This window comes from Paenarthrobacter sp. GQ52, assembly GCF_059759005.1.
This window is the reverse complement of sequence record NZ_JCAXEJ010000005.1, coordinates 229,342-272,679: the sequence shown is the minus strand read 5'-3', so window position 1 is coordinate 272,679 and position 43,338 is coordinate 229,342. Positions and strand designations below refer to the sequence as shown.

Annotated in this window: 39 protein-coding genes and 1 pseudogene (1 of these 40 only partly in view); 26 read left to right on the top strand and 14 right to left on the bottom strand. The window is 61.3% G+C overall.

Going from position 1 to position 43,338, the window contains the following annotated elements; translation table 11 throughout:
* Window positions 1-210, bottom strand: a pseudogene (locus tag AC6CH8_RS09875) (HNH endonuclease); the annotation flags it as partial.
* 125 nt (window positions 211-335) lie between these two features.
* Here AC6CH8_RS09875 and AC6CH8_RS09870 point away from each other — a divergent pair.
* Window positions 336-1,310, top strand: coding sequence for a dienelactone hydrolase family protein (locus AC6CH8_RS09870; RefSeq protein WP_498190215.1), 975 nt, complete (start codon window positions 336-338; stop codon window positions 1,308-1,310).
* A 6-nt stretch (window positions 1,311-1,316) separates the two neighbouring features.
* Here AC6CH8_RS09870 and AC6CH8_RS09865 read toward each other — a convergent pair whose 3' ends face one another.
* Window positions 1,317-2,405, bottom strand: coding sequence for a PDDEXK nuclease domain-containing protein (locus AC6CH8_RS09865; protein ID WP_179016501.1), 1,089 nt, complete (start codon window positions 2,403-2,405; stop codon window positions 1,317-1,319).
* A 60-nt stretch (window positions 2,406-2,465) separates the two neighbouring features.
* Between AC6CH8_RS09865 and AC6CH8_RS09860 the strand changes: the two genes are divergently transcribed.
* Window positions 2,466-2,957 carry a DNA alkylation repair protein gene (locus AC6CH8_RS09860; protein ID WP_498190213.1) on the top strand — a complete coding sequence of 164 codons (492 nt, stop codon included), beginning with the start codon at window positions 2,466-2,468 and terminating at the stop codon, window positions 2,955-2,957.
* Between the two features lie 68 nt (window positions 2,958-3,025).
* Window positions 3,026-4,528 (top strand): FAD-dependent oxidoreductase, encoded by a 1,503-nt coding sequence (locus AC6CH8_RS09855; protein ID WP_498190211.1) that lies wholly within the window; start codon window positions 3,026-3,028, stop codon window positions 4,526-4,528.
* On the opposite strand, the gene AC6CH8_RS09850 is transcribed toward AC6CH8_RS09855, so the two are convergent.
* Window positions 4,525-5,496 carry a hypothetical protein gene (locus tag AC6CH8_RS09850; RefSeq protein WP_498190210.1) on the bottom strand — a complete coding sequence of 324 codons (972 nt, stop codon included), beginning with the start codon at window positions 5,494-5,496 and terminating at the stop codon, window positions 4,525-4,527. The two genes, AC6CH8_RS09855 and AC6CH8_RS09850, sit on opposite strands and share 4 nt — an antisense overlap.
* Window positions 5,497-5,611: 115 nt before the next feature.
* Between AC6CH8_RS09850 and AC6CH8_RS09845 the strand changes: the two genes are divergently transcribed.
* From AC6CH8_RS09845 to AC6CH8_RS09830, 4 genes are all read left to right on the top strand, one after another.
* Window positions 5,612-6,100 carry a DedA family protein gene (locus tag AC6CH8_RS09845; RefSeq protein ID WP_364305417.1) on the top strand — a complete coding sequence of 163 codons (489 nt, stop codon included), beginning with the start codon at window positions 5,612-5,614 and terminating at the stop codon, window positions 6,098-6,100.
* Window positions 6,101-6,131: 31 nt separating this feature from the next.
* Window positions 6,132-6,935 (top strand): thioesterase family protein, encoded by an 804-nt coding sequence (locus AC6CH8_RS09840; RefSeq protein WP_178993466.1) that lies wholly within the window; start codon window positions 6,132-6,134, stop codon window positions 6,933-6,935.
* Entirely contained in the window at window positions 6,935-7,684 is a 750-nt protein-coding gene (locus AC6CH8_RS09835; protein WP_420178232.1) for a lipoate--protein ligase family protein, read from the top strand. The genes AC6CH8_RS09840 and AC6CH8_RS09835 overlap by 1 nt, the downstream gene beginning before the upstream one ends.
* A gap of 86 nt (window positions 7,685-7,770) precedes the next feature.
* Window positions 7,771-10,089, top strand: a complete 2,319-nt coding sequence (locus AC6CH8_RS09830) for an FdhF/YdeP family oxidoreductase (RefSeq protein ID WP_498190207.1) — start codon at window positions 7,771-7,773, stop codon at window positions 10,087-10,089.
* 35 nt (window positions 10,090-10,124) lie between these two features.
* Here the strand turns inward: AC6CH8_RS09830 and AC6CH8_RS09825 are convergent, their stop codons facing one another.
* The 3 genes from AC6CH8_RS09825 to AC6CH8_RS09815 all read right to left on the bottom strand — a co-directional run bounded on the left by AC6CH8_RS09825 (window position 10,125) and on the right by AC6CH8_RS09815 (window position 12,252).
* Entirely contained in the window at window positions 10,125-10,763 is a 639-nt protein-coding gene (locus tag AC6CH8_RS09825) for an MBL fold metallo-hydrolase (protein ID WP_498190205.1), read from the bottom strand.
* Window positions 10,760-11,845, bottom strand: a complete 1,086-nt coding sequence (locus tag AC6CH8_RS09820; protein ID WP_178993470.1) for an S-(hydroxymethyl)mycothiol dehydrogenase — start codon at window positions 11,843-11,845, stop codon at window positions 10,760-10,762. Before AC6CH8_RS09820 ends, AC6CH8_RS09825 begins: the two co-directional genes overlap by 4 nt.
* Window positions 11,846-11,991: 146 nt before the next feature.
* Window positions 11,992-12,252, bottom strand: a complete 261-nt coding sequence (locus AC6CH8_RS09815; protein WP_091467878.1) for a mycoredoxin — start codon at window positions 12,250-12,252, stop codon at window positions 11,992-11,994.
* A gap of 168 nt (window positions 12,253-12,420) precedes the next feature.
* Between AC6CH8_RS09815 and AC6CH8_RS09810 the strand changes: the two genes are divergently transcribed.
* Window positions 12,421-13,167, top strand: a complete 747-nt coding sequence (locus AC6CH8_RS09810) for an SOS response-associated peptidase (RefSeq protein WP_420181161.1) — start codon at window positions 12,421-12,423, stop codon at window positions 13,165-13,167.
* 3 nt (window positions 13,168-13,170) lie between these two features.
* Here the strand turns inward: AC6CH8_RS09810 and AC6CH8_RS09805 are convergent, their stop codons facing one another.
* Complete coding sequence (locus AC6CH8_RS09805) at window positions 13,171-13,560, bottom strand: hypothetical protein (protein ID WP_091467874.1); 390 nt, start codon at window positions 13,558-13,560, stop codon at window positions 13,171-13,173.
* 46 nt (window positions 13,561-13,606) lie between these two features.
* Window positions 13,607-14,143, bottom strand: a complete 537-nt coding sequence (locus AC6CH8_RS09800; RefSeq protein ID WP_498190202.1) for a TetR/AcrR family transcriptional regulator — start codon at window positions 14,141-14,143, stop codon at window positions 13,607-13,609.
* Window positions 14,144-14,195: 52 nt separating this feature from the next.
* On the opposite strand from AC6CH8_RS09800, the gene AC6CH8_RS09795 reads away from it, so the two are divergent.
* From AC6CH8_RS09795 to pdxS, 7 genes are all read left to right on the top strand, one after another.
* Window positions 14,196-15,257, top strand: coding sequence for an FAD-dependent monooxygenase (locus tag AC6CH8_RS09795; RefSeq protein WP_498190200.1), 1,062 nt, complete (start codon window positions 14,196-14,198; stop codon window positions 15,255-15,257).
* A gap of 81 nt (window positions 15,258-15,338) precedes the next feature.
* On the top strand, window positions 15,339-15,683 hold the full coding sequence (locus AC6CH8_RS09790) for a DUF6504 family protein (protein WP_498190199.1): 345 nt from the start codon (window positions 15,339-15,341) through the stop codon (window positions 15,681-15,683).
* Window positions 15,684-15,686: 3 nt separating this feature from the next.
* Entirely contained in the window at window positions 15,687-19,277 is a 3,591-nt protein-coding gene (locus tag AC6CH8_RS09785) for a DNA polymerase III subunit alpha (protein ID WP_498190197.1), read from the top strand.
* Between the two features lie 151 nt (window positions 19,278-19,428).
* A complete protein-coding gene (gene thrS, locus AC6CH8_RS09780; RefSeq protein ID WP_091467866.1) occupies window positions 19,429-21,438 on the top strand; it encodes a threonine--tRNA ligase in 2,010 nt (669 codons plus the stop codon).
* 19 nt (window positions 21,439-21,457) lie between these two features.
* Entirely contained in the window at window positions 21,458-22,051 is a 594-nt protein-coding gene (locus tag AC6CH8_RS09775) for an HIT family protein (RefSeq protein ID WP_091467865.1), read from the top strand.
* Window positions 22,041-22,670 carry a phosphatidylinositol phosphate synthase gene (pgsA, locus tag AC6CH8_RS09770; RefSeq protein WP_091467863.1) on the top strand — a complete coding sequence of 210 codons (630 nt, stop codon included), beginning with the start codon at window positions 22,041-22,043 and terminating at the stop codon, window positions 22,668-22,670. The genes AC6CH8_RS09775 and pgsA overlap by 11 nt, the downstream gene beginning before the upstream one ends.
* A gap of 255 nt (window positions 22,671-22,925) precedes the next feature.
* Window positions 22,926-23,852, top strand: a complete 927-nt coding sequence (gene pdxS / locus AC6CH8_RS09765) for a pyridoxal 5'-phosphate synthase lyase subunit PdxS (protein WP_017197521.1) — start codon at window positions 22,926-22,928, stop codon at window positions 23,850-23,852.
* Window positions 23,853-24,048: 196 nt separating this feature from the next.
* Here the strand turns inward: pdxS and AC6CH8_RS09760 are convergent, their stop codons facing one another.
* Entirely contained in the window at window positions 24,049-26,061 is a 2,013-nt protein-coding gene (locus tag AC6CH8_RS09760; protein ID WP_498190194.1) for a M3 family metallopeptidase, read from the bottom strand.
* Between the two features lie 73 nt (window positions 26,062-26,134).
* Between AC6CH8_RS09760 and AC6CH8_RS09755 the strand changes: the two genes are divergently transcribed.
* On the top strand, window positions 26,135-27,400 hold the full coding sequence (locus AC6CH8_RS09755) for a CapA family protein (RefSeq protein WP_498190192.1): 1,266 nt from the start codon (window positions 26,135-26,137) through the stop codon (window positions 27,398-27,400).
* A 3-nt stretch (window positions 27,401-27,403) separates the two neighbouring features.
* Here the strand turns inward: AC6CH8_RS09755 and AC6CH8_RS09750 are convergent, their stop codons facing one another.
* Entirely contained in the window at window positions 27,404-28,180 is a 777-nt protein-coding gene (locus tag AC6CH8_RS09750; protein ID WP_091467858.1) for a type 1 glutamine amidotransferase, read from the bottom strand.
* Complete coding sequence (locus AC6CH8_RS09745; RefSeq protein ID WP_091467856.1) at window positions 28,177-29,508, bottom strand: Mur ligase family protein; 1,332 nt, start codon at window positions 29,506-29,508, stop codon at window positions 28,177-28,179. Before AC6CH8_RS09745 ends, AC6CH8_RS09750 begins: the two co-directional genes overlap by 4 nt.
* A gap of 102 nt (window positions 29,509-29,610) precedes the next feature.
* Between AC6CH8_RS09745 and pdxT the strand changes: the two genes are divergently transcribed.
* From pdxT to AC6CH8_RS09700, 9 genes are all read left to right on the top strand, one after another.
* On the top strand, window positions 29,611-30,312 hold the full coding sequence (gene pdxT / locus AC6CH8_RS09740; protein WP_498190189.1) for a pyridoxal 5'-phosphate synthase glutaminase subunit PdxT: 702 nt from the start codon (window positions 29,611-29,613) through the stop codon (window positions 30,310-30,312).
* Window positions 30,313-30,315: 3 nt separating this feature from the next.
* Window positions 30,316-31,071 (top strand): YebC/PmpR family DNA-binding transcriptional regulator, encoded by a 756-nt coding sequence (locus AC6CH8_RS09735; protein WP_091467853.1) that lies wholly within the window; start codon window positions 30,316-30,318, stop codon window positions 31,069-31,071.
* 65 nt (window positions 31,072-31,136) lie between these two features.
* A complete protein-coding gene (gene ruvC, locus AC6CH8_RS09730; RefSeq protein WP_420178218.1) occupies window positions 31,137-31,715 on the top strand; it encodes a crossover junction endodeoxyribonuclease RuvC in 579 nt (192 codons plus the stop codon).
* Window positions 31,716-31,818: 103 nt separating this feature from the next.
* Complete coding sequence (gene ruvA, locus AC6CH8_RS09725; protein ID WP_091467851.1) at window positions 31,819-32,463, top strand: Holliday junction branch migration protein RuvA; 645 nt, start codon at window positions 31,819-31,821, stop codon at window positions 32,461-32,463.
* Window positions 32,456-33,532, top strand: a complete 1,077-nt coding sequence (ruvB, locus tag AC6CH8_RS09720; RefSeq protein ID WP_420178217.1) for a Holliday junction branch migration DNA helicase RuvB — start codon at window positions 32,456-32,458, stop codon at window positions 33,530-33,532. The genes ruvA and ruvB overlap by 8 nt, the downstream gene beginning before the upstream one ends.
* A 143-nt stretch (window positions 33,533-33,675) precedes the next feature.
* Window positions 33,676-34,059 carry a preprotein translocase subunit YajC gene (gene yajC, locus AC6CH8_RS09715; RefSeq protein ID WP_026005306.1) on the top strand — a complete coding sequence of 128 codons (384 nt, stop codon included), beginning with the start codon at window positions 33,676-33,678 and terminating at the stop codon, window positions 34,057-34,059.
* Between the two features lie 114 nt (window positions 34,060-34,173).
* Window positions 34,174-35,925 (top strand): protein translocase subunit SecD, encoded by a 1,752-nt coding sequence (gene secD, locus AC6CH8_RS09710; RefSeq protein ID WP_498190186.1) that lies wholly within the window; start codon window positions 34,174-34,176, stop codon window positions 35,923-35,925.
* On the top strand, window positions 35,925-36,914 hold the full coding sequence (gene secF / locus AC6CH8_RS09705) for a protein translocase subunit SecF (protein WP_178992610.1): 990 nt from the start codon (window positions 35,925-35,927) through the stop codon (window positions 36,912-36,914). The genes secD and secF overlap by 1 nt, the downstream gene beginning before the upstream one ends.
* 160 nt (window positions 36,915-37,074) lie before the next feature.
* Window positions 37,075-39,468: a RelA/SpoT family protein gene (locus tag AC6CH8_RS09700; RefSeq protein ID WP_017197534.1), complete on the top strand. Its 2,394-nt coding sequence runs from the start codon at window positions 37,075-37,077 to the stop codon at window positions 39,466-39,468.
* Here AC6CH8_RS09700 and AC6CH8_RS09695 read toward each other — a convergent pair.
* The 3 genes from AC6CH8_RS09695 to AC6CH8_RS09685 all read right to left on the bottom strand — a co-directional run bounded on the left by AC6CH8_RS09695 (window position 39,465) and on the right by AC6CH8_RS09685 (window position 42,629).
* Window positions 39,465-40,073 (bottom strand): hypothetical protein, encoded by a 609-nt coding sequence (locus AC6CH8_RS09695; RefSeq protein WP_179016515.1) that lies wholly within the window; start codon window positions 40,071-40,073, stop codon window positions 39,465-39,467. The genes AC6CH8_RS09700 and AC6CH8_RS09695 overlap by 4 nt on opposite strands.
* Window positions 40,074-40,175: 102 nt before the next feature.
* Complete coding sequence (locus tag AC6CH8_RS09690; RefSeq protein ID WP_498190183.1) at window positions 40,176-41,768, bottom strand: DUF349 domain-containing protein; 1,593 nt, start codon at window positions 41,766-41,768, stop codon at window positions 40,176-40,178.
* A 66-nt stretch (window positions 41,769-41,834) separates the two neighbouring features.
* Window positions 41,835-42,629, bottom strand: coding sequence for a peptidylprolyl isomerase (locus AC6CH8_RS09685; RefSeq protein WP_498190181.1), 795 nt, complete (start codon window positions 42,627-42,629; stop codon window positions 41,835-41,837).
* Between the two features lie 206 nt (window positions 42,630-42,835).
* On the opposite strand from AC6CH8_RS09685, the gene hisS reads away from it, so the two are divergent.
* Window positions 42,836-43,338, top strand: the beginning of a protein-coding gene (gene hisS, locus AC6CH8_RS09680; protein WP_498190179.1) for a histidine--tRNA ligase. The gene runs 847 nt beyond the window's last position; 503 of the gene's 1,350 nt are visible here — the first part of the coding sequence; its start codon is at window positions 42,836-42,838; the stop codon falls past the right edge of the window.

The window sequence follows — 43,338 nt, the reverse complement described above, 5'->3', positions numbered from 1 at the left end:
GCGCTGGGCAAGATCAAAAGCCACAGCAACCCGCGCCTGCAAAGCCGTGATAGCCGACTTCATCTCCTCCAAAACCCGCAACTGCTCGATCAGGTCCCCACTCACGGAGCCGGCCGGAACCGCGCCGGGCTGAGGCACGCCTCGGGATGTGGCAAGAAGAGGCGCAGCGGACACCGCTGTCTTCGTTTGCCTTTCCCGGATCTGCTTCATGTCCCTACTCTCGCAGGAGGCACTGACATTATTAGACGCTTCATCCGCGACGGAGTTGAACCATCCCGCCCTTTTCCGCGTCTTCACATCAGGGGAGGATAAGTGCCATCTTCGGGAGGTTCACCATGGTGCAGCTGGAGAAATTCGAAAAGTACTTGATCGAAGAGTTCTACGACGACTTCCGGTCGGGGGACATGTCGCATAAGACATTCACCAGGCGGGTGGCGTTCATCATGGGAAGCATGACTGCGGCCGCGGCAGCCATGACTTTGGTGGGCTGTACACCGGACGAGGTTCCTCAAACCACCGACCCCATGCCCACGCCTTCACCGACATCCGAGGCGGCAAGAACAGGGACCGCGACTACTGCAGTTCCCAACGCCAAGAGTCCGTTATCTGTCCCGGAAGGTGCTGCGGGCCTGACGACGGCAACAGTGACGTTCCCCGCAAACGGGACGGAAATCAGCGCGTACCTGGCCAGGCCCGAGGGGAGCCAAAAGGGTCCCGGCGTCTTGATCTGCCACGAAAACCGCGGGCTCACGCAGCACATCCAGGACGTTGCCCGACGTTTCGCCAAGGAAGGGTACGCGGCGCTGGCGCTGGACCTCCTCAGCAGGGAGGGCGGCACCGCGAATATGGATCCGGACGCTGTCCCCGGCGCTCTGACGCAGGCGGGCGCCCAAAGGCACGTGGACGATTTCAAAGCAGCCTTGGAGTACATCAACGGCCAGGATTTCGTCGAAGAGGGCCGGATCGCCATGGTGGGTTTCTGCTTCGGTGGCGGCATCACATGGCAGGCAAGCACCGAGATCCAAGGACTCAAAGCAACATCCGCATTCTACGGTCCCGCGCCGGACCTGGCCAAGGTGCCCACCATCAAGCCGGCGGTCCTTGGCGTCTACGCGGAGAACGATGCACGTATCACCGGGGCAATGCCCCAGCTGCAGGCAGCCTTGGATGCCTCAGCGGTCAAGCACCAGCTCAAGGTGTACCCCGGCGTGGACCACGCGTTCCACAATGACACGGGCGAGCGCTACGTGGAGGCTCAGGCAACTGCTGCCTGGAACGACACCCTGGCTTGGTTCAAGGACAACGTCTGAACACCCCTAGCCCTGCAAACGCGCAGCCTCGCTCGCCAGCTCGGCCTCCAAGGTCTCGATACTCGGCAGGCTCGCCACCAACTCATCGGGCAAGGAGTCAGCAACGGAGGTTTTCCACTCCGCGATGCCCACAGGAGCGTTGAATCCACGCAGTGCGTACTCGGCCACCACGCTGTTCTTCTCCTTGCACAACAGCAGGCCGATGGTGGGCTTGTCGTCGGGATGCGCCATGAGGTCGTCCACGGCCGCCATATACATACCCAATTGCCCGAGGAACCCAGGTTCGAACTTCACGGCCTTGAGTTCGATGACCATGTAGCAGCGCAACTTCAGATGATAAAAGAGCAGATCTGCGAAGAACTCGTCCCCGGCAATCTCCAGCCGCACCTGCTCACCAACGAAAGCGAAACCCTGGCCTAGTTCCAGCAGGAATTTCTCCACGTGTTTCACCAACTGCAGCTCCAGGTCCCGTTCGGTGTGCCGATCACTCATGGACAGAAAGTCAAAGACGTAGGGGTCCTTGGTCGCCTGCTGCGCGAGGTCCGAATCGGCAGGGATCATGGTGGTTTTGAAGTTGGTGATGGCCTGCCCTGAGCGTTCGTGCAGACGCGTTGAGATCTGGTGGGTCAGCACGTTGCGCGACCATCCGTGTTGGGCAGCCGCCGCGGCGTACCAAAGGCGCGTGGCGGCGTCGTCGAGCTTTTCCAGCAGTGCGATCTGGTGGTACCAGGGCAATGTTGCAAGCGGCGCTTGCAACATTGGAAAGTCCGGCCATGCTTGGGCGAAGCTCTTCATGTACCTCAGGTTCCTGGGGGAGAAGCCTTTTGCTTCCGGGAACCGTGTCCGGATGTCGGCGGACAGACGGGTGACCACCTTGGCTCCCCAGCCTTGCTCGGATTCACGCTCGGCGAGCTGCCGGCCGATACTCCAGTAAGAATTCAACAACTCGCTATTGGCGGCTGCCAGCGCCCGGGTCCTGCCGACACGGACCTCTTGAGCCACGGTGTTGAGCAGTGTCGGGTACCAGTCGGGCATGGACGAAGCAGCGGGGACACCCGGAAAGGATGCCTCGGTGGCGAGCTCTTGGGACGGCATGTTGCTCCTGTCGGTTGCTGTTGTCATCACGATAGGGGGAGGCACTGACAAAATAGACAGGTGAGTGAAGCCGGTGAATTCGTGGACTACACCCTGCAGATGGAATCGACCTGGGAGAAGGCGGCAGAGGCCAGTGAACGTCTGGGCGGGAGCCTGAAGGTATACGGCGCGTCCGTGGGCGCGGTGCGTGGCACGGTCCGGGATGCGCTGAAGCGGTACAAGAACCTCAACCATGACGACATCACCGCCCTGAGCTCGGAACTTTGGGAGGAGCCGGTCTTCGAACGCCGCCTCGCAGCGGTGGTTCTGCTGCAGGCCAAGGTCGGGCTTCTCGTCAACACCGATCTGACGCGCATCGAGGGATTCATCAGGCATGCAGGAACCCGGGAGCTGGTGGACCCGCTGGCCAGAGACGTTGTGAGGCCTCTCATTGCGCGGCTGGAAGGACTCGCGAAGGAACGCGCAGAACGCGTACTGGAGCGTTGGGCGACTGATCCGGACGCCGAACTACAGCATGCAGCGGCTCTGGCGAGAGACACCGCCACCCCTTGATAAGCACCAGCGACCCGCCTAGCGTTTCCCTCAACACATGCCACTGAGTTTGAGAGGCGGATTGTTCGATGAAATCGCTATGGCTTGACCGCAAATCTCACTTCACGTCTGACGCAATCCCCGCTGAGAAGCACTTTGACACGATTGTGGTGGGCGCCGGCCTCACCGGAATGGTCGCAGCGTTGCTCTTGTCCCGCTCCGGCCAGCGCGTGGTGGTTTTCGAGGCCCGGACACTAGGCGCTGTGACTACGGGAAACACAACTGGCAAGCTGAGCCTCCTGCAGGGCGGTGTGCTTTCCGCGTTGCGCAGCCAGTACTCGCTGAAGGTGGTCCAGGCCTATGTGGAAGCCAACAAGACCGGACAAGCCTGGCTTGCGCAGTACATGGAGCAGCAAGGCGTCCCCTTCCAGCGCAGGACCGCGGTCACCTTCGCAACCACCGACGACGGCGGGCAGCGGCTCCGCAAGGAAGCTGCCGTTTCGCGGGACGCGGGTTTGGATGTCCATTTCAGCCGTGATCCCGGATTGCCGTTCCCTGTTGTGGAGGCGCTGGAGCTCGAAGACCAAGCGCAGATCCACCCCATGGATGTCCTTGAGACCCTCGCCAGCGATGTCCGGGAGCACGGCGGCCTGATCGTTGAGGGCGTGCAGGTCCAGAACGTGGGCTCAGATCTGCCGTTGGAAGTGGCCACCCGCAAAGGAACGTTCACCGCGGACACTGTGGTGGTTGCCACAGGAACGCCCATCCTGGACCGCGGTTTGTACTTCGCGAAGCTCGAACCGAACCGTTCCTACGCCGCCGCCCTTCGCGTGGCAGGGGACATTCCGAAGGGAATGTACCTGTCCATCGACGCCCCAACCCGATCCCAGCGGACCTATCCCACTCCCGAGGGCGAGCTGCTCTTGGTTGGCGGCTACGGGCATACCGGTGGCCGAGCCACTTCGCCGCAACAGCATCTGAATGACCTGCTGGGATGGGCCAATGAGCACTACCCCGGTGCCGAGGTGACCCACACCTGGTCGGCGCAGGACTATCAAGCCACTAACCTGATGCCGTTCTTCGGCAAGCTTCCCCGTGGCCACGGACGGATCTTCTTTGGCACCGGCTACAACAAATGGGGGATGAGTAACGGGGTGGCTGCTGCCCTGTCCATCACCTCGGACATCCTGGGTGGCCAGTCCGACTGGGCCACGGCCATCCATCACCGGGTCACATCACCCCAAGGTGCCATCCAAGCAATTCGCCTCAATGCCAGCACTGCCAAACGGATGATCGAGGACAAAGCCAAGGTCAGGAGCAACCCTGAGATCACTGACGCAACGCGCCCACCGGAAGGCAGTGGCGTCGTCGGGCTCTACAAGGGCGAGCCCGCGGCGGTGTCCACCGTGGACGGGAAGGTCTGCATGGTGTCCGCCAGCTGCGCGCACTTGGGCGGATTATTAACCTGGAACGACGCTGAAAAATCGTGGGACTGCCCCTTGCACGGTTCGCGCTTCACCCCGGAAGGAAAGTACTTGGAAGGCCCGGCCACGCACCACCTGCAGAAGTCGCCGATTAAGAAGAAGGACTAGCTCAGCCGTTCGACGCGCCGCTGGGTTTGGTCCGCGGCGCGTCGTTGCTGCGTTGCGGCCCGGACTGCACGCTTCTTGTCTGATTCCGCGGATTCCGCATCACGGGTAATCCCAATGAGTTCGGCTTCGAGAGTGGCCAGACGCTTCTTGATGTCTTCGATCTCGGATTTGAGGTCTGTTCGACGGCCGGCCAGCTCTTTGACGGTGTCCCACGCCTCGGATGCTGCCGCTTCTGCTTCCCTGGCGTCCTTGTCGGCGGCTTCAAAGTCGCGGCGGGCCTCTTCCAGTGCGGCTTGTTGTTTGGCGGCACGCCGACCGGCGAGGGACGTCGCTTCGTCTTTTGGTTCCTTTTCTTTGGACGGCTTCTCTTTAGAGGGCTTGTCCTTGGAAGGTGACGCCGGTTCCGTCTTGGCCGCGCGCTTTGCAGGCGCCTTCGCAGATACGGGGCTAGCTTCGTCATCCGGACCGGTCGCAGCGATGGCACCTGTAAGGTCCACTGCCTCAAAGCCGCTCCCGCTGAGCCCCCGCACCAGCCGCCCGGTTCCTACCGCGGCGGCGGCCCCGGCATCGGCCATGGCGGCCCTGAGCGTTTGCTCAACGTCGGATGCCGCGGCAGCACTAAGAGGAGCGCCAAGCTCGGAGGCAAGATCTTTGGCCGCATGCACAGCGGATGTCAGTTGGCCTTGGCGTTGCTGCCCGAGTTCGCGAAACGCTTCTGCGTCGCCCTCCTCCTGGGCGGTTCGCAGCGAAACACCAAAGCGTACGACGCCGTCAATCACCTCGGGCTTGTGAACGGCCAGCATGTTGATGGCCCAGGCGCCGGCGGCCGGCTTTGGGAGGTTGCCAATCTCTTTAGCCAGGTCCTTCTGGCCGGCATCCTTCGCTTTGCGGACAAGCGCAGTTCGTTCCGCCGTGAAATCACGGGGTGTCACGGCGTACAGCTCCTGGGCGGCATCGCGGAGGTCCATCCACTCATCCTAGGGTTCGCACTGGTCCGCCGGTTTGGACACGTCCAGAGTTTCCGCCGTGCAGTCCATGAGCGCGAGTCTTCATTGACCCGCTGCTTAGGGTAGCCTAAGTCGAGTGGACCAGATCATGAGTTTGCCTTTCGGCGTCGCACTCGCGGCGCTCTTCGCGATCGTCATGATACGCGTCAACGTCACCTACTGGATTGGGCGGGGAGCGGTGGCCGGACTCGCGCACACCCGCTTCGGTGATTCTCTGGAGCGGCCCAAAGCAGCGCGTGCCCAGGCCCTGATTCAGCGCTGGGGACCGTACGCCGTCGTACTCTCTTTCCTGACCATCGGCCTCCAGACGGCCATCAACCTTGCAGCGGGCGCTGCCCGCATGCCGCTCCGACGGTACTTGCCCGCCGCCGTGGCGGGTTCTGTCATCTGGGCACTGCTTTACGCGACCATTGGCCTTGCTGCTTTGGAGGCGTGGTTGGCGGTAGCGGCGGCGTCGCCAGTTGGTGCTGCTGTAGGAATCGCAGCCTTGGCGGCCATCGTCGTCTGGGTTGTCGTGTTCCGTCGGCGTCGGGCGAGGGCCAAATCAGCGGATACAGTGGTCTGAGTTCTACAGCTGGATCGGCGAAAGGCCTGGGTTGACTACTGCATTACCGGAACTGGCGGACGGCGATTTTTACTACGAATCATTGGGCGAGGGCCGCTACCGGTCCACCATCCATGCCCAAGGTGCGTGGAATCCCCACGAACAACACATGGCCCCCGCCTCGGGCATCATTGCCGATGCCCTGGTGCGCCATGAACCCCGGGACGACGTCCGCCTGGCGCGGATCAGCTACGAAATCCTCGGGCTGATTCCCGGTGGCGAGTTCCAGGTCACCACCTCGACGTTGAGGCCGGGACGGACCATCGAACTTATCCAGGCAGAGCTTTCGGCGGGAGGCCGTGTGGCAATCCGTGCTGCCGCGTGGCGTATGGTCACCAGCGACACCAGCGCTGTAGCCGCAGTGGAAGATGAGTCCATGCCGGCCCCGGACGAATGCAAGCCATGGGATGGCGCCAGCGTGTGGCCCGGGGGATACATCCGGTCCTTGGAGATGCGCATTGCCGAAGGACACCGGCCTGGTTCGGGCAAGGTGTGGATCCGGACATCCCATCCGCTGACCGACCAACACGACAGCACCGATCTCGCCCGCCTCATGGGCTTGGTGGATACCGCGAACGGCATCGCGGCCCGTGTTCCACCTGGTGAAAACAGCTACATTTTTCCCAATGTCGATCTTCAGATCCACATGTACCGTGCTCCGTCTGGTGAATGGTTGGGGCTGGACAACAAGGTCTCTTTCGGGGCTGACGGCATCGGCCTGACATCCACTGTGCTCCATGATGCCAACGGACCTTTCGGGCGGGCTGAACAGATCCTGACGTTGAGGAAGAGTTGATGGGCGGCTCGGAAGCAGGGACCCGCCAGCTTACGGTTTATCGCCAGAAGGATTCGATGGGGGCGGCGGGAGACCTCGATTTCGCCTTGGAGCTGCTTCAGCGTGCCCGCAACGGCAAGCTCGGTCCGTCCCTCCGCCTGTATCGTCCGCAACCTACCGTGGCTTTCGGCCAGCGCGATGCAAACCTTCCTGGTTTTCACGCAGCGGAGGAGGCATGCCGGGAACTCGGTTTTGAGCCCCTGATACGCAAAGCCGGGGGCCGCGCCGCCGCGTATCACCAAGGGACCTTGGTCATAGATCATATTGAGCCGCATCCCGACGCGATAGTGCGTGCCAAAGCCCGTTTCTCGGAGTTTGGTGAGCTGCTGGCCGGCGCGCTTCGCAGCGTCGGCGTCCATGCCGCCGTCGGCGAAATTCCGGGGGAGTACTGTCCGGGGGAGTTCAGCGTCCACGGTGAGGACCCCGATTTTCCTGCTCACCGCATCAAGCTCATCGGCACTGCCCAACGCGTCGTCTCCGGAGGTTGGTTGTTCAGCTCCGTGATCGTGGTGGAGGACTCCAAACCCATTCGCGAGGTCCTGGCCGCGAGTTATGCTGCGCTCGGCCTCGAATGGGACACCGCCACTGCCGGGGCTGCGAATGACCTGCTGCCGCATCTGGACGTAGCAACGGTGGAGGACGCCGTGATTGAGGCTTACCGCGGTTACGCAGACATCATCGACGGCGACTTCCAGACTTTGCTGGCCTAGTCGCCGCAGGTCCGTTGAGCGTGTTGGTGCCCGGGTCTAGTCTGAATTAGACAGGGTTTCCCAAGCACGCGGATCGCGGTGGAACAATGGGCCGGAAGAAGCACCCTATTGAGGAGTCTGACGTAGGCATCAGCGTCAGCCCGCCTAAGAGATCCGCCGCGGGATTGCCCAGTCTGAGCGAAACACTCCCGCACGCCATGGCCGATATGGGGCCGTCCCGGGCGTGGAAGACACTACGGGCCGTCAACCAAAAGGACGGTTTCGATTGCATGAGTTGCGCCTGGCCTGACCCGCCGGAACGTAAGGCGGCTGAATTTTGCGAGAACGGCGCCAAGGCAATCGGGTGGGAGGCGGAGCCACTCAGGATTCCCACGCAGTTCTGGGCGGACAACACCTTGAGTGCCTTGGAGTCCAAATCCGAGTACTGGCTGGGACAGCAAGGAAGGTTGGTGGAACCGGTCTATAAGGCTGCGGGCTCTGATCATTATGAGCCTGTGAGTTGGGACCGGGCGTTTGAGGTCATCGCCCAGGAGCTGAACGGGCTTGGGACCCCTGACCAGGCGACGTTCTATACCAGCGGACGCACGAGCAACGAGGCAGCGTTCCTCTATCAACTTTTCGTTCGGGCATTCGGAACCAATAATCTCCCCGACTGCTCCAACATGTGCCACGAATCCACCGGGGTCGCCATGGGGGAAACCATCGGGGTGGGGAAGTCTGCCATCACCTACGCGGACTTTGCCAAGGCTGACCTGATCATCATCATGGGCCAGAACCCGGGAACCTGCCATCCGCGGATGCTTACGGCCCTGGAGGAAGCGAAAGAAGCGGGCGCGGAGATTGTGGCCGTGAATCCGTTGCCCGAGGCTGGTCTGATCAACTTCCGGAACCCGCAACGGCCTCGGGGATTGGTAGGCAAGGGCACGGATCTGGCAGACCAGTTCCTGCAAATCCGCATCGCCGGGGATATGGCATTGTTGCAGGCACTTTCGAAGCGTGTCCTCGATGCCGAGAGGGCTGCCCCCGGAACGGTGCTGGACCGCACGTTCATAGATGAGCATTGCCAGGGCTTCGTCGGTTTGGCAGCCCACCTCGCCACATTGAATGAACGCGATGTCCTCACTGCTACTGGGCTTGGCAGCGCGGCCATTGATGAACTGGCCGCGAGGTACGTCCGTGCCGATAAAGTCATCATCACGTGGGCCATGGGCATTACCCAGCACAAGAAGGCCGTGCCCACCATCAAGGAGATCATCAACCTGCTCCTGTTACGCGGCAACATCGGAAAGCCCGGCGCAGGGCCGTGCCCGATCCGTGGACACAGCAACGTCCAGGGTGACCGGACCATGGGCATTTGGGAGAAGATGCCGCCACGGTTCCTGGAGGCAATCAAGCGGGAGTTCGGCTTTGCCCCGCCACAGAATCCCGGCGTCGATGCAGTGGACAGCATTAGGGGCATGCGGGATGGCAGGATCAAAGTCCTGATCGCGTTGGGAGGTAACCTGGTCCACGCCATTTCAGACACCAAGGTTGCTGAAGCGGCGGTGCGGAAAACGCGTCTGTCTGTACAAATCTCAACCAAACTCAACCGCTCCCATGTGGTGGTAGGTGAGCAGGCCCTGATCCTGCCGACGTTGGGTCGCACAGAGATCGACAGGCAGGGCGGCGTGGCGCAGTTTGTCACCGTGGAGGACACGGTCTGCGCGGTACATCGCTCGGTGGGTCCGCTTGAGCCAATAGCCCTGAATGTGTTGTCCGAGGTGGCCATCGTCAGCCGCGTGGCCCAAGCTGTCCTGGGCGATAAAGTGCCGGTTGACTGGGTCGGGCTGGGACGCAACTATGACGCCATCCGGGATCACATATCCCGCGTCGTGCCGGGGTTTGAGCATTTCAATGCCCGCATCCGCGAGGAGGATGGCTTCGTCTTGCCGCACGGGCCAAGGGACAGCAGGACATTCCCCACAGCAACGGGCAGGGCCATGTTCTCCGTCAACGAGCTTGAGACAATTACGATTCCCAAGGGCCGCCTGCTCCTGCAAACAATCCGGTCACAGGATCAGTTCAACACCACCACGTATGCCATGAACGATCGGTACCGGGGCATAAAGAAAGGCCGCATGGTCCTCTTGGTGAATTCATCGGACCTGGCCGAATTGGGTTTCGAGGACGGGGGCTACGTGGATGTACACAGCGAGGCCGACGACGGCGTTGACCGTGTCCTGCCTCAGTTGCGTTTGGTCGCGTACCCCAGTGCGCGGGGATGCGCAGCTGCTTACTATCCGGAGGCGAACGTCCTGGTGCCGTTGGATTCGACGGCGGAGGAGAGTAATACTCCGGCCTCGAAGTCGGTGATTATCAGGCTTGAGCCGGCCGCCGCCCCGGTATACGGGTCGGCAGCCGGCTGACGCGAACGAAACCGTGAAGCTCGCTCGCGCTGGAGCTAGTGACCCCTTGCGATCCACTCATCCAGGTGCGGCTTTTCCGCGCCGATGGTGGTGGAATCGCCGTGTCCGGTGCGGACCACGGTTGCCTCGGGCAGCGGGAGGAGCTTGGTCCGGATGGACTCGATGATGGTGGGGAAGTCGCTGTATGAGCGTCCCGTCGCACCGGGTCCGCCTTGGAAGAGTGTGTCTCCGCTGAAGAGTGTTTCTTCGCTGGGCAGGTGGAACGAGACAGACCCGGGCGAGTGTCCGGGAGTGTGGATCGCTTTCAGTGTTGCACCGGCAATGGTGAACTCGTCGCCGTCCACGATTGCCACATCGGGATCAATTTCGGGGAACACTGCCCGCCATAGCATCCAGTCGTCCTGGTGCAGGTGGATGGGAGCTTTGACGAGCTCCCAAAACGCGCCGGCGGAACTGATGTGGTCGTCATGGCCGTGGGTCAGCAAAATGGCTTTGACGGTGCGGCCGCCCACGGCCTCACGAATCGCTTCGGGGTTGTGGGCGGGGTCGATGACGATGCATTCGGAGTCGTCGCCGATGATCCAGACGTTGTTGTCAACGTCCCAGGTTCCGCCGTCCAGGGAGAATGTCCCGGACGTAACAACGTGATCGATTGCGAGGTTGCCGGCGCTCACAGCTCAACCACCGATCGCAGGACGGCGCCTTGATGCATCTTGTCGAACGCTTCTTCGACCTGGTTGATGGTGATGCGCTCGGTCACGAATGCGTCCAGGTCCAGCTTGCCCTGCTTGTAGAGGTCCACGAGCATGGGGAAGTCCCTGGAGGGCAGGCAGTCGCCGTACCAGGATGACTTGAGTGATCCGCCTCGGCCGAAGACGTCAAGAAGTGGTAGTTCCAGGGTCATCTCCGGAGTGGGGACACCAACCAGGACCACGGTGCCTGCGAGGTCGCGGGCGTAGAACGCCTGCTTGTAGGTTTCGGGACGTCCGACGGCGTCAATCACCACGTCTGCGCCGAAGCCGCCTGTCAGGGCGCGGATTTCTTCGACGGGGTCTCCCGTGGATGAATCCACGGTGTGTGTCGCGCCGAGTTCTTTGGCGCGCTCGAGCTTCTTTGCGTCGATGTCGACGGCGATGATGGTGGTGGCGCCGGCGAGCGCGGCACCGGCGATGGCTGCTACGCCCACGCCGCCGCAACCAATGACGGCCACCGAGTCGCCACGCTTGACGCCGCCGGTGTTCAGTGCCGCGCCCAAGCCTGCCATGACGCCGCAGCCGAGCAGCCCGACAGCGGCGGCATCGGCGTCGGGGTCTACCTTGGTGCATTGTCCGGCGGCGACCAGGGTCTTTTCGGTGAACGCGCCGATGCCCAGGGCGGGCGAGAGTTCCGTGCCGTCTTCGAGGGTCATTTTTTGGGTGGCGTTGTGGGTGTTGAAGCAGTACTGGGCCTGGCCCCGGTTACAGGCCCGGCAGTTGCCGCAGACTGCCCGCCAGTTGAGGACGACGCGGTCGCCGGGGGCTACATCGGTGACATCGGGGCCCACCGCGCTGACAACGCCGGTGGCTTCGTGGCCGAGCAGGAACGGAAAATCGTCGCTGATGCCGCCCAGTTTGTAGTGGAGGTCTGTGTGGCAGACGCCGCTGGTGAGGATGTCCACCAGGGCTTCGCCGGGACCGGGTTCGGGAACCAGGATGGTTTCCAGGGTTGCGGGTGCGCCTTTGGAGCGGACGACGACACCTTTGACTGCGTGGACCATGGAGATGTTCCTTTCGGGCTCGCGGGTAGCGGGCCCTTAAATGCAGCAGGGCCCGCTACGGATTCCCAATCTGTCTATCACAGGTGACAGACAGCGTGTGGATTGTTCCGTGCGGGCCCTGGAGGGGTTACGCGTGGAGGCGGCGGTTAGACGGCGACCAGGCGCTTCTCAACCTCGGAAGCGGAGGGGTTGGTGGCCGCGGTTCCGTCGGGGAACAGCACGGTGGGGACCGTACGGTTTCCGCCGTTGAGCTGCTCGACGAGTTCGGCAGTGCCATCCACTTCTTCAATGTTGATCTCGGTGTAGCCGATGCCCTTGGCGTCCAGCTGCTTCTTCAGGCGGTTGCAGTAACCGCACCAGGTAGTCGAGAACATGGTGATGGTGCCGGAGTCGGGAGTGAAGTCCACAGAGCTCTCCTCAGTATTGATCGTTTGCACGGGATGGTTCGTTGATATCAACGGTAACCCGCGTCCGAATAATTCCCGTTCGGTGGCGAAGCCGGGTTACGTCACATGCCTGCGCTGGTGCGTTCGGCGGGGAGGGGGCAGACTGTTGCCATGTGTGGACGTTATGTGATGGCCCGTGCGGTGGGGGACCTGCTTGCCGATTTCGACGCCGAGCTTGAGAACGAGATTGCCCTTGGGAAATCGTGGAATGTGGCTCCTACGGACGCTGTTCCCATTGTGTTGGAGAGGTTGATTGACGACGACGTTAAGCGGCAGCTCCACGTCGCGAAGTGGGGGCTGGTGCCCTCATGGGCGAAGGACCCCAAGGGCGGCGCGAGGCTTATCAACGCCCGCAGCGAAACGTTGTTGGAGAAGCCGTCCTTCAAGAAAGCTGCGGTGGCCAGGCGTTGTGCGGTTCCCGCGGACGGCTACTACGAGTGGAAGAAGGGCGAGGGCAAGAACAAGCAACCGTACTATGTGCATCCGGCGGACGGCCACGGTCTGGTCTTTGCGGGCTTGTACGAGTGGTGGCGGGACCAGTCAGCTTCCCCTGATGACCCGGGCCGCTGGTTGCTGTCCATGTCCATCCTGACCGCCGACACCCCCACGGTGGAGGAGGCGCGAACCCGGCGCAGTGCTTCGGTGTTTGACGAACTGACCGCCCTCCATGACAGGGTTCCGTTGCCCATGAGCACTGAGACGATGGAAGCGTGGTTGGATCCGCGCGAGAAAGACGCCCAGGGTTTGGTGGACATGGTCCGGTCCAGGGCGCACGACGCCGCCGCTGACTGGACGCTGGACCCGGTGGGGGCCGCAGTGGGCAATGTCCGTAACAACTCACCGGAACTCATCGAACCGGTGGAGGGTCTCTTCTAGGAGTCAGAGGGCTTCGTTCACCGGCACGCCGGATTGGAACTCCCGGCCATCGGCTTCGCTGAAGCCCGTCATGACGTGGCCTTTGCTGAGGCCGTGGATGGCCGACATCGGGAAGTTCCCCGTGATGACGTTGCCGGAGTGCTCCACGCCCTTGATGTCGTAGTTCTCCTCGGCACTGAGGGAGTGGTTGAAGGAGTAGAACGAGATTGCCTCGCCGTTCATGAACTCGATTCCGAGCCTGCGCTGTGAGGAATAGTCCTCGCTGGCAGCAACAAGGCCCACGACGTAAGCGCCGGAGCCTGGTATGTTGCCATCGATTTCGAACCGTGCCACGAGGTTGTCGTCTTCGGCGGAGATGTTGACCTGCTTCAGGAGTGCGTCATTGGTGCTCATGCCACAATCCTGCTCTGTGGACCGGCTGCCGTCCACCCCTTGACTTTCACCCTTCCAGCAAGCGCCGGACGTTCCGTGCCACCGTAGCGCTGTCCGTGTGCTGCCCTTTGCGGGCGGTCAGCAGGTGCATGGCCAAGCCGTCGCTGTAGTCGGATATTGCTTCCGCCCGGGCCCTGGCTTCTGGTATGCCCATGGCTCCGAGCAGTTGCGCCAAGGCCGATACCAGCCGCTCGTGCCCGGCAGCCACAACATCGGGCTGGTCAAGGGCAAAGGCGAAACGGGCTCGGGTCAGTTCCGCGTTCTCATGCGCGAGTCCCATGACCGCTCCGGCGATCTGCTCTGCCAAGGCGGCTACCGACGTCGGGATTTCCCTTCCACCCTCCTGGAGCAGGAGGCGGTCCCGTTCTTCAACGCGGTCGACGGCGGCCCCTATCAGCGCTGCACGGCTGCGGAAATAGTTCGAGGTAGTTCCGACGGCGACGCCTGCTTGGGCGTCGACGGCCCGGTGGGTGAGTCCCTTGAGGCCTTTGGCAGCAACGACTGCGAGCGCTGCGTCGGCAAGTTCGGTTCGGCGGTCCGGCATGGCGAAAGTCTAGCTTCAAACCCTATCGGTACTACAAATGTAGTTGTACAGTATGGCCATGGAAAAAGTGGACATCATTGGTGGAGGAATCGCCGGGCTTGCGCTCGCAGGAATGCTCAACCCCGGCAGGTTCGACGTCACTGTCCATGAACAGCGGACCGAACTCCCAACAGTCGGAACAACCCTGGCCATGTGGCCGGAAGCCCAGCAGGCGCTATCCGGACTGGGGATACTCGGGGCCGTACGGAATCATGGAGCCATTATCAAAGCCGGCGCACTTCGACGGCCCTCCGGAGAAGCCCTGCTGTCCATGGAGGGTGAGGGTTTGTTGGGAGTATCCCGACCCGAACTGCTGAGGCTGCTGGACACCGCGGTGCCCGTCTCCGTACGCCGGGTAACGGGGAGAGTGGATCACCCTACGGGCGCAGCCGCGTTGACCGTGGGAGCCGATGGAGTCAACAGCATTGTTCGGAGGGATTCGTGGGGCAAGCGAAGTGCGGCAAAGCCCACGCCCTTCCTGGCAGTCCGGGGAGTCGTTCCCGGAACCCCGTCCCCACGCGACGTTGGAGAATACTGGGGACGCGGTGAAATTTTCGGCTTGGCCCCTGCCATAGGGGGAAGCAACTGGTACGCCTCCTTCCGCTCCGAGTTGGGCCCGGACATGGTAGACGTCGCAGAGGCACTCGAAGTGACACGTCAACGCTATGCCAACTACTCGTCCGCTGTGCGGGGTGTACTCTCACAGGCAAATCCGGAGACGTCACTGGCGCAACGCATCTGGACCACTCCACCCATGGGCCGATACACGCGAGGGAGCGTTGCGCTGGTAGGGGATGCCGCGCACGCCATGACCCCAAACCTGGGGCGTGGCGCCTGCGAAGCCCTCATCGATGCTGTGACCCTGGGCAAACTGCTGAACGACCAACCCATGGACCTGGCACTCGCCACCTACAACAGGAAGCGGGTCATCCGCACCCAGCTTCTCCGCTCGGCTTCTTCCGCCACGGGGAGCGTCGCTCTTGCCCAGGGCGCACAACCATGGCGCGACGCCTTGCTGAAGCAGGTGGGAAAACATGTGGCCGGAGCCCGGCAGAAGGCTGAAACTTCGAAGTAGGTTTTGTCGGTACATCGGCGTAAACTTGATTTATTCGAACATACTTTCGAATATGGTTTCCTGGCGTAAAGAGGTGAGGGCATGGGGCTGTTCAGTGAATCTGTCGGAGTTAGCTGCACTGACGCAGGCCAGCCGCGGGAAGTCCAATGGAAAGGCACGCAATACACGGTCACCAACGAACCTGTTCGATGGTACGAACGGCGCCAATGGTGGCTTGAAGAAAGCCGCGCCCCCCTTGGAAGCGGAGCTGGCCTGGTTGACCACGAGATCTGGCGTGTACAACTCCTGCCAACCTCAGCTGACGCAGAAACCAGCCACCCCATCACCCTCGACCTGGTCCGGCACGTAGGAAGCGGACGCTGGAGACTCCTGCGCATCCACGACGCCGCACCAGCACGCGCCGTAGAACCCGAAGAAGCGGCGTAAACATTGAGCTTCACCCACCTGCACGTCTCCACAGCATTCAGCGCACACTACGGCGTCTCCTGGCCGGATGAACTAGCCCAAACAGCCGCAGCAGACAGAGCCACAGCGCTCGCCTGCACAGACCGGGACGGCCTGTACGGCACCATCAAACACCTCAAAGCATGCATGGACGCAGGCATCGACCCCATCGTAGGGGTGGACCTGGCGGTATTCGACGACGACGGCGACCACCGCACCCAAGTCGCGGGCCGCGTCGTCGTACTCGCCCACGGAAACAACAACGGCGCAGGGTACAGGGCACTGTGCCGCCTTATATCCGACGCCCACGCACGCACTTCAGGCAAGGCCGGGGGAGCGGTCCCCGCTGCAGTCACCCGCGGCGAACTCGCCTCAAGGACCCTCGACCCCAAAACCCTCAAACCAGTCCTGACCGTGCTGATAGGACCCGACTCAGACGTCGGCCAAGCCATGGGAGGCCGCAAATACCTCAGGCCCAGAACCCTCTTCAAACAATGGATAGACGCCATGCCACCCGGCACCATGGTCGCTGAAGTCGTATCCCACCTCAGCGCCCCCGGAGAACCACTAAGCACAGCCCATGCCGTGCGCATGCTCAAGCTCGCACTCGAATACAACATTCCCGCAATCCTCAGCAACGCCGTCCGCTACTGTGCCCAGGACGGCGCCGCCACCGCAGACGTCCTCGACTCCGCACGAACCCTCAAATCCCTCCCTGAACTCTCAACGGCACCCCCGCTCCAACCAACAGGGATGCTCCAACCAACAGGGATGCTCCAACCAACAGGGATGCTCCAACCAACAGGGATGCTCCAACCAACAGGGATGCTCCAACCAACAGGGCAGGGCTGGCTTAAGACGCCGCACCAAATGCTCCAACTCGGCAAAGAAATCATGAGCGCAGCAGGCCTGGGGAAAGCCGACCTCACCAAACTACTCGCAAACACTGAAGCGCTCGCAGACAAATGCCGCATCAATCCTGTCCTTGATATGGGATGGAAGAAGCCGGTAGTTCCCGAGGCCTCCATCATCGGCATCGACGCTGACCCCATGATTGAACTCACCCAACGCTGCGAAGCCGGAATCACCCGACGGTTCCCGGGCATCAATGGAGATGCAGAAGAACATCTGCGCTCGCGGTTGGAGCACGAGCTGGGAATCATCGGCAGGCTCGGCTTTGCCTCGTACTTCCTTACAGTGGCAGAAGTTTCAAGGATGATCCTCGATATGGGGGTCAGGGTAGCTGCGAGGGGATCCGGTGCCTCAAGCCTGGTCAATTACTTGATCGATATCAGCCAGGTTGACCCGATCCGCCATGACCTCATCTTCGAGCGCTTCCTCTCCGGCCGCAGGTCCACGCTTCCTGACATTGATATTGATGTGGAAAGTGCTGAAAGGCATAACGTCTACCGAAAGATTTTTGACCGCTTCGGTGCCGAACGCGTCACCCTGATGAGCATGCAAAACGGCTATAGGGCACGTGGTGCCGTTCGGGATGCGGGCATGGCCCTGGGAATGCCTGACGAAGAAGTGGGCGAGATTGCCAAGCAACTGTGGAGATTCTCTGCACGTAAATTCCGCGAAGCCCTGGTGGAGAAGCCCGAACTGCGCGATTTTGCCGGGCGTGTAGAACGGGGCGCCATGGAAGAGAACCAGCAGTTGGATTTGTTGGTGGATCTCACAGAAAGGCTGGATCGGCTGCCCCGGCATATCTCCATGCATCCCTGTGGAGTGATTTTGGGAGATGCAACACTCCTGGACCGGACTCCCGTACAGCCCAGCGGTTTGGGCCTGCCCATGAGCCAGTTCGACAAACACGACATGGACCCCATGGGCATGCTCAAACTGGATGTCCTGGGAGTGCGCATGCAGAGCGCCATGGCATTCGCGGTTCGGGAAGTAATCAGGCTGCATCCTTCCAAGGCGGAAGTTGTCGCAGCCGGGCGGCATCCAGTGGAGCCAGGTGGCGCAGGTCCCGACTACATCGCAGCTGACGGCAGGATTGACCTCAACGCTGTACCCTTCGACGATGAGCCCACCTATGAGCTGATCCGGAGTACCCACACACTCGGTTGCTTCCAGATCGAATCACCGGGACAGCGTGAGCTCATTGGAAAGATGGCGCCCCGGGAATTCAACGACCTCATCATCGACATCTCACTTTTCAGGCCCGGACCCATGAAATCCGACATGGTGCGACCCTTCCTGGAACATCGGCATGGCTTTGCTCCTGAGATTTATCCCCACCAGGACCTGAAGCCCGTGTTGGAAGAGACCCATGGCGTTACCGTGTTCCATGAACAGATCCTGAAGACCTTCCACGTCATGACTGGCTGCGGTTTGGACAGGGCTGATGAGTTTCGCAGGGCCCTTGGCGACGAAGTGCATGAGCCGGGTGTGGAGAAGTACTTCCGCAGGGAAGCAATCAAGAACTACTCTCCCGAAGTGGTGGACAAGGTCTGGGGAACCCTGAAAGCCTTCGGCAGTTTTGGTTTCTGCAAAGCCCACGGTGCTGCCTTTGCGGTGCCCACTTATCAGTCCGCCTGGCTCAAGGCCCATCATCCCGAGGCTTTTCTTGCCGGTCTGTGGGAACATGACCCCGGGATGTATCCCAAACGCCTTCTGGTAGCGGAAGCCCGCCGGCTCGGCATTCCCATCCTGCCTTTGGATATCAACAGGAGCCAGGCTGAATACCGAGTGGAGAAAATCCAGCAGGGCCCCGATGAGGGCAAGCTCGGAATCCGCTTGAGCCTCACTGGAATCTACGGACTTTCAGGGGCAGAGCTGAAACGCATCGCGGCCGGGCAACCTTACGATTCCTTGGCGGACCTGCGTGCGCGGGCAAGGGTGAGCAAGCCGAACATCAAAAGACTTGCCCAACTTGGCGCCTTCGATGCTTTGCATAAAGATTCTGGCGGAAAAGCTAACCGGGCCGATCTTGTGCACCATTTGCAGGCACTCCAAAGCAGCCCTTCGAAAAAAGCTGCAGATGTCATCGAAGGTCAACTGTCATTTGCCTTGGGCGATATTGAATTGAGGAACCTGGCTCCTGAACTTCCCGAACCTTCCATGGTGGACAACGTCAGGGCGGAACTTGATCTCATGGCTGTGGATGTCAGCGAGCATCTGATGGATAGCCACAGGCCACTGTTGGACAAACTGGGAGTTACAACGGCAGACAAACTCCTGGGCCTGCGCAACGGGACCGAAGTCCTGGTGGCAGGGGTCCGAATAGCGACCCAGACCCCACCCATGCGAGGCGGGCGGCGCGTCGTCTTCATCAGCATCGACGACGGTACCGGCTGTGTGGACTCGGTCTTCTTCCATGAAGCGCAGGAAGAATCCGGGCCACTGCTGTTTGGTACCCGCCTGCTGCTGATCCGTGGAACCACCAGAAGGACAGGTCCCAAGGGAATCAGCCTGAGCGCCAGCAAAGCCTGGGACCTCAGCCGGCCCGAAGCATTGCCATTTGCCGAACTCCTACCTGCCGAAACCGGACTACCGGAGGAATATACCCAGCATGGGCCGCTCCACGGCATCTCCAGGAACCTTGCCATCACTGGCCTGGGTAGCTGAACCCGCGGCAGAATCATGCCTCGGTTAGCCCAATTCGGCCACGGCGCGCTGCTTTGGCCGCCTTCGCTGAAGCGGATACGATTGACGGTGGCTGGCTGTGGTCCCCGTACGCCACAAGCTATGAAGCCTTAACTATGAATAGGAGACACCCGTGTCAGATGCCCAACAGATCACCCTCATCGTCGATGGCGAAGAGACCAAGGTGACGGAAGGGACTACCGGCGCGGAACTCTTCTTCGAGCGCCGCGACGTCGTTGTAGCCCGTGTGGATGGCGTGCTGAAGGACCTTGACCAGGTCCTCACCGAAGGCGCAGACGTCCAAGGCGTCACCATCGATTCCCCCGATGGGCTCAACGTTCTCCGCCACTCAACAGCCCACGTCATGGCACAGGCGGTTCAGCAGTTGCGCCCCGACGCCAAGCTCGGAATCGGCCCGTACATCACTGACGGCTTCTACTTCGACTTCGACGTCGCTGAGCCGTTCACCCCGGAAGACCTCCGCACGCTGGAAAAGATGATGCAAAAGATCATCAACCAGAACCAGAAATTCGTTCGCCGTGTGGTCACCGAAGAAGAAGCCCGCGAAGCGATGGCCAACGAGCCCTACAAGCTCGAGCTGCTGGGCAAGAAGAACGACGCAAGCGACGCGGTGGAGGGCGTCAATGTCGAGGTAGGTGCGGGCGACATCACGATCTACGACAATGTGGATCGAAAGAGCGGCGAGAGCATCTGGTGCGATCTTTGCCGCGGTCCCCACCTGCAGAACACCAAGATCATCGCCAACGCCTTCGCGTTGACCCGCTCTTCCGCCGCGTACTGGCTCGGCAACCAGAACAACCAGCAGTTGCAGCGCATCTACGGCACCGCGTGGCCCACCAAGGAAGCCCTCAAGGCTTACCAGGAGCGCATTGCTGAAGCTGAGCGACGGGACCACCGCAAGCTCGGCGTCGAACTTGACCTCTTCTCCTTCCCGGATGAGCTGGGCTCAGGCCTCCCTGTGTTCCACCCCAAGGGTGGCATAATCCGCAAGGCAATGGAGGACTACTCCCGCCAACGCCACGTGGACGCAGGTTACGAGTTCGTCTACACCCCGCACATCACCAAGGGACACCTCTACGAGGTCTCCGGCCACCTTGACTGGTACAAGGACGGCATGTTCCCGGCGATGCAGGTAGACGCTGAATTCAACGAAGACGGCACCGTTCGGAAGCCGGCGCAGGATTACTACCTGAAGCCAATGAACTGCCCCATGCACAACCTGATCTTCCGCTCACGGGGCCGGTCCTACCGCGAACTTCCGCTGCGCCTCTTCGAATTCGGCTCTGTGTACCGCTACGAAAAGTCCGGGGTTGTGCACGGTCTGACCCGCGTCCGTGGCATGACACAGGACGACGCCCACATCTACTGCACCCGCGAACAGATGAAGGACGAGCTCACCACCACGCTGAACTTCGTCCTGGGCCTGCTCAAGGATTACGGCCTGGACGACTTCTACCTGGAACTCTCTACCAAGAACGAAGAGAAGTTCGTTGGTGACGATGCCGCTTGGGAGGAAGCCACCCGCACTCTTTCCGAGGTTGCTGCGGCTTCCGGTTTGGAGCTGGTACCGGACCCGGGTGGAGCAGCATTCTACGGACCTAAAATCTCCGTCCAGGCAAAGGACGCACTCGGCAGGACCTGGCAGATGTCCACCATCCAGCTGGACTTCAACCTGCCTGAGCGTTTCGAACTGGAGTACCAGGCAGCCGACGGCACACGCCAGCGGCCGGTCATGATCCACCGAGCCCTTTTCGGTTCCGTGGAACGCTTCATGGGTGTACTCACCGAGCACTACGCCGGGGCGTTCCCGGCCTGGCTGGCTCCTGTCCAGGTGGTGGGAATCCCCGTGGCGGAAACTTTCAACGACTACATGTTCGACGTCGTTGGCCAGCTCAAAGCTGCAGGAATCCGTGCCGAGGTTGATATCTCCTCGGACCGGTTCCCGAAGAAGATCCGCACGGCCAGCAAAGACAAGATCCCCTTCGTCCTGATTGCCGGTGGTGAGGACGCAGAAGCCGGTGCGGTGTCGTTCCGCTTCCGGGACGGCAGCCAGGATAACGGGGTTCCCGTGGCCGAGGCGGTCCGGAGGATCGTTGACGCCGTCAAGAACCGCGAGAGCTGACGGAACGGACACATAGACGGTGCAGGAGAACACAGGCGCGGCAGCTGACCTTCCAGGCGACGCAGACGTAACCGATGACTTCGGATTGGCGGGCGTACCGGACGCGTTTCAGCGCCTGTGGACTCCGCACCGTATGGCCTACATCAAGGGCGGGCAGGATCAATTCAAGAACAAGGATGACTGCCCGTTCTGTGTAGGACCCACGCGCTCGGATGAGGAATCCCTCATCGTCCATAGGGGAAGGACCTGCTATGTGGTCCTGAATTTGTTCCCGTACAACCCCGGGCATCTGTTGATCTGTCCCTACCGGCACGTTCCCGACTACACGGACATCACGGCGGAGGAAACGGCGGAGTTCGCCGATCTTACCCAGACGGCAATGCGCGTGCTGCGGAAGGTTTCGAATCCCAGCGGCTTCAATCTGGGCATGAACCAAGGCGTTACCGGCGGTGCAGGCATCGCCGCGCATCTCCATCAGCACGTGGTTCCGCGCTGGGGCGGGGATGGAAACTTTTTCCCGATCATCGCTCAGACCAAGGCCATTACGCAGACCCTTGATGAGGTCCGCAAGCTTGTGGCTGAAGCCTGGCCGGGGGAGTCGAATGCTCAATAGGCATGCGCGCGGCTTTTTCACTTCACTTTTTACACCTTTAGCGCGTTGGCTCCTCAGGATCGGTGTGTCTCCGGACGCAGTGACCATTGCAGGGACCGCCGGCGTCATCCTGGGGGGACTCGTCCTCTACCCGCTGGGCTTCTTATGGTGGGGTTCAGTCGTGGTCGCCTTTTTTGCGTTCTCGGATGTCGTAGACGGAATCATGGCAAGGCTGCAGGGGCGGAGCGGTGGTTGGGGTAATTTCCTGGACTCTACCTTGGACCGTCTCGCCGATGGCGCGATTTTTGCCGGCCTCACCATCTGGTTTTTCACCGGCGGTGAGGATCCGGCAATAGGCACCGCCGCCGTCGTCTGCCTGGTTCTTGGCATGGTTGTTTCCTACGCCCGGGCCAAAGCGGAGTCCTTGGGCTACCAAGCCAGTGTGGGGATCGCAGAGCGCGCAGAACGCTTGGCTTCCGTGCTACTCATCACGGGGCTCACGGGATTGGGGCTCCCACCGGTTGTGTTGTTCGGGACCCTGATTCTTCTTGCCCTGGCCAGCCTGGTGACGATCGTCCAGCGAATGTCGGCAGTGCGGCGACAGGCCATGGCTGAAGCCGATGGAACCGCTGCAGCGTAAAGGACCAGCAGGCAATGCTTGCCAAAGGAACTGGCAAGCGACCAATGTGGCTCCTCCGAAGTTGTGCACCTGCCCTACTGGAGCCCGCTTTGTTGCCCGCTCAGGCAGTAATGAATGTACTGCCACCATGCAAGGTGCGACTACTATTACTAGTACTTGGTCACCTTGACCTGAAACCCGGTGTGCGCTGATAGCGGTCGTGTGGCTGCGTGCGCCCCCGGCAAGAAGGTCGTTTATCTACCCATAGGGGTTTTTGTGTCTACACCAGATGTAAGCAACGAAGCCGGTTCGTCCGCGAACAGCGTCACGGGCAGCAGCCGCGTCAAGCGGGGCATGGCGGAGATGCTCAAGGGCGGCGTCATCATGGACGTCGTTAACGTCGAGCAGGCCCGCATCGCCGAGGATGCCGGTGCCGTGGCTGTCATGGCGCTCGAGCGTGTCCCGGCCGATATCCGCGCCCAGGGCGGCGTGTCCCGCATGTCCGATCCGGACATGATCGATGCGATCATCGCCGCCGTGTCCATCCCGGTCATGGCCAAGGCGCGCATCGGCCACTTCGTCGAAGCCCAGGTTTTGCAGTCCCTCGGTGTTGACTACATCGACGAATCCGAGGTCCTGACCCCTGCTGACTACATCAACCACATTGACAAGTGGAACTTCACCGTTCCCTTCGTTTGTGGTGCCACCAACCTCGGTGAGGCTTTGCGCCGCATCAACGAGGGCGCGGCGATGATCCGTTCCAAGGGCGAAGCCGGCACCGGCGATGTTTCCAACGCCACCGGCCACATGCGCAAGATCCGTTCGGAGATCGCCAAGCTCGCCGCCCTGCCCGAGGACGAGCTCTACGTTGCGGCCAAGGAGCTGCAGGCCCCGTACGAACTGGTCAAGGAAGTTGCCGCCACCGGCAAGCTCCCCGTGGTGCTGTTCACCGCCGGTGGCATCGCTACCCCGGCTGACGCCGCGATGATGATGCAGCTCGGCGCCGACGGCGTGTTCGTCGGCTCCGGCATCTTCAAGTCCGGCAACCCCGCAGAGCGCGCCGCCGCCGTCGTCAAGGCCACCACGTTCCACGACGACCCCGATGTCATCGCCAAGGTCTCCCGTGGCCTCGGTGAAGCCATGGTCGGCATCAACGTCGACGACATCCCCCAGCCCCACCGCCTGGCTGAGCGCGGCTGGTAGGTCTCATTGCGCCCGGTGGGCGCTGATCCTCTGTGTGCTATTCCCCGCGCCCCGTTGGCAGCTAAGTAGCTGCTCAGGGCGCGGGGCCCCTTTTACGCACACTGCCGGATCGCCCCTGCCCTCAGCTTGAGGTGCTTGAGGTTATGAACGACGCCGGACGGTCGCCTTATGAGGTGAGCGTCCGGCGTCGTTGTGTTTAGTTGAGGCCTCGGCGCTTTAGCAGGGGGGCCAGGTCGGCGTCATGGCCTCGGAATGAGCGGAAGGATTCCAGCGGATCGCGGCTGTTGCCCCTCGATAGCAGTTCGGATCTGAACCGGTCCCCGTTGGAGCGGGTAAGGCCGCCGTTTTCCTTGAACCACTCCACGGTGTCCGCGTCCAGCACCTCGCTCCAGATGTAGGAGTAATAGCCGGCTGCGTAGCCCGCGCCGGCGAAGATGTGCTGGAAGTAGCCGGTGCGATACCGCGGCGGGATCAGTGGGTGCGCGACTCCCGCTTCGGCCAAAGCCTTGGCTTCGAAGGCGGGAATGTCGTCCGGAACTTCGGACTCGGACAGCACGTGCCACGCCAGGTCAAGGAGGGCCGCGCCGAGGTATTCGGTGGTTGCGAAACCTTCTCCCCACAACAACGACTCATTGAGTTTGTCCACCGTGTCCCGGGGGAGAGCTTCCCCGGTGGAGTAGTGACGGGCGTAGTTGGCCAGTACCTCCGGCCACATGATCCACATTTCGTTGACCTGGGACGGATACTCCACGAAGTCGCGCGGCACGGACGTGCCAGAGAACCGCGGATAGGTGACATCGGAAAAGAGGCCGTGCAGGGCGTGGCCGAATTCATGGAAAACGGTACGGACCTCGTCCAAGGACAACAGTGCAGGCTCGCCGGGCGCCGGCTTGGTGATGTTGAGGTTGTTAATGACCACGGAGCGCGTTCCCAGGAGGCTGGACTGTTCAACCAGGGAATTCATCCAGGCACCTCCGCGCTTTGATTCCCGCGTGTAGTAGTCGCCCAGGAAGAGGCCGAGGCCGCTGCCGTCTTCATTCCGGACCTCCCAGATTCGGACGTCGGGGTGATAGCCGTCCAAGTCTTCGCGCTCATGGAAAGTGACGCCGTAAAGCTGCGTTGCCGCATGGAAGACACCGTCGTTGAGCACGGTTTCAAGGCTGAAGTAGGGCAAGAGTGCCTGCTCGTCCACCTCGAACTTTTCCTTTCGGACAAGTGCAGAGTAGTACGCCCAATCCCATGGCTCGAGTTGGTGTCCGGCGGATTCCGCTAAGGCGTCTGCCTCCTTCCGGGCGTTACGCACAGCAGCAGGTGTCAACTGGCCCAGCATCGCCGCCACCTCGCTGAAACCGGGAGCAGTCTGTTGGTCCACGACCAACTCAGCGAAGTTGGCAAACCCCAGCAGCGTTGCTTTCTCGGCCCGCAAACGCGCGGTAGCCTTCACAAGTTCACGGACATCCAAGTCGCCGCCCTCGGTGCCGCGTGCCAGAGACGCTTCGAACAGACGACGGCGGATGGTCCGGTTCTCCAAGGACGCCATGGCAGGTTGGTTGCTGGGTTGGATCAAGGTCAGCAAGTACTTGCCGTCATGCCCGGCAAGCTTGGCTGCTTCCGCGGCGCCGGTGACCACTTCGGGCTGCAGCCCGGCAAGATCATCGGCGTCGTCAAGAAGCAGGGCGGCGGACTTCATGCCTTCCTTGACGCGCTGGCCAAACTCGGTGCCCAATCGGGACAGTTCGGAGTTAACTTCACGCAAGCGTTGTTGCCCGGTGTCATCCAGTTGAATTCCGGACTGCCGGAACTCCTTGAGGTACTCCCGTACTAGTCGGGACGATTCTGCTTCCAAGTCTGTTGTATCGATGGCCGCGAATCGGTGGTAGAGCGCGCGGTTCATGTAAACAGCATCCTGGTGTGCCGACAACTTAGGTGACAGCTCTGTCTCCAGCGCCTTGATGGCGTCGGAAGCATCCGCGGAAACCAAGGTGAAGAATGCCGCAGCCGCCCTGTTGAGGAGAAGCCCCGACCGCTCCATGGCCAGTGCCGTGTTTTCCAAGGTAGCTGGCTCCTGATTGGCCACGATCCGGGAAATCTCCTGGAGGTGCGATGCCAATCCTGCCTCTATAGCCTCCGCATAGTGCTCTGCTGAGATGCCGGCAAAGGGCGGCAGCCCATAGGGCAGGGGGCTGGGGCTCAAGAGTGGATTAGTCATGAAGTGACTCTTTCACGTAAGAATCGTGTCCTCAAGGGCGGCACGCCCGCTTCCGCAAAGCTCCCGCCGTAGGATGAAAGCCATGGGCAAAATCACATTTTCCGGGGGATGGTTCGGTCCTCGCAAGGCGGTACTCGTGCTGAGTGCCGTGGTCGTGTCCCTATCGGTGAACGCCTGCGGTGTCATCGCGGAAAATGATGACGGGAACCGCAGCAGCGCCACTTCCGCCCCGGCAAACGTGAGCCCAAGCCCAACCCGCACCCCCGCACCGAACCCCACCCCAGGTAAGGGGCCCGCCTGCCCGGAGTTACGCTGCACCTCCATCACGGTGACAGGCGACATGTTGGTCCATACGCAGCTCTGGCAACAAGCGAGAGCTGACGCTGCGGCAGCTGGTCAGCCCGGCTATACGTTCGTTCCGCTTCTCGAGGGGCAGCGTCGCTACATTCGTAACAGCGATCTCGCCATTTGCCACCAGGAAACTCCCGTTGCAACCCCGGAAGGGCCGTTCTCTGCCTATCCATCGTTCAACGTGCCACCGCAGATCATCACAGCATCCAAGGATGTCGGCTACCAGGCCTGCACCACGGCCAGCAACCACACCATTGATCGCGGTACTGAAGGTTTGCTCCGGACACTGGACGCGTTGGACGCGGCGGGCCTGAAGCACACGGGGTCCTACCGGACGGAAGCGGAGTCCAAAGAGATACTCATGCTCCAAACGGACGCTGCCAAGGTGGCGGTCATCATTGGAACGTATGGCCACAACGGGCAAATCCCTGAATACCCGTGGTTGGTTGACGAGCTGGACCCAGTGGCCATGATCGCTAAGGCGAAACAGGCAAAGGCGTTGGGAGCCGACATTGTCCTGGGCGTCATGCACGCCGGTGACGAGTACGCCAGCGAAGCCAATGCCCAGCAGCAGGAAGTTGCGCACGCGTTGGTGGACAGCGGCCAGTTCACCATGATCTACGGGCACCACACCCACTCGGTGCTGCCGATCGAGAATTACAAAGGCACCTGGATCGTCTATGGGCTGGGCAACGGCGTCACCGAGCTGTCCCCGTGGTACGTCCTGAACAATGAGGGGCTGCTAGTCCGGGCACAGTTCAGCCAAAACGCAGCAGGTGTTTGGACTGCGTCGGATCTCGCCTGGGCCCCGTCAGTGATCGTTCGCGATCCCTATCGTTGGTGCTCCGTGGCCAGCGATGCACCACAGGGAGTCTGCGCTACACCCGCGGCCGATGCTGAGACCTACCAGCGGACCAAAGCGGTGGTTGAGTCCATGGGCGCAGCAACAGCAGGCGCGCACGAACTGCTGATCACCAAGGAAAAGTAGCGCCTACCGCGGCCGGCGTGCGGCGTGTTCGCGCGCAAGGCGGGCGTAACCGTCGTCGGGCGTTCCCGGCACGAACGTTCCGAACTTGCGTTCGGCTGCCGTTCGGATCAGGAAGTCCGCAATGGCCGGATTCTTCGGGAGCAGTGAACCGTGCAGGTAGCTCGCTACGACGTTGTTGTAGCGGGCGCCTTCATGTCCGTCCTTGCTGTTGTTGCCGGCGCCTTTCGTGACAGTGCCGAGGGGCTCGACGCCGGGACCCAAAGTTGTCTGCCCGCTGTGGTTCTCGTAGCCCAGAATGTCGCCGAACTCGGCTGATTTCATGGTTACGTTGCCGATGAGTCGCTCGTCAGTACCGTGGGTTTCGACGTCAAGAATGCCGATGCCGGGAATGACGGGCCCGGTGCTGGTCTTGAAGAACTTGCCGAAAAGCTGGTACAGCCCACAAATCACCAACATGGGGGCACCTTCATCCGCGAGTTGCTTCAACTGCGTGGCACGCGCCTGGAGATCGTCCTGGATGACCAGTTGTCCACTGTCCTGCCCGCCTCCGCCCACAATAATGTCGACGTCGTCCGGGAACTCGTCACCCACGTTGTATTCGAGCAACTCGGGCGTATAACCGTGCCACTTGATGCGTTGCTTCAGTACCAGGGCGTTGCCCCAGTCGCCGTAGATGTTCATTTCCCGCGGGTAGAGCTGGAGGACGCGGATTGTTCCCTTGCTGGGCTGTGCGTCTGAGTGGGGCTGTGTTTCCGGGTGGGGCTGTGTTTCCGAGGTCATGAGACCACCTCAACTATGGTGATTTTGGCCAGTTCACGGCGAATGGCGAGCATGGAGGTGTAAGTGCAGAAGACGCGCTTGGGCTTGCCTCGCGAGCCGTCTATGAAAGTCCGCAGGGCAGCGGTGATGTCCGGTTCCACTGTTCCGAACGGCACATCGTCGTACTGGAGGCGGAGGGCCATGTCGTAGGCGCGGACGCCGGTGAGGACTTCCACGCCGTCTTCCCGCAGGGATTCGAACTCGACGTCCCACAGCCAGGACATGTCCCTGCCGTCGGCGTAGTTGTCGTTGATGGCAATCATGGTGGCGTATCCGCCGGCGGGGAAGGACTTCAGTCCGAGTCGGAAACCGCTCGGGTTCTTCACAAGCACCAGCTCCAGGGGCTGGCCGTCCACCGTGAGGCTTTCGCCGCGGCCGAACGCGGGAGCAACTTCTCCCAACGCCTTGACGAGTTTGGGCGTGTCCACCGGCCCGGTTCCCAGGATGGCGCGCGCCAGCGACAAAGCTGCCGCAGCATTGAAGATGTTGTAGACGCCACGCAGTTTCATCGATGTGGTGACGGTTTCGTCGTCGAACTCAAAGTCAGCGTCCTGGGCGCCTACCCGGCGGAGTACGACGTCGGCAGCCGGCAGTTCTACATCGTCACCGGTTTCCGCAGCAACAGAGGTGCCTGACGGGGATGGACCAATGCCTGTGGTGCGCATTTCGTCGTCGTTGGGGAAAGTGCTGCGCAACGATTCGTCGAGTCCGAAGTACCGGATTTCGGGGTGGTGAACAGCGTCTAGGGTGTTGAGGGCGGCGGCAATCCGGGCAACGCGCGGGTCTTCCCGGTTGAGGACCACGGTGTCCGTCGTCTTGGAGGCGATGTGCTCCAGTAAGCGGGCGGTCTTGTCGATTTCTCCAAAGCGGTCCAGTTGGTCGCGCAGGACATTGAGCAGGAGGCTGAAGCGTGGCTCCACTTTGTTGACGAAGTGCACGGCGTGGGCTTCGTCGAGTTCCAGGATGGCGATGTCCGCATCGAGTCGTCCACGCCAATCCACATCGCCCAGGAGCGAAGCGGCCACACCTCGGGTGAAGTTGCTGCCGCTGCGGTTGGTGAAGACCTTTAAGCCCTGGCTTTCAAGGAGTTCCACCACCATTTTGGTGGTGGTGGTTTTACCGTTGGTACCACTGACCACAGCTACGCCGAGGGGGAGCGACGCGAGCGTTCGCTGCATGAAGCCGGGGTCGATCTTCTCGACCACCAAGCCGGGAAAAGCTGACCCTCCGCCCCGGAGTCGGGACAGTGTGCGGACCAGCTTGCCGAGGGGAACGCTGAAGGAAAGCATGCTCTGTAATATATCCCAGTCGGGGCATGGAACCCTGACTGACGGCAGCGCCCGACGGCCGGACACAAGGTTACTGAGGGCTTGGGCCACTATGATGGACCAATGACCAACCCCCTTTCCGAAGCTTCGTCACGCGTGGGTGCAGGACTCCGAATAGGCGTGCTGGCTCTCCAGGGCGACTTCCGCGAGCATATCCACGCTGTTGAGGCCGCTGGAGCCACCGGCGTGGGTATTCGCCGCCCGTCAGAGCTCGACGACATCGACGGCCTGATTATCCCCGGCGGCGAGTCCACCACCATAGACAAGCTTTCCCGGATCTTCGAAGTCCGTGACCCCCTTCAAAAGCGCATCGCGGAGGGCCTTCCCGTCTACGGTTCCTGCGCCGGTATGATCCTGCTGGCCAATGAAATTGCAGACCCGGCTACGGACCTTGACGGAAACCCCCAGCAGACTTTCGGCGGCCTGGATATTACGGTCCGCCGCAACGCTTTCGGACGACAACGCGAATCCTTCGAAACCGACCTCGATTTCAAGGGCTTGGATTTCAGTGCCGGTGAATCCGGTGTGGATCCCGTTCACGCGGTATTCATCCGCGGCCCCTGGGTGGAACGTGTTGGTCCGGGCGTGGAAGTCCTTGCCCAGGTTGATCCCGACCACGCCAGCCACACGGCTACTTTGCATGGAGTGGCTAGAATTGTTGCAGTGCGTTCCGGCCAACTGCTGGCCACCTCCTTCCACCCGGAAGTGACGGGAGAGAAACGCGTGCATGAACTCTTTATTCGAATGATCAGAGGAGAAGCGTAAAGCATGTCAGGCCACTCCAAATGGGCGACCACCAAGCACAAGAAAGCCATCATTGACGGCAGGCGTGCAAAGTCGTTCGCGAAACTGATCAAGAACATCGAAGTTGCTGCCCGCATGGGTGGACCGGACCTTGCCGGCAACCCGGGCCTTGAGCTCGCAGTCACGAAGGCAAAGAAGACTTCGGTACCCAACGACAACATCGACCGCGCCATCAAGCGTGGTGCGGGCCTCACCGGTGAAGTGGTGGACTACACCGAGATCATGTACGAAGCCCGCGGTCCCCAGGGTTCGGCGTTGTTGATTGAATGTCTGACCGACAACAAGAACCGTGCCGCTTCCGAGGTGCGACTGGCGATTTCGCGCAACGGCGGCACCATCGCCGATCCCGGTTCCGTGAGCTACCTCTTCGCCCGCAAGGGTGTTGTTGTCCTGCCCAAGAACGGCCTTAGCGAAGACGACATCCTGATGGCTGTCCTTGATGCCGGAGCCGAGGAAGTCAAGGACAGCGGTGAAAACTGGGAAATCCACTCCGAGCCCTCCGATCTCCAGGCCATCCGTGACGCCTTGAAGGAAGCCGGCATCGACTACGAAACTGACGAAGCCGAATTCGTTCCGTCCATGCAGGTCGACTTGGACGTTGACGGCGCCAAGAAGTTCATGAAGCTCGTGGATGCGCTGGAAGACCTGGACGATGTCCAGAACGTGTACAGCAATGCGGACCTCAGCGAGGAAGTGCAGGCTGCCCTCGACGCCGAGTAATCGGGTGGGCGCAGCGCATCAATTTTGACAACCAGCAGGCTTACAGCCATCAGGAAGGCCCGGACTTGACTCTTCGCGTATTGGGAGTCGATCCGGGCCTCACCCGTTGCGGCATCGGTGTGGTGGACATTGAGCGGAACCGCCGGGCAACCATGGTGGCCGTCGGAGTGGTGGGCACGTCCGCCGAGTTGACCTTGGACAAGCGTTTGCTGGTCATCGCCCAGGCAATCGACGAATGGTTGGACCTGCACAAGCCGGATGTCGTCGCCGTCGAACGTGTTTTCTCGCAAATGAACGTGAGCACGGTGATGGGCGTAGCCCAGGCTTCGGGCGTCGTCATCGTGGCGGCGGCACGCCGGGGTATCCCGGTCGCCATGCATACACCCTCCGAGGTGAAAGCCGCAGTTACCGGCAGCGGCACTGCCAACAAGGATGCGGTCACCAAATTGGTGACCAAGATTCTGCGTCTGGATGCTCCACCCAAGCCGGCTGATGCTGCCGACGCCCTGGCCCTGGCCCTCACCCACGCGTGGCGCGCAGGCAGTGGCATGGGCTCAGCCGGTGGTGCCAGCGGCAAGGCCGGACTTACTCCCGCGCAGAAAGCGTGGGCCGAAGCCGAAGCAAAAGCGCGCCGCAAACGGTGATTGTCGGCCGCTCTTGCTAGGGTATTCGTAGATATGTTCGGATAGTCCGCTTTGGCCGCAGTTTTCACGGTAACGGAGCAGGCAGTATTTCAGGAGCCGGGTCTTGATCAGTTTTCTCCGTGGAACCGTAGCCCACGTTGGTTTGTCCACCGCTGTTATCGACCTCAACGGTGCGGGAATGAGTGTCTTCGCCACACCGCAGACCTTGAGCCACCTCAAAACAGGAACCGAAGCCAAGCTTTTCACTTCCATGATCGTCCGTGAAGATTCACTCACGCTGTTCGGATTTGCCGACGACGACGAACGCGAAGTTTTCGACGTCCTGCTCAGTGTCAGCGGGGTTGGGCCCCGTTTGGCCTTGGCCGTCCTCGCCGTGCACGAACCGGAAGCCATCCGGGTGGCGGCTCACACTGGTGACAGCAAGGCATTCACCAAGGTGCCGGGCATCGGCCCCAAGGTGGCCGGCCGTATTGTCCTCGAGCTGGCCGGGAAGTTGGTTCCGCATGGAACCGGCACTGGTGCTGCTCCCGCCGCGGCCCCGAACGCAGAATGGAAGCCACAGGTAGTCGCAGCCATGACCAGTTTGGGATGGTCCGAGAAAGACGCCAACGGCAGTATCGACAAAGCAATGGCCGACTCGCCGGAACTCGTAGACGCAGGAAACGTGGCCCAAATACTTCGGGCTACGTTGCGCTGGCTTGGCCAGGACGGGGCGCGCGCCGGCAACCGTGTAGGCAGCCGTGGTTGAGCAGTCACTCGTCAACGGGGGAGAGGAACCGGAAGAGCGGGTCATTGAGGCTGCTCTCCGCCCCAAGAACCTGCACGACTTCGTAGGACAGCATCGGGTCCGCAAGCAACTTGCCCTGGTGCTTGAGGCTTCGAAGATGCGTGGCCGCAGCGCCGACCACGTGCTGATGTCCGGACCTCCCGGACTCGGTAAGACCACACTTGCCATGATCATTGCAGCGGAGATGAACGCGCCGTTGCGTATCAGCAGCGGACCGGCCATCCAGCATGCCGGGGATCTCGCTGCCATCCTTTCCTCGCTCTCGGAGGGCGAGGTCCTGTTCCTTGACGAAATACACCGCATGTCCAGGCCTGCAGAAGAAATGCTGTACATGGCCATGGAGGACTTCCGCGTGGACATCGTGGTGGGCAAGGGAGCAGGCGCAACTGCAATTCCCCTGGAGCTTCCGCCTTTCACCCTGGTAGGTGCCACCACCCGCGCGGGACTTCTTCCGGGGCCCTTGAGGGACCGATTCGGTTTCACCGGGCATCTCGAGTTTTATTCGGTGGCCGAACTCGAACTCGTCCTCCGCCGTTCTGCCGGGCTTCTGGACCTGAAGGTAAACTCCGCGGGTTTCACCGAGATCGCAGGTCGCTCCCGGGGAACGCCGCGTATAGCCAACCGGCTGCTGCGCCGTGTCCGTGACTGGGCGCTTGTTCATGGCATCGATCAAATCGATGCCCGTTCGGCGTCAGCTGCCTTGGATATGTACGAAGTGGACGAGCGTGGCTTGGACAGGCTGGACAGATCCGTCCTGGAAGCCCTCATCACCAAGTTCAACGGTGGCCCTGTTGGCTTGTCCACGTTGGCTATTGCCGTCGGTGAGGAACCGGAAACGGTGGAGACCGTGGCTGAACCGTTCCTGGTACGCGAGGGACTTCTGGGACGTACTCCGCGGGGTCGAATCGCGATGGCGTCGGCTTGGACCCACCTTGGTTACGCCGTACCGGCCGGAGTCTTTGGTCAAGAGACCCTCGCCTTGTTCGGTGAGGACGAAAACCACGCCGAAAGCATAGATACAGTCGGTTAACACGCTCTGTTCAGCTTTTCCCACTAGACTGGTATGACGCTCGGCACGTTCGAGTCCTTGATCCATGCCCGCTATGCGGATCTGCCAGGGACGTTGCCGTGAACCAAAACGTAAGTACAGAACGGAACTTCCCTGTGGATCCAATGACCATATTGCTGTTCGTCATGCTTGGACTCTTTGTCTTCATGATGTTCCGCCGCAACAAGAAGACCCAGCAGCAGCAGGCTGAAATGCAGTCCAAGTTCGCTCCTGGTGTCGACGTCATGACCAGCTTCGGTCTCTTTGGCCGCATCGTGTCCATCGACGAAGCCGAGAACAAGGTCGTCATCGAACTTTCCCCGGGTAACCAGGCCACGGTTCACCGCCAGGCAGTCACCAAGGTGGTCGAAACCACCCCCGAGGAAGCACCGGTTGTCCCGGATGACGCTTCTTCCCTGACCGCCGCGGAGACTGAGGCTCCTGCCGCCGTCGAGACACCGGAAGAAACCATCGCGCGCCTCAACAAAGAGGACAAGAAGGACAACTAGCACCGTCAGTCGCGGCGACACCGCGCAAGGCAACTTCTACGGCAGCGGAGAGCCGCCGGCAGACGCTCACCAGCGTCGGCCGGCGGCTGTCCGGCGATAACAGGAAGATCGATAATGGCACGGACCGGCCCCAAAAACTCAGCCCGCAGGGTGCTGACCTGGCTTGGAGCAATTTTCGTTGTATTAACCGCTGTCCTTGCTGGCGGAGTAGTGACTGGCAACGCCAGTTGGGCTCCGAAGCTTGCTCTGGACCTTGAAGGCGGAACCCAGATGATCCTGGCACCCCGGGTGGAGGGTTCCAGCGAGATCAATGAGGAGCAACTCAACCAGGCAGTTGCCATCATCCGGCAGCGAGTAGATGGTTCCGGTGTTGCTGAAGCCGAAATCAGCACGCAGTCCGGCCGCAACGTGGTGGTCAGCCTTCCGGGAACACCGTCGAAGGAAACCCGCGACCTGATCCAGGCTTCGGCTGACATGAACTTCCGCCCGGTCATCACTTACGGTGACCCGGCAGCTATACCGGCTGAGCAGCGCACTCCTGAGGATCAGCTGAACAAGCCGACCGCGGAGCCGGCCAACGCGAGTGATGTCAACTGGATCACCCCGGAAGTCCAGAAGGAATTCGAAGCACTCGACTGCGTTAATCCTTCGGCTGAAAAACGCGATCGGTCAGATCCGGCCAAACCGCTGGTAACCTGCGAGGCTGCCACTGCGACGACTCCGGCCATCAAGTACATCCTCGGGCCCGTTGAGGTCAAGGGGCAGGACATCAGCGATTCCAGCTTTACCCAGGTCCAGGGTGCCCAGGGCTCCGTGACGAATTCCTGGGGTGTCAACATTGTCTTCAACTCGGATGCAACCGCAAAGTTCAAGGCCGTAACTGAACGCCTCAACCAGTTCTATGCTGCAGCGCAGGCCCAGGGTACTGACGATCCCAAGTCACAGTTCGCCATTGTCCTGGACGACAAAGTACTTTCCGCCCCGCGAGCCCTTGCTGTCATCACTGATGGCAAGCCGCGGATCACGGGTAACTTCACCCAGGCGTCGGCGAAGGCTTTGTCTGACCAGTTGCGCTACGGCGCGCTGCCCATCAGCTTCGAGATCCAATCACAAGAGCAGATTTCGGCCACCCTCGGTGGCGACCAACTTCGCCTCGGCTTGCTGGCAGGCATGATCGGTCTGTTGCTGGTGGTTGTGTACTCCCTGTTCCAGTACCGCGCTTTGGGCCTTGTCACCATCGCGTCCCTTGTGGTGGCTGGTGTGCTGACCTATCTCGCCATTGCCATCCTTGGGTGGACGGAAAACTATCGTCTCTCCCTGGCAGGTGTGGCGGGCCTGATCGTGGCCATTGGCCAGACTGCTGACTCGTTTATCGTCTACTTCGAACGCATCAGGGATGAGCTGCGCGAGGGCCGTGGCCTGGTGTCCGCCGTCGAGAATGGTTGGAAGCGGGCCAAGCGCACCGTGCTGGCTTCCAAGGCCGTCAACCTCCTTGCCGCTCTGGTCCTCTATTTCGTAGCTGTCGGCAACGTACGTGGCTTTGCCTTCACCCTCGGCCTGACGGCCCTGGCTGACCTCCTGGTGGTGTTCATGTTTACGCACCCCATGCTGCAGGTCCTTGCCCGCACCAAGTTCTTTGGCGAAGGGCACCGTTTCTCAGGGCTTTCCCCGGACCGTCTCGGCGCAGTTCCCCTTTACCGGGGCGCGGGCCGCCTCCGTACGCCTGAGGAAAAGCCTGCCGTGGTTCGCGCACGCAACACCGGCGCGGCAGCCGAAGCCGAACGACGCATGACCATCGCCGAGAGGCGCCTTGCCGAGAAGGGCCAGCTCACTGGTACTTCCAACGGCACCAAGGAGGAGAAGTAATGACCACGAGCTTCGCAACCTTCGGCCACGAGCTATACACGGGCAAGCGCTCGTACAACTTCGTCAATTCCAAGAAAATCTGGTTCATCATTGCGGCGGTCGCCGTGGCACTCTCCATCCTGATTCCGGTGGTCAAGGGCGGTTTCAACCTTGGAATCGAATTCCGTGGCGGCTCCGAGTTCACTGTTTCAAATGTCAGCACCACTGATGCAAGCCTGGGCGAAAAGGCCGTCCACGACATCGTGCCCGATGCCATTCCCCGCGTTGCCAACGTGGCAGGCAACACCATGCGGATCCAAACGGATCAGCTGACCGATGACGAGACGAACCGGATCAAGGATGGCCTCACCAGCGCCTACGGCGTGACGGAAAACGAAGTGACATCCAACTTCGTGGGCCCAACCTGGGGTCAGGATGTCACTCGCCAGGCCCTCATCGGCCTGGTGGTCTTTGTTGCCTTGGCCGCTGTCCTGATGGCGCTGTACTTCAGGACCTGGAAGATGTCCTTGTCGGCACTCGTCGGCATGCTGGTCACCATGTTCACCACGGCGGGCGTCTACGCCCTGAGCGACTTCGAAGTGACGCCTTCGGCGATCATCGGCTTCCTGACGGTCCTCAGCTACTCGTTGTATGACACCGTGGTGGTCTTCGACAAGATCCGTGAGAACACCTCGGACATCTCCACCTCCACCCGCCGGACGTTCAGTGAAGAGGTCAACCTGGCCGTCAACCAAACCTTGGTCCGCTCCATCAACACCATGATGGTGGCCGTCCTCCCGGTGGCGGCAATCCTCTTCATTGGTGCCGGGCTTCTGGGCGCGGGCACACTTCGCGATCTTTCCCTGGCGTTGTTCGTGGGTATCCTCATTGGTACCGCGGCCACGATCTTCATTGCGGCACCGCTGTACGCGTGGCTCCGCCAGAGCGAGCCCGACCTCGTCAAGCAAGCCAAGAAGGTTGCCCACCGCAGGACTGAAGCCACCGTCTAGGGTTTTAAGTACCGTTGTTTGGCCGGGAGCCGGCCTCCGCGCGACTGCGGAGGCCGGCTCTTTGACTTGCCTGCGTCATCGTCATGTGCTGCCCGGTTGCAGAAGCATTCACCTGCGGGAATAGACTGGGAGAATTAAATCGGTTGTGAGGGGTACTTCTGTGGAAGAACGTGCGACGTCGGCACCACCGGCGGGCGGGGATGACGGCCGCAAGACTGTGGCAGTTCCGGCAACGAGTGTGCCCGGACGGACTGCAGCTGCGGTTCCGGTCGATGCTCCCGGCGCGCGTCCCACCTTCCCGGGACGGCGGGAGCGTACGCGTTCCCGGCTTGCCCGCCTGACGGGACGGGGAATCGCTCCGTACTCGCCGATCCTGGAGCCACTGCTGCGAACGGTCCGGGCGAACAATCCCAAAGAGGACTTCGACCTGATCCAACGCGCCTTCGCAGTGGCAGAGCAGAGCCACCAGGGTCAGAAGCGCAAGAGCGGTGATCCGTACATCACCCATCCGGTGGCCGTGGCCACCATCCTGGCTGAACTCGGCATGACCGGGACTACTCTGGCAGCAGCGTTGCTTCACGACACAGTAGAGGACACCCCCTACACACTGGCTGACCTCACGCGGGACTTCGGACCCGAAGTTGCCATGTTGGTGGATGGCGTCACCAAGCTGGATAAAGTCAGTTTTGGCGAGGCTGCGCAGTCGGAAACCGTTCGCAAGATGGTGGTCGCGATGGCCAAGGACATCCGTGTCCTGATGATCAAGCTTGCAGACCGCCTCCACAATGCGCGCACTTGGCGGTTCGTTTCAGCAGAGTCTTCATCGCGCAAAGCCCGTGAAACCCTGGAGATCTTCGCACCCCTGGCTCATCGCCTGGGTATGAACACCATCAAGTGGGAACTGGAGGATCTCTCCTTCGCTGCGCTGTATCCCAAGGTGTACGAGGAAATCGTGCGCATGGTGGGCGACCGCACGCCGGAGCGGGAAAAGAGCCTCAGCGTCATCCGCAACCAGATAGCGGATGACCTTCGAACGGCACGAATCAAAGCGACCATAACTGGCCGGCCCAAGCACTACTACTCGATTTATCAGAAGATGATCGTCCGGGACAAAGACTTCGACGACATCAACGACCTCATGGGCGTGCGTGTCCTGGTTGATTCGGTTCGTGATTGCTACGCCGCCTTGGGGACGCTGCATTCGCGGTGGAACCCCCTTCCGGGCCGGTTCAAGGACTACATCGCGATGCCCAAGTTCAACATGTACCAATCACTGCATACAACGGTGATTGGCCCGGGTGGCAAGCCTGTGGAAATCCAGATCCGCACCCACGAGATGCACCGCCGTGCAGAATACGGTGTGGCAGCCCACTGGAAGTACAAGGACCAGCCCAACCGCACCGCGCAAGGACCGGGCAGCCCTCGTGACGGCGACATGGGCTGGCTGCGGTCGCTGGTGGACTGGCAGCAGGAGACGTCGGATCCCGGAGAATTCCTGGATTCGCTCCGCTACGAGATCAACGCCCGGGAAGTGTTTGTTTTCACGCCAAAGGGTGAGGTCATGGCCCTTCCGGCCGGATCAACCCCTGTGGACTTCGCCTACGCCGTGCACACGGAGGTGGGCCACCGAACCATTGGTGCCCGCGTCAATGGCAAATTGGTTCCGCTCAACAGCGAGCTGAACCATGGCGACTGGGTAGAGATCTTCACCTCCAAGGCGGAAGGCGCCGGGCCCAGCCAGGACTGGCAGCACTTCGTCAAGTCGGCGCGGGCACGCAATAAAATCCGCCAATGGTTCACCAAGGAACGCCGCGAAGAAGCCATTGAACGCGGCAAGGACATGCTGACGCGGGCGATGCGGAAGCAGAACCTGCCCTTGCAACGCCTGATGACGCACGACGCTTTGTCCGCGGTGGCGGAGGACTTCCACTATGTAGACATCTCCGGGCTGTATGCGGGCGTTGGCGACGGGCACACCTCGGCCCAGTCCGTCATGGAAAAGCTCGTGGAGCACTTGGGTGGTCATGAAACACCCGACGAAGACCTCGATGAAGTCAGTATTCCTACCCAGGTTGCGAAGTCGAAGTTCTCGGATTCGGGCGTCATCGTGCGCGGCGTGGGTGATGTGTGGGTCAAGCTGGCCCGGTGTTGCACCCCGGTACCACCGGACCCCATCCTGGGCTTCGTAACGCGTGGATCAGGAGTTTCTGTCCACCGAACTGACTGCACCAATGTCTCGGGTCTTCGTGACCAGCCGGACAGAATTGTTGAAGTTGAGTGGGCACCCACCCAGTCGAGCGTGTTCCTGGTGGAGATTCAGGTGGAAGCTTTGGACAGGAAGTCCCTGCTGTCCGACGTGACCCGTATCTTGTCCGAGAACCATGTGAACATCCTGGCCGCGTCGGTTCATACGTCGAGTGACAGGGTGGCGATCTCGAAGTTTGCCTTCGAAATGGGCGATCCGAAGTACCTGCATCACGTCTTGAACGCGGTTCGCCGCATTGATGGCGTTTTTGACGTGTATCGCACCACGGGAAACCGCCGTCGCAGCTAGCCCGGATCTGAGGAAGCCAGCTGGCCCAGTGTTGCCAAGGCACGCTTCTTATGTGGCACTCGGGGAGCCGTCTCGACGGCCAGGGTGAGCAGCCGCAGCCTGATGCCAAGCTCCTCGCGTTCAAGAAGGCGCTTCAACGCCGGCAGCGCGCGATCGGGTTCGACGTGGAGGGCGATGTCCGCCGCGGTACGTAGTGGGCTGCTGACCAGCATTCCTCCGAGACTGACCACGTCCATCTGACCCAGCCGAACCTCATGGAGACTACATTGTGTGGTTCCCCGCAGGCTGGATATGCGATGTTTTGCATCGACCAGTAGTGACAGGTGCTCGGGCGGATTGGCGCAACCGTAGATCCATGCTGCCGTGAGCCGGCCGGCCACAACCTTGGTTCGGATTCTTTCCGGGACTGTGAGCGCCGCTGCACGGGCTCTGAGGCGGTGAGTGACAGCAACACCAGGGGAGGCGTAACTCTTCCCGTACAGGGGCAGCAGGATGCCATCGAACGCCATACTTTGCAGTTCGTTCCACGTAAAGATGCGGCTGGGGGAGTAGAGCTCGGAGATGACCGGCTCCAGTAAATGCGGGGCGTTGACAGCGGGGACCATTCATCGATCATTCCGTGCGGCCACCCTACGAGTACAGGCTCCGTCCCGGTTATGTGGATAACCGGAACGGAGCCTGCAGGAAAGATTTTGGCCCGGAGTCCTCTAGGCGAGGTCGCTTGCCGAGCGCTGGATCTGGTCAAGCCATGCCTGGCGAGCTTCCAGAGCCTCTCGGGCGGCCTTGATACGGCGCTGGTCGCCGGCCTTCTCGGCCTTCTCCAGATCGTCCTTGAGGCCTGCAATAGCCGATTCAAGCTGTGACAAGGCGCTGTTGGTGCGGGCCTTGGTTTCCGGGTTGCTCCGGCGCCACTTTTCTTCCTCGGCTTCACGGACCGCATCTTCGACCTTGCGAAGCCCGGCCTCAATCCGCCCCATGTCGGCGCGGGGAACCTTGCCGGCATCTTCCCAACGGTCCCTGATGGACTGCAGAGCCTTCTTGGCGGCGTTGAGGTCGTTGATGGGCAGGAGCGCCTGCGCCTCAGCCACCAACTGTTCCTTGACGGCCAGGTTCGCAGTGTATTCCTGGTCGATTTGCTCGTTGGCGGCCTGGCGGTTGCTGAAGAAGACGTCCTGGGCGGCGCGGAACCGGCCCCAGAGAGCGTCATCGTCCTTGCGGCTTGCACGCGGAGTGGTCTTCCACTGGTCCATCAGCCTGCGGTACTCGCCGGCTGCGAACCCCCAGTCGGTAGACGTTGAAAGCGCCTCGGCCTCCGCGATCAAGGCCTCCTTGGCTGACTTTGCCGCGGAGTTATTGCTGTCAAGCTGCGAGAAGTATGCGCGGCGGTGACGATCAAATACAGTGCGTGCCGAGCGGAAACGCTTCCACAGTGCGTCTTCGTTACTACGGCCAAGCCTGACCCCGCTCTTTTGTGCGGCTTTCCAGGTTTCAAACAACTCGTTCATGCGTGCGCTTGAAGTCTTCCACTGAATCTGCGCAGGATCTTGGCCGGCAATGGTCTCAGCTTCGGCAACAATTGCTTCGCGCGCGGCGAGTTCGTTGGCGCGCACCGCCTCGTGGGCAGCCTTCTCGGACTTCTCGAGTTCTACGATCTGGGCTGACAGGGCGTCCAAGCGGGCCTCAGCAGCACGGATGTCACCCACCATGTTGCGTTCCGCAAGTTGCTCGCGCAAATGAGTGACCGTCTTCTGCATGTCCGTGGCAGGAGCCTTGGACTCCACGCGGTGTTCCAGGAGAACCACCTGCGCGATGATGTCGTCGAACTTACGGGCAAAGTAGCCAAGTGCTTCGTCGGTGCTGACACCCGGGTACTGACCGACAGGGATTTCCTCACCATCCAGCGTCAGGAAGACGTGGCCATCACCTTCAGCCCGTCCCCATTTGGCGGCCTCGGCCAGTGAGGCAGCGGAGACCGCCGGGGCGGCAGGTACGACGGCGGCAGGAGCCTTGGGCCGGGCCGCGAAGGCCGCGGGGGACGGCGCCGCGGAAGGCGTCGGACGTGGAGCGGCAGGGGCTGCGGGTTCTGCGACCGGCGCCTCTTCCGGTGTTTCCGCGGCAGCCGGAGCAGTTTCCGCGGCTGGGGCGGCCTCCACCGGAGCTGATTCGGCAGCCGGAGTTGCTTCGTTGGCTGGAGTGGGCTCCGCCGGAGCCGGTGCCTCGGTACCGTTGGTGCCGGTTGCCTCGACTGTGTCTTGGTTGGCCACTACTGCTGTTTCGTCGGATTTCTGACTGTCTGTCACCGCTAAAAGTCTTTCGCTTGGAGGGAACTGCTCAGGTAATGCACCGCAGGCCGGGCCTGGAGCTGGTTACTTCAGAGAAAACGAGTCTATCGTGACAGGTGCCACAGGGGCGCCGTCGGTGGCGTTTTCACCGGGCTTAAGGCCTGCTGCGGCGATCTTGGTGACCACGTCCAGGCCGCTGGTCACCTTGCCGACCACGGTGTATCCGCCTGCGGTATCAGCCGGAATGGTGGTGTCCTTGTAGACGATGAAGAATTGGTGTCCGTTTCCATAGGCATCGTTGCCGGTGCGGGCAACGGCAATCGTCCCTGCAGGGTACTTGTTGTCTGCGGGGGTATTTTCCAGTGGCCCCCACCGATAATTTGCGTCGTCTGCGCCGTCTTCGGATTTGGCTCCGCATTGGAGGAGGCCAAACGTTTCGGACGTTGTCAGCCGGTGGCAGAACGCTCCGTTGTAGTAGCTGGCGTCGCTCAGGGACTTGAACACGGCAGCAGCTTGCGGAGCGGCGGTTCCGTTGAGTTCCAAACCGACAACACCGCTGTTCAAGGCCAACTCGCCCGTGAAGGTCTTTCCGGCAGCCGTATCAGGGCTGGGAATGTCTGCGCTGTTGGAAGCGGACGGGGAAGCGGAGGGCGAACTGAGCCCGGCCTCCGCGGCGGCGAACTCTGCCTCGGTGGGGTTGGAACTGAAGACGGTCAGTTGCAGCACTACGGCCAGAACCACTGCAACGCCAGCTGCACTCACGGCGATGGTGTTGTCACGTTTGCGTCGTTTGCCCTGTTCCTGCCGCAGGGCACGCTTCGCTTCCATCTGCCTAATGCGCCGTTTCGCTTCGCGGTCATCCCGCGACCTTGTTGCCAAGAGTCCTCCTGATTGTGTCCACTTTGGGTGGCTGCCGACAGGAACCGGGCATGCTGCATTAGATGTGCACGCGCGGAAAGCATAAACTGGCTGCCGCACATAGTTTATGCATGACCGGCTGGACGCCCGCCCTGTAAACGCCGAAAGGGTGTTTAAAGCTGCGGTGCAAAGCCAGTTTCAGCTTTCTTCGAGGAGACTTTTCCACCATGGCACGTACCGCCTCCCTGTCCGGATTCCCCGAGTGGCTTCCCCAGGAGCGGTTGGTGGAGCTCCATGTGCTGGATACGCTCCGGAAGACGTTTGAGCTACACGGCTTTTCTTCCATTGAGACCCGCGCTGTTGAGACCGTGGGCCAGTTGCTTCGCAAAGGCGAGATCGACAAAGAGGTCTATGGCCTGAGCAGGCTCCAGGACGATGAGGGCGAGGCTGCTAAATCCGACAAGGCTGACCCGAACGCCTTGGCCCTCCACTTCGACCTGACCGTTCCCTTCGCCCGCTACGTGGTGGAGAACGCCGGGTACCTGGCATTTCCCTTCCGCCGGTACCAGATCCAGAAGGTCTGGCGGGGCGAGCGGCCGCAGGAAGGCCGGGCACGCGAGTTCACCCAGGCAGACATCGATGTTGTGGGCGACGGCGAACTGCCGTTCCGCTACGACGTCGAAATCGCGCTGGTCATCGCTGAGGCCCTTAGCGCCCTGCCGATCCCGGA

Bases quoted from the DNA above. Each gene is read 5' to 3' on its own strand.
- AC6CH8_RS09760 (WP_498190194.1), bottom strand. From the start codon at position 26,061: ATGACTAATCCACTCTTGAGCCCCAGCCCCCTGCCCTATGGGCTGCCG.
- AC6CH8_RS09810 (WP_420181161.1), top strand. From the start codon at position 12,421: ATGGCCCGTGCGGTGGGGGACCTGCTTGCCGATTTCGACGCCGAGCTT.
- AC6CH8_RS09865 (WP_179016501.1), bottom strand. From the start codon at position 2,405: ATGCCGTCCCAAGAGCTCGCCACCGAGGCATCCTTTCCGGGTGTCCCC.
- AC6CH8_RS09795 (WP_498190200.1), top strand. From the start codon at position 14,196: ATGGCCATGGAAAAAGTGGACATCATTGGTGGAGGAATCGCCGGGCTT.
- AC6CH8_RS09745 (WP_091467856.1), bottom strand. From the start codon at position 29,508: ATGCTTTCCTTCAGCGTTCCCCTCGGCAAGCTGGTCCGCACACTGTCC.
- AC6CH8_RS09790 (WP_498190199.1), top strand. From the start codon at position 15,339: ATGGGGCTGTTCAGTGAATCTGTCGGAGTTAGCTGCACTGACGCAGGC.
- pgsA (WP_091467863.1), top strand. From the start codon at position 22,041: ATGCTCAATAGGCATGCGCGCGGCTTTTTCACTTCACTTTTTACACCT.
- AC6CH8_RS09755 (WP_498190192.1), top strand. From the start codon at position 26,135: ATGAAAGCCATGGGCAAAATCACATTTTCCGGGGGATGGTTCGGTCCT.
- AC6CH8_RS09800 (WP_498190202.1), bottom strand. From the start codon at position 14,143: ATGCCGGACCGCCGAACCGAACTTGCCGACGCAGCGCTCGCAGTCGTT.
- AC6CH8_RS09805 (WP_091467874.1), bottom strand. From the start codon at position 13,560: ATGAGCACCAATGACGCACTCCTGAAGCAGGTCAACATCTCCGCCGAA.
- AC6CH8_RS09820 (WP_178993470.1), bottom strand. From the start codon at position 11,845: ATGGTCCACGCAGTCAAAGGTGTCGTCGTCCGCTCCAAAGGCGCACCC.
- AC6CH8_RS09735 (WP_091467853.1), top strand. From the start codon at position 30,316: ATGTCAGGCCACTCCAAATGGGCGACCACCAAGCACAAGAAAGCCATC.
- AC6CH8_RS09835 (WP_420178232.1), top strand. From the start codon at position 6,935: ATGGGCGGCTCGGAAGCAGGGACCCGCCAGCTTACGGTTTATCGCCAG.
- AC6CH8_RS09695 (WP_179016515.1), bottom strand. From the start codon at position 40,073: ATGGTCCCCGCTGTCAACGCCCCGCATTTACTGGAGCCGGTCATCTCC.
- AC6CH8_RS09750 (WP_091467858.1), bottom strand. From the start codon at position 28,180: ATGACCTCGGAAACACAGCCCCACCCGGAAACACAGCCCCACTCAGAC.
- secD (WP_498190186.1), top strand. From the start codon at position 34,174: ATGGCACGGACCGGCCCCAAAAACTCAGCCCGCAGGGTGCTGACCTGG.
- AC6CH8_RS09870 (WP_498190215.1), top strand. From the start codon at position 336: ATGGTGCAGCTGGAGAAATTCGAAAAGTACTTGATCGAAGAGTTCTAC.
- AC6CH8_RS09850 (WP_498190210.1), bottom strand. From the start codon at position 5,496: ATGGACCTCCGCGATGCCGCCCAGGAGCTGTACGCCGTGACACCCCGT.
- AC6CH8_RS09830 (WP_498190207.1), top strand. From the start codon at position 7,771: ATGGGCCGGAAGAAGCACCCTATTGAGGAGTCTGACGTAGGCATCAGC.
- pdxT (WP_498190189.1), top strand. From the start codon at position 29,611: ATGACCAACCCCCTTTCCGAAGCTTCGTCACGCGTGGGTGCAGGACTC.
- AC6CH8_RS09855 (WP_498190211.1), top strand. From the start codon at position 3,026: ATGAAATCGCTATGGCTTGACCGCAAATCTCACTTCACGTCTGACGCA.
- yajC (WP_026005306.1), top strand. From the start codon at position 33,676: ATGACCATATTGCTGTTCGTCATGCTTGGACTCTTTGTCTTCATGATG.
- secF (WP_178992610.1), top strand. From the start codon at position 35,925: ATGACCACGAGCTTCGCAACCTTCGGCCACGAGCTATACACGGGCAAG.